This is a genomic window from Bacillus sp. UNCCL81 (assembly GCF_900112535.1).
GTDB lineage: Bacteria > Bacillota > Bacilli > Bacillales > Bacillaceae_G > Gottfriedia > Gottfriedia luciferensis_B.
In genome coordinates this window covers 483,079-540,749 of the sequence record NZ_FOMF01000004.1, presented here as the reverse complement: position 1 = coordinate 540,749, position 57,671 = coordinate 483,079, and the positions used below count along the sequence as shown (strand labels likewise).

The window sequence follows — 57,671 nt, the reverse complement described above, 5'->3', positions numbered from 1 at the left end:
TAAACAGTCACCATCTAATTATAGTCTGCAACAGGGTATGTGTTCAACAGTAAATTAAGTTATAACGTATGGGGGGCGAGTTAGAAGCGAGGGGACCTTTTAAAAAAGGAAAAAAAATCCATATCCCCCTACTATTCCTATCCCCATATTTTTGTATTTAATGTATAATTCAGAAGTGTAATAGTCAAAAAGTGGGTTTAAAAGGCGTATAAATATACAATTAGCCATACCTACTATTCAGAGGAGGAAGTTTAATGTTTGGTAAAGTTGCTGCAGATATGCTTGGTTTAAGTGATGTAGGTAGTGTTATTGAACCGAAAAATTATGACAAAGTTGATTCTGACGATTATGTAATGCATGAAGATAATGAAAAAATTTATTTCTTAATTAAATCAAAATCAGATGAGTATTGCTTTACGAATAAAGCCTTAATTCATTTAGATGGTACAAGTGCAATCAGTAAGAAGCGTACACTTCATCGTTATAATTATCACACACATAAAATCACACATGTTTTACTTGAAACAGCTGGTACAATTGATTTAGATGTTGAAATTAAGTTCAATATTGGCGGTAGAGAGTTTTCGATTGATGTTCATAAAAAACATATTGAACAAGTTAAGGATCTGTATAAAGCTTTACTAATGATTGCTGAAATTAGTCATGAAAACGAAAAAGCACTAGGATATGCAAAAGAAAGCATCGAAATTGCTTCTTCAACATTAGGCCGAGTAACTTCAAATGAAAATAATTTAGTGAACAGTTTTAAAGAAATTAATGAAGCTGCTTTTGAATGGTTAATGAAGTCAAGAGAACAATACAAAGTTAAAGATTTCGGATCAGTATTTGAGAAGTATATTAATAACTAATAAGGTAAAGAAAGGTCTCGTAAGTCAAAGTGCTTATGAGACTTTTTTTGTGCTGGTGAATGTCTTAAATTAGAGAAATACGAATAAAGGATTCATGAAAAGTAAAAAAACAAAAGATGAAATATAGTAACTCATAAGTGGTTCATGAGTAAGTAAAAAAGCAAAAAGCTGAGATATAGTACCTCATAAAGGGCTCATGAGTAAGTAAAAATGGAAAAAGCTGAAATTTAGTAACTCATAAAGGTTTCATTAGTGAAATCTCCTATTATTTTTGGAGTAATCAGTTTACCAAATCAAGAATATAAAAAGAAAACTCACAAGGAACATATACCTTACCTTGTGAGTTTTCTTTGATTAAAGTTTAAAATTAATCTTCTGCTCTTTGACGGTTTAAAATAGTAGCATCTGGGCATCGTTTTTTTATTTCTTGTAAAAAGTTTTCTTCATTTTCAGGAAGTGAAAGTAAGTCAAATCCGTACTTTTTGTATTCGATTTTTAAGCGTTTAAAGGTCCAGGCAGGTGATGAAATTGGATTATTCGAGAAACTAACTGTTCTAATTTCATTATATGGAATGATAATTGTTATAAATCCAAATTTTGATTTGAATTCGGTTTCTGTTAATTCATGGTATGTGTTGAATAATGCCCAAGCTAGAACAATCAATATTGGTAATAAAAAGACAAAAACTACTAAACTTAATATGATTCCTGTACGATCAGCTTCAATTATGCTGATGATGGGTACTGAAATAATGATGGGAATTAAGCTCAGAATTAGGACGACTAATAGAGGGTTTTTCTTCACTTTAAATTTCATGGCACACCTTGATCCTATCCTAATATTTGATTTAAGTGGTGTTTCATATGGTCAATGTAGTCAGTAAATAACCAACTCAGTGTAACAGATTCTTCGTTTTGACTAGTATATTGTAGTTTCCATTGTTCTTCCGAAATGTTTGCGAGCACAATCATGAAACGTGAATTTAAGGCAGTCCATAACGTAAGAATTTCTTCAATTGTATAGCTATTTTGATAATCATTTAATTCTACCCATGAGTTTTGTTTATAAAGCTCCAAAACTAGTTCATCTTTAGAGGACAATCTATCTATAAATCTTTTATGATTCATAGTAGCAGAATCGCAAAGATGTCCGAGGATTTCTTTTTTAGACCATTTTGTAGGACTTGGTTTATAATCTGTATTCGATAAGGCTCTGATGATTTTTGGAACGGATTGGATTAGACTGCTAAATTCGTTTATTAAATTATTCATCTAAATATTCCTCCTTCGTTTCTACATGTTATGAATATGTTTAAACATTTTTCTTTATGAGTCTTTAGACAAGCCATAGGTGAATAGGTTATTAGTAGGACAATCTTGGAGGTGGCTTGATGTTAATCTTTTTACTTTATGTCGGATTGTTAGTTGGAGTGTTAGCAGTTTATAAAGATGCCATTAAGCGGGATGTTAATAATCTTGGGTTTCAAATGATCGGTTATTATGTACTAGCTTCTTTACCATTTAGGTTATTTTGGTTACCGATCCCTTTTGGATTTTTGATTTGTTTATTTTTATTATCTAAACCGATGCTTCGATATAAAAAACAAAAACAAGTTGCTAGCCTATTAGGTTTCATAATATTTATATTAGATGCTGTATTCTAAATGAATGTTTAGAATACAGCTTTTTTGATGTTTCCATATCCGTAAGAATGCATTGATGAAAATCATTTTTTAGCAATCTTTAATGCCTTTTCGGTATTAGCAAAATGTAATTTCGTTAAACTTCGTAAAGCTTCAAAACCTTTTATTTTAATTAGTTTTGCAGCGGCTTGATCAACTTTTGCTCCTGCACCTTTTGGTAAGGTCATGCCAGCTTTTTCACTTAATTGATCCATTTGTTGTAGGAAAGCATAGCGGGCTAAGATCGAAGAAACTGCAACTGAGAGATGCAAACCTTCTGCTTTTGTAGCGAATTGAACTTTATCACGAATAACTTCTTTTGTTCCTTTTAAATATCCGTAGTACAGATTTGGAGGAGTAAATTGATCAATTAAAATTGCGTCATATTTTTTATCTTCCAATTTTGAAATAGTATTTCGAATTGCTTGGTTATGTAAAAGAGCCTTTAGTTTATTCATATTATAGCCTTTTTCTTGCATAGCATTGTATTTCTCATTGTGTAGTACTAAGAGGCTGTAGGTAACGACATGAACAATTTTTTTTGCTATGCTGCATATGGCCTCGTCAGTTAGTTCTTTCGAATCTTTTACGCCTAATTCTTTTAATAATTCGAATTGACTTGGTTCTACAAAAGAAGCTACTACAGTCATCGGTCCAAAGTAGTCGCCTGTACCAACCTCATCACTACCTATTACTGCAAGACTTGAAAAGTTTTTTGGTAAAGTTGATTTCGTATTTGTTGGGTTTACCTTTTTAGTAGTTTGGCTAGCCGATTTACCTTGCCATTTACTTACTTCAGCATCACAATTTGAGCCTTGAAACATTACTTTACCAGATTTATATGCAGTGATTGTACAGCCACTTGGTTTGGCCATAAATACTCCACCTTGTGGTACTTTTGATTGAAGGCTACTTTGGTAGTGTGCTTTCATCTTTAAGAGAGTATCCTCAGAAACTGTTAATACAGTGTTTGACATAAATTTCTCCTTTATAAATGGATATTTTCCAATACTTTTGATTGTATTGAATTTCATGTTATAGTTAAGGTTAGAATGTTTATAGCTGAATGGAGGTATGAAGTTGTCCAATTCTTCATCGAAACAAAAACTAAATGTAACTATTTATGGGCAACATTATGCAATTACTGGTGACGAGTCAACAGATCATATTCGCCATGTTGCCTCAATTGTAGATGATAAAATGAAAGAAATAAATAAAAAGAATCCATTATTAGATACTAATAAATTAGCTGTATTAACAGCAATAAATATTGTAAGTGATTATGTAAAATTAAAAGAAAGAGCTGAAATGCTCGAAAAATTATTAGAAAAACAAACGAAAAGTGAGCAGAACGAGAATGATTGATTTAATTATACTTATTATTTTTAGTTTAGGAATTTTGACAGGTTGGAGAAGAGGATTTATTAGCAGCCTTGTACGATTACTAGGTTTTTTACTATCCATATACCTAGCTTATCATTATTATGAGCAGACCGCTACTTCGCTTAAAAAAATATTTCCAATTCATATAAGCGGTGGTCAAGTCGTAAACGCAGATCAGTTTGTCTATGAAATTATTGCCTTTGCTTTACTATTTATTGGGACAAGGCTAGTTATTTCATTTATTGGTTCATTATTAAATGGAGTTTTCCAATTACCTGTTTTAAAGCAGATGAACTCCTTCTTAGGTGGTATTTTTGGTTTTATAGAGGTTTATTTATTTGCGGTTTTGGCGCTTTTTATCGCTTTAATCGTACCAATAGATACGCTACATGTTTTATTACATAAATCAAATATTGCGTATTTTATGGTTCAACATACACCATTTATATCAAATCAATTAATGGAATTATGGAACGGAATTTCTAGTTCTGAGATACTTTAATCGAATTTTTAGTGAAAAAACAATTTCTATGTTAAGTAGGTGACTTAAAATGCACAAAAAAGAGTTAATTAAACTGTTAGAACAAATTGCTACTTATTTAGAACTAAAAGGTGAGAATGCTTTTAAAATATCAGCATTTCGTAAAGCGGCAAATGCATTAGAAACTGATGAAAGAAGTCTTGAGCAAATCGACGACTTTACTGCAATAAAAGGAATCGGAAAAGGGACTTCTGCAGTAATTTTAGAATATATTGAAACTGGTAAAAGTACGGTATTGGAAGAACTACAAGAATCATTGCCTAAAACTTTACTTCCTTTACTCAGACTACCAGGATTAGGTGGGAAAAAAGTAGCTAAGCTTTATCAAACATTACAAATTGAAAGCATGGAGCAATTAAAAGAAGCATGCTTAAATGGTAAGCTACAAGGGCTAGCTGGATTCGGAAAAAAGACAGAGCAAAATATTTTAGAATCAATTGAGGAGTTTGGTAAGCAGCCTGAACGCTTGCCGCTTGCAGATGTATTACCAATTGCTGATAAAATTGAAGCTTATTTAGCAGAAATGAACGATGTTGAAAAGTATTCAAGAGCAGGCAGCTTACGAAGAGTACGTGAAACAGTTAAAGATTTAGACTTTATTGTTGCATCAAATAAACCGGAAAGCATTAAAGAACAATTACTTTCGATGCCGGAAATCGTTCGAATAATTGCACAAGGTGATACAAAAGTTTCTCTTGTTTTAAAAGGTGTTGAATATGAGATTTCAGTTGACTTCCGAATTATTCAACCTAAGGAGTTTGCGACAACGCTGCATCATTTTACAGGTTCTAAGGATCATAATGTAGCTATGCGTCAATTGGCTAAAGAACGTGAGGAAAAAATTAGTGAGTATGGTGTTGAGAATGTTAATACTGGAGAAGTTCTAACATTTGATAATGAAGAAGATTTTTATGCTCACTTTAATTTACCTTGTTTTCCACCTGAAATTCGAGAGGATGGAAAGGAAGTTTCAACTTTTACAAACGATTACCCATTAATTCGTTTAGAAGATATGAAATCTGATTTACATATGCACTCTACATGGAGTGATGGTGGCTATTCAATCGAAGAAATGGCAGATGCATGTCGTGCGAAGGGGTATAAATATATTGTCATCACAGACCATTCACAATATTTAAAGGTTGCGAACGGTTTAACTCCTGAGCGCTTATGGAAACAAAAAGAAGAAATTCAGCGTGTTAATGAAAAATACACTGATTTCACAATTCTGCATGGGGTAGAAATGGATATTTTACCTGATGGATCGTTAGATTACGAAGATGATGTTTTACGTTCACTTGATTTTGTTATTGCATCAATTCATTCTAGCTTTAGTCAAGATGAAGAGACAATCATGATGCGTTTAAAAAATGCAATGAGAAACCCTTATGTTAGCATGATTGGGCATCCAACAGGACGCAAAATAGGTAGAAGAGCTGGGTACAAAGTAAATGCTGAAGAATTAATTTCTGTAGCAAAAGAAACAGGTACAATTTTAGAATTAAATGCAAATCCAAATCGTTTAGATTTAAATAAAGAAATGTTAATTATGGCACAGGAAGCTGGTGTGATGCTATCTATTAATACGGATGCACATAACATTGATATGCTAGAGCATATGACTGTCGGGGTTAGTGCGGCCAAGAAGGCTTGGTTAAAAAGAGAAAATATTGTAAATACATTTGAATTACACGAACTTTTAAGCTTGATTGAAAGGAAACGTAATCGAGTGTAAGGAGGTTACGGGGCATATGAAACGTACGTTAAGAGTTTTAGAGTACGATAAAATAAAAGAACAATTACTTAAACACGCTTCATCTTCACTAGGTAAGGAACGGATAAAAAACCTTTTACCAAGTACTAGTTATGATGAAGTTGTAGAACTACATGAATCAACCGACGAAGCTGTGAAAGTTATTCGTCTACGAGGAAATGTACCTCTAGGCGGATTATCGGATATAAGAATGCAAGTAAAAAGGGCAGATATTGGTGGAATGCTATCTCCTTCTGAGCTAATTGCGATTTCGGGTGTTACATATGCTGGGCGTCAAATGATTCGATTTATTGAGGGCTTAATTGAGAGTGAAGTAGAAATTCCATACTTAGAATCATTAAGTGAGCAAATCATTCCTTTATTAGAATTAGATAAAAATATAAAAGCTGCTATTGGTGATAATGGAGAAGTTTTAGATGACGCTAGTGTGACACTTCGAACAATTCGTGGACAAGTTCGAACAGCTGAAGCTCGAATTCGTGAAAAATTAGAGAGTCTAACTAGAGGTGCAAATGCACAAAAAATGTTATCAGATTCAATCGTAACGATTCGTAATGATCGTTTCGTTATTCCAGTAAAACAAGAATATCGACATGTTTATGGTGGTATTGTGCATGATCAATCTTCTTCTGGACAAACCTTATTTATTGAGCCACAGGCTGTCGTGACATTAAACAATAGTTTACAAGAAGCTAAAGTTAAAGAAGAGCAAGAAATTGAGAAAATTTTAATGGCATTAACAGGGCAAGTAGCTGAGGCTTCAGCAGATTTATTGCAAAATGTTGAAATTTTAGCAGAAATGGATTTCTTATTTGCCAAAGCTAATTATTCGCATTCAATTAAGGCGAGTAAACCAATTTTAAATAATGATCGATATTTTAAATTAAAAAAAGCACGTCATCCTCTAATTCCAAGGGATATAGTAGTAGCTAATGATATAGAATTAGGTAAGGATTTTACTACGATTGTTATTACTGGTCCAAATACGGGTGGTAAGACAGTTACTTTAAAAACGATTGGTATTTGTGTTTTAATGGCACAATCTGGTCTACAAATTCCGGCACTAGACGGTTCAGAAATTTGTGTGTTTGAGCAAATTTTCGCCGATATTGGTGATGAACAATCAATCGAACAGAGCTTAAGTACATTCTCTTCGCATATGGTGAATATTGTAGATATTTTAAAACATGTGAATCATAGTAGTCTTGTATTATTTGATGAATTAGGGGCTGGAACTGACCCACAGGAAGGTGCAGCTTTAGCAATCTCAATATTAGATGAGGTAAGTGAATACGGTGCTAGAGTAGTAGCAACAACGCATTATCCTGAACTAAAAGCATATAGTTACAATCGAGAGCACGTTATGAATGCAAGTGTTGAATTTGATGTAGAAACATTAAGTCCGACTTATCGACTATTAATTGGTGTTCCAGGTAGAAGTAATGCATTTGAGATTTCTAGAAGACTTGGACTTTCAAATCGTGTAATTGAAAAAGCAAGAAATCATGTAAGTGAAGAAAGTAATGAAGTTGAAAATATGATTGCATCTTTAGAAACGAGTAGAAAAGGTGCAGAAACAGAATGGAAAGAAGCAGAAGATTTCCGTAAAGAATCAGAGCGTGTATTCAAAGACTTACAAAAGCAAATGATGGAATTTTATGAACACCGTGATGAATTATATCGTGGCGCACAGGAAGAAGCGAAAAAGCGTGTCAGAGTAGCACAACAAGAAGCTGAGGAAATTATTAAAGAGCTAAGATCGTTAAAGAATAGCCAATTAGCTTCTATTAAAGATCATGAATTAATTGAGGCAAGAACTCGTTTGGAAGGGGCAATTCCTTATGCTCCAAAGAAAACCATTCCTCAGGCAGCTCCGAAGAAACAAAGAAAGCTTCGTGAAGGTGACGAAGTAAAAGTAATTAGCTTTAATCAAAAAGGGACACTGCTTGATCAAGTTAGTGAAGGTGAATGGCAAGTTCAGCTCGGTATTATTAAGATGAAAGTTAAAGAAAAAGATATCGAATATATTAGTTCTCCTAAAGAAGTAAAAGAACGAACTGTCACTTCTGTAAAAGGTAAAGATTTTCATGTTAATCTTGAGCTAGATCTTAGAGGTGAAAGATATGAAGATGCGCTAATTCGTGTTGAAAAATATATCGATGATGCATTATTAGCCGGTTATCCTCGAATTAATATCATTCATGGAAAAGGAACTGGCGCATTGAGACAAGGGGTACAAGAATACTTGAAAAAACACAGATCAGTTAAATCATATCGATATGGAGCAGCCTCCGAGGGCGGAATAGGTGTTACTGTTGTCGATTTAAAATAAGGTAATAGGGGTTCTAAGATGGAAAAGTTGGCAAAAATATTATTTACGGTTTGTGCAGTATTTTTAATTTGGGGAATTTTGTATGTAACAGTTATTAAATAAAGTAATTGAGACTAGCATCATTAATGTATTTCTATTAATTTATGTGGACGTTCAAAATCTTACATAAAAATGAACTTAGAAGACATAACCTGAGTTAGTCTCTTTTTTATTAGAAAGGTGAATTGGCTTGAAGAAAATCATTTTAGCATTAGTCATCTTTGTTATTGTCTTTGTTGGATTTAATGGTTTTCAACATAAACACCAAAAGAAGATAAATGATGTAAGTAAAGATATTATTGTGCAAAGAGATGTACGTTACACAAATCCTGCCCAAGTTCCACAAACCTTTGATATATACCGATCTAAAAATTCACATGGTCCATCACCAACGTTGATATTTGTTCATGGTGGTTCTTGGAGATATGGAAGTAAAGCGTTAAATAAACGTTGGAGTACGATTTTTAATGAAATAGTAAAAGATGGTTATACAGCAATTAGTATAGACTACACACTTTATTCAAAAGAAAATTATTCATATAACTTTCCAGTTCGTGACGTGAAAACAGCAATCGACTTTATTTACACAAATTCAACAGAATTAGGAATTGATCGAAATCAAATTGGGATCGCTGGTGCTTCTGCTGGTGGACACTTAGCCTTATTAACTGGTCTTCAGCCCGATATTCAAAACAAAATAAAATATATTATTGCTTGGTATCCAATTTCAGACTTAACGACGATGAATCAGTCTCCTTCTTCAAGAAGTTCGGAAATCGTAGATAAATATATGAATAGTACTGTTGATCAAATGACAGATGAGTATAATCGAATGAGTCCTATTCAATATGTACAAAAGACAAAAGTGCCAATCTTTATCGTACATGGTACAGGAGATAAGCTTGTTCCGTTCAGTCAATCTAAGAGATTTGCTAAAAAAAATCCAAAAATGGTTACGTTGATTGCGCTTAAAAATGGAAACCATGGATTTACAAATCTTTCGGTACAAAAATCTACCAATGATACGATAAATTATTTAAAGGCAAGATTAAAAAAGTAAGGAGTATCAATGAATCATATTAATAAAATTCAATTTCTAACGAAAGATCATTGGAATCTATTGTTACTAGCTGACCCATCAAAAGAAATGGTAGATAAATATATTCAAAAGAGTAATATTTATGAAGTACTAGACCAAAATTTACTTGTAGGTGTATTAGTATTAATGGAGAATTCAAGTGAAGAGGTTGAAATTAAAAATATTGCAATTGATCCGACCTTCCAAGGACAAGGATTTGGAAAAAATTTAATTCACTTTGGAATAAATGAATCTAAAAAACTTGGTTATTCGAAAATTTCGATCTGTACAGGAAACTCAAGTACATACCAATTAACATTATATAAAAATTGCGGATTTCAAATCAGTACTGTTTTTCACAATTTCTTTATTGATAATTATGATGAAGAAATTTGGGAAAATGGTATACAGTGTAAGGATTTAATCAAGCTAGAACAAAATTTATAGACAAAGTACTAATATATGATTATCAGACTGAAGCTACCTAAGAAGACTTAGGTAGCTATTTTTTATTCATTATAAAGTTTGACATACATCACGTAAGTATTACGGTCTTGATCAACTTCATTTGAAGTTTGTTCGTAAATTTGATGATTTATTGTTATATAAGTTGATTGAAGCCAAGAAAGTAGATCCAATTCATCTCCGCTCTCATAGAAATGAATTTCATCAAAAGTATCGACATCTCTAATTTCAATGCCTAAAGGTCTATTTAGATGGTAAAAAGGAGTATTTTCCATATCCGATTCAATTACTTCAATTACATACCGATCTTCCTCGATATAAGAGCCCCTATTCTCGTAAACGAAACCATTTAAAATAAAGTAATCGCAATATCTTCTTGTAAAGATTTGGACCTTTGATAAAAATGGAAAATGGTAAATAGGTCGTGTAAATTCTCCATCAAGTAATCGATATTCAAGAACAAAGATGTTGTCTGTATTAAACATTGTTCAAACTCCTTTAATAATTGTATATACATTAGTATATAACACAGTTTAGGATAGAAATGTATGTATTTATATATTGAACTAGGAGAATACAATGTCAAAAACATCAAAATTAATGAAAAAAGTGAGTATTACCTTAACAAGTGGTATTGTAATCAGTTCATTAACCGGGTGTGGATCTGAACCAGAGTCGATTGAGACAACCGATAATTCTCAAGATTATTATGAAACAAGTCAACCGGTCTATGAAAATACAAACCAAGTAAATGAGGTTGATGAGGAGACGACGACTGAAGATAGTTTAGATGAGACTGACTATACTGATAGTGAGGAAACAGAATTTGTATATACGGATTCTGAAATGCCTGATGATGAAAATTGTAGTGATTGGGAATTTGACTATGAAGACAATATTTGGATTTGTGATGATAATTCAAGCTCATTTTATCGGAATTTCTTCTTTTTAGGCTCATTCTTTGCAACAAAAAGTATGTTATATAGCAACAATGATTTTAATCAATACAAATCCTCTGGCATTATTAAAGGAACAAATTCCTCAGCTAAAAAAAGTGGTTTTGGTAGTGGAGTATCTGGAGGATTTGGAGGTTAGTTTAATAGTTAACGAGAGATGCTAAAGCTAAATTCTATATACTTTAAGAGAGAGATTAGTTTAGTATAGATTAGAATAATTTAATTCTTGAAAGGAGATCCCAATGTCAAAAACATCATTATTAATGAAAAAAGTTAGTATCGCATTAACCAGTGGATTAGCAGTAAGTACATTAGCCGGCTGTGGTTCTCAAAATGCTGATAGACCAGACAAACCAAAAAATGACGATTGTCGTGATTGGGAGTTTGATGATGACGAAGGTGTTTGGGTTTGTGATGATAGCACTAGTCATTACTACCATAGTTATTATCATGGCGGAATATTTTATCCAACAAGAACTGCACTTCATGCTAGTAGTTCTTATAAGAGCTATAAATCTTCTAGTAAATATGCAGGGCATACTTCGTCTTCTAAAAGTGGTTTTGGAAAAGGTTCATCTGGAGGATTTGGTGGTTAATAATGGATAATGTGAATTTACAGAATCATAGACGAAAACGCAAAGAAGTATATCAAAAACTTCCAGATTTTTGGGCGGATCTACAAGATTCATATTATGCTTTATTAGACCATTATCCATTGACTGAAAATGAGGTTGATGAAATTCATACAATTACGGAGCAAATTGGAAAAATCTATGATAAGACTGCTCGGTTAATGAGACAGTTACCCGATGATATTTTTTATATGCTTGGTTATTCAAAGGAAATCGTACCTTTTTTACGTTATAAAACGATTGAAAGTGAAGGTATCATTAGAAGAATTGACCTTGTTCGTACAGTAGATGGTTGGAAACATTATGAATGCAATAGTGACACCCCAACTTTTATTATGGAGACCCATCATGTCAATGGTTACATTACGGATTATTTTAACTTGAAGAACCCTAACGCTGAAAGTGAAATGAAACTTTCGAACGTCATAAATCATGTTGTCAATAAAAGCATAAAAGGGTTAGATAAACCAATTATCGTTTTTACAGCTCATGGTGATCATGAAGAAGATTGGAAGACAGCTAAATATATCCAATCCCTATACAATGGTAAGAGTCAATTAATAGCGCTAGAAGATTTACAGATTATTGAAAACGATGGTCTTTATACACCTAAAGGGGAAAGAATACACATTCTTTACCGACAGACCTATCCAATTGAACATCTTGAACTTGATCAATCTTCAGATGGAACAAAAATTGGCCTGGCACTATTAGAACTTGTAAAAGACGGTAAATTGATTATTTTCAATCCATTATCTGCATTTTTACTACAATCCAAGGCTGTTCAAGCATTAATTTGGAATTTACATATAGAGGAATCAGATGTTTTTACTGAAGAAGAACATGATGTAATTAGAAAGCATTTTCTACCAACATTTTTAGAGCCAGATTTCTTTATAGAAAACAATCTTCCATATGTTGAGAAGCCTGCATTTGGCCGTGAAGGAGATTCAATTAAGATTGTTAACGGAGAAAACCGTCAACAAAGTAAACAAAATAACTATCATGATCAAGTTATGGTGTTTCAACAATATTCACCTTTACCTATGAGAAAGGTTATGACACCTGATGGAATGCTAGATTTACATGTATTAATAGGTAGTTTTTTAATTAAAGAAGAATACGGAGCAATTGGTGTCCGTGCCGGGAATATTATTACCGGAAACGAAAGTTGTTTTTTACCTGTAGGAATCGTTGAAGAAAAGAATTAATTAATGAGGGGATGAGAAGATAGATGGATAGTATTGTTAGTACGTTGATGTATTTAGGATCGGGACTTATTCTTTTATTTATTGGATTTTTAGCTTTTACTTTTACCACTAAGATGAGTGAACAAAAATTAATTTTAGAGGATGGTAATATTGCCGTTGCACTGAAATTAGCGGGAAAATTAGTAGGGTTAGCAATTGTTATTATGTCAGCGGCAAAGTATTCAGTTAACTATGGTGATTTCATTATTTGGAGCTTAGTTGGTATTATTGCTCAAATGGTTACATATTGGATTGCAGAATTTGTATTATTTCCAAAAATTTCGTTTGCTAAAAAGGTTGAAGAAGGAAATATTGCAGTAGCTGCATTATTGTTTACATTAAGTGTAACAGTAGGTTTATTAATTTCAGGTAGTATTTCATATTAATGAAAAAAATGAGAATGCTAGAGCGGCATTCTCATTTTTTCAGAGTGTTGAAATATAGCATAGTCAATATTAAAAATAGATAACTAAATAAGATTTATTGATAAAGTTGTAATCTTCATTGGTGCAGTGTTAGTTATTTATGTTTATATATCGGTAAGATTTTTGATAAAAGATTAAACCGTTTTTTTTATGAACACGAATTGAGAAGATTTAATTTTGTGTTTACATTTTTAATTTAATTTCTTCTATTTTTATAATTCGTCTATTCTTTTTCTTTATGATTCATGGTCATTTTGTAGATTTCCTAATTTTATTGAAGATAAGGCTGTACTTCCTCAAAAAGCTTATTTTAAAGTTTTTAAAGATAAACTTTTTTAGATGAATAAGTTGATTGGAACGAAAGGGTGATCGACTCCTGTGGGATATGCGGGAAGGCTGAGACCCCGCAGGCTTGCCGAGGAGGCTAAAGAATCTCGCCCCGCGGAAAGCGAGCACCCTGTAGTGGAAATCAACATGATATTACTTATCTAATTGACAACTTCTTTTTACTACAACGTGAAATGAGAATGCTAGATTGGCATTCTCATTTTTAAAATTCAATTTAGAATGCAAGTTGGATAAACAAGCAAAGTAAATACGATTTTTACCTTTTATTAAAATTCTTTTAAATGTATGCTTAATGTATAGGAATTACATTTAATTATCTTTTTACTTAAACTTCAAAAAAGGGGGAAGAGCATTGACTTTAGAAATAAAACAGCTTTCTAAAAATTTTGGAGATACTATTGCCGTTAACGAATTATCATTTACTTTGCCTACCGGAAGAGTATTAGGTTTATTAGGTAGAAATGGAGCAGGTAAAACGACCACCATTAAAATGTTATTAGGTCTTCTTACACCTACAAAAGGAGAAATAACTTGGAAAGGGAGCCCATTTAAAACTGATAAAGTAAAGGTAGGGTATTTACCTGAAGAAAGAGGATTATTTACCAAAAGCAAGGTTGTTGATCAACTTAAATATTTCGGGAAATTAGAAGGTATGTCTAATAAAGAGGTTGATATAGCAATAACATATTGGCTTGACCGTCTAGAAATACCACATTATCGAAATAAAAAGGCCGGGGAGCTTTCAAAAGGTAACCAACAAAAAATTCAACTAATTGTAACTTTATTACATAACCCTGAATTGATTATTTTAGATGAGCCATTTAGTGGACTAGATCCAGTTAATGCGGAGTTAATGGCTTCAATTATTACTGAACAAATTCAGAAAGGGAAAACGGTTATATTATCAAGCCACCGTATGGATCAAGTGGAGGCTTTTTGTGAGCATGTTTGTATACTTAAGAACGGTAATGTAGTCGCGGAAGGTAGTTTAAGTAGCTTAAAAGAAGACTATGGGTATAGAAATTTAATTTTAGAAGATATAACATCGATTAAACAAATCCTAGATTCCAATAATGTTAGCTATGAACAAAAGCAATTAGGAATTTACGTAAAGGTAAAAAGTGATGAGGAGGCTTTTACGATTTTAAATCGTATTAAGTCAGACTTGGGTTTTATTAAGAAGTTCCAATTATTAGAGCCTACACTAAATGATATCTTTATAGAGAGGGCGAAATAAATGAAAAAGTTTAGTACGGTCTTTTTATTTCATTTACGTGAAGGTCTTTTGGCGAGAGCAACGATGATTATGAGTATTATTTTATTTGTATTGGTCGTTGGAATGTTTGGCGTACAAAAATATTTTGCTGGTACAGAAAAGAGTAGTAAGGATAAAGATAAAATAGTATTGATAAATAATTCGAAAAACTATTCGGTAGATCTTGCTAGTTTAAACAAAACGATTAAATCCGCAAAGATTGAGCAGAGTGATGCGTCAAAAGAAAAAGATTTAAAAAATCAAGTTGAAGATGGATCAAAAGATGGACTGCTTATTCTTTCCGAAAAGAACAATGTCCCGTCCATTCAATATACGTATAAAAAGTTTTCAAATAGTGAATTGCTTTCAGTCGTAAATATGACTTTACAGCAAAATTACTTAAATAAAACTGCCCTAGATTTAAAGCTATCGCCTGAATCTGCAACAAAGTTATTGCAAAAAGTAGAAGTAAATGAAAATGTTCTAAAAAATCCTATGGCTACATTTGGAATTGCTTACTTTTTTGGTTTCTTATTGTATATGTTTCTATTAATTTATGGAAACTCAATTGCAACGGGAATTGTTGCTGAGAAGTCTTCTAGGGTAATGGAGGTATTGCTACCAAAAGTAAGTCCTGTCGTGACTTTATACGGAAGAGTCATTGCGGTATTTTTTGTAGCTTGTGCACAATTAATTGTATTAGGAATAGGATTTCTTTTTGCTAATTTATTAGGCTGGGTTAATACTAATGCGATATCTTTTTTCGGAATGAAAATAGATTTAGAGGCATTAGATACTACAACCATCATTGCATTTATAGTTTATTTCTTATTAGGCTATTTACTTTATGGATTACTTTACGCTGCAATTGGATCAGTTGTTTCAAGAACAGAAGAGCTTCAAATGGTCTTGATGCCAATTACTATTTTAGTCGTAGCGGCATTCTTTATTAGTATTAATGCATTAGTAAATCCAACTGGTACATTTGTTCAAATTAGCTCATATATTCCATTTTTTGCTCCACTTGTAGCATTTTCTAGATTTGTAAGTGGAGAAATGAGTTTTATAGAAATAAGTGCTAGTATATTAATTTTACTAGTTTCAATTATGATTTTAACTCGTGTTGCTAGCCGTATTTATGTTAATGGGGTAATGTATTACAGTGAAAAAGTAAAGTGGAAAGATGTAGCTAGATTATTAAAAAGACAATAAAAAAATAGATCTCATAGGTCAAATTGATGACACTTGAGATCTATTTTTTTATTTGTCTAATTTTCTGTTGGTTGATTAGTATCCTCTTCTTCTATACTACTTTTAACATCTTGCTGTAGAACTTCTAACGCTCCAATTACAATCTCTGAAACACGTTTATATCCTCTAGTTTTATTTGGATGCATACTATCTATTAAATAATATTCACCGTTCATTCTATTCCACCCAACATTAGAGTATAGGTCGATGCATGGCAATGCGTAAAATGTAGCTACATCTTTTACAGCTCTAGCATAATCAGATGTTAAATAACCGGCTTTATTTTTATCTTCATATTTTCCGTTGTGGTATCTAGGTACAGGCGTCATAAGAATAATCCAACAATTTGGTAATCTTGTTTGTATTTTTTCAATCATTGAACATAAAGCACCGATAAATGTAGACTCGTCTAAATTGGGTCGTTCATTTGTTGGGAATCCTTTTCCTAAAGGAAGACCTCTACCAAAGTCATTTGTTCCACCCATTATTGTTAAAAGTTGAGTATCAAGTGGAATCGTAGCATTGATCCTTTGACTGTTACACATACTTGATAAAATTTCTATCGTTCCATTTGGCTGTGGTTTAGGTGGTTGACCTTTGTAATTTCCATTTTGATCAATCCAGGCAATCGAACCATTTTCAGTTATAGTTGTGCCGCCAATCCCTCTATTTACATGAGTCAAGCCTAACCTTTTCGCTACAGCCGGCTGCCATCCGTTAGACGAAGTGATACTATCTCCGTAACTAATCCATTTTTTTGATTTGTAACCGGTTATTTTTTTTCCTTTTGTCTCAGCTATATTGGTTAATGTATTAAAAATGCGTTTTACAAAAGAGGTTAATCTACCCATAGAAATCACCCTTTTTACACATATTTATTTCATAAACATGTAAAGCCTATTTACTAAAAATGAAATTACAATAGTATAGGATTTTTTTGCATGTAACATTTTATATATAAAAATTATTCTATATTACATTTATTCAAATAAAATCAACTTAACAAAACTTTAAATCAATTGTTAAAACTGTTTATTTAAAGAAAGTTGGACTTCCATTGTTAGCCAAAACAACAAGCCAGTATCTTAATTCTAGTCTAAGATACTGGCTATTCTTTTAGGTAACTAATGGTACTTGTAGTTATTTTTATCGGAGCTTTTTTTCAAGAAGATCCCTATAATTAACTGAATGAGACCAATAACAAATATGATTGGATACAATACCCACATCAGCAGCCCTGCCCAGCCATCTCCTTTGATAATAGCGTACGTAATTCCAATGGCAAATGACAAAAATGGCCCAATGGCTACCATATTCACGATACCCCAGATGATGAATTTACGTTTTCTAGATTGCCCTATAGTGAAAACGAGAGCAAGAGATGCGCCAAAAAAAGCGATCAAAATTGCTATAAAAATTGCCAAAAAAGTCACTCCTCACTTAGGTAAACCAACATATTTTGATGTGGTTTTATAATTTAGTGTAGGCTAGTTAGTTGACTGATCCTGCGGAATTTTATCAATTAAATTAGTGTATGAATCTTGAATTCTCTTTGTTATTTCTCCACGCTTTCCTAAACCGATAGAATAGGATTTTTCATCAATTAAAACTGAAGTAACAGGTAGGATATCAGAAACTGATGCTGTTGTAAAAGCTTCATCTGCATTTAAAAGTTCATCAATTGAGAATGGAATCTCTTTTACTTCGAGTTTTTCTTTTTTTGCAATTTCAAGTACCACTTTTCGAGTAATGCCATTTAGAATTAAGTGATTGGCAGGATGAGTGAAGAGAGTAGAGTTTTTTACGATAAAGACGTTTGTTGCTGATCCTTCTGTAATGATCCCATCTCTATGCAAAATTGCTTCTTTTGCGCCTTTAGCGTAAGCCTCATTTTTTACTAAAACACTACCTAATAAGTTTAAACTTTTTATATCACAGCGAAGCCATCGAATATCATTTGTTAGATAAGCAGTTATTCCTTTTTCCATTTGCTGTAATGGTCTATGATCTTCTCTTACTGTGTAAGCAACTAGTTGTGGCTTTAAATTAGCTTCGTCTTGGTAAATATGATTGCGGTTCATTACACCTCTACTAATTTGGATATAAACATATCCATTATCGTAATCGCATGTATTCATTAAATAAACTAAATCACTTTCAAGTTTTTTTAGGTGCATTTTAAAAGGTATTAATATTTTTTCACAGCTTTCCTTCAAGCGAATTAAATGTGCATCGAGTTCAAAATATGACTTATTGAAAAAACGAATAACCTCATAAACGCCATCTCCAAATTGATAACCTCGATCTAAAATATTTACATTTGCAGATTTTAAATCGACAATACGGTTGTTTAAAAGAACCTTTGTTTTCATATGAACTCCACTCCCTTTTATCATTTAAGTCTGTTTGATTAAAAGCTTTCAAATAGTCTGGACTTTAAATTTATGAACTATGTAAACACTGTTTATTATGATACATTCAATATATCACAAGTTTATTAAATATTTTGTAAAAAGGAGAGAGACAATGAAATTATTAATTTTAGGTGCTAGTGGACTAGTTGGGAAGGCTTTAATAAAAGAATTTTCTCCTAATTATGACGTTTATGGAACGTTCAATCAAACAAAATTAGATTTGAAAAATGATCATCAATTACAGTGGGATATTAATGATTCAGAGAAAATTTTGGACTGGATTGATCGTATTTGTCCAGATGTAATTGTTTCTTGTTTACGTGGTGATTTTACTGTTCAATTTGAGGCGCATTCTAGAATAGTAGAAAAAATAAAATCAACATCAACGAAATTTTTATTTTGTTCTACAACAAATGTTTTTGATGGAGAAGTTTCAAAGCATCACGCTGAAAACGATCTTCCTATTGCCGAATCAGATTATGGACAATTTAAAATAAAATGTGAAGAATTAATTAAGAATGAGATTGGTGATAATGGGATTGTATTAAGATTGCCAATGGTTTGGGGAAAACATTCACCAAGACTAAATGAAATAAAAGATAAAATAGAAAAGGGTCAAGAAATTGAAGCATATGATAATATTTTTTTGAATCATGCAATTGATACAGGAATTGCTAAGCAAGTAAGAAAAATTATTGAAAATGATTTAAAAGGGATATTTCACCTTGCAACAACTAATATTGACTCGCAATACTCATTTATATTTAAACTTGTAAAAAGTTTATCCAATGAGGGGAAAGTCAAATCTCTCACTTTAGAAAACTATGATGAATACAATTTTGGATTATTGACTAATCGCAGCGATTTTTCACCTGATTTTTACTATGATAGCGATGAAGTAATTAAACAATTAGTTCATTAAATTCTAAAACAAATTCAAAATCCACTGGTGATTAAATATTCTTAATATTTTGATTGTATAGCTGAAATTTGTAACATATACTAATTTTAGTATGAACATACTTTTAAAATACTGGTGGTGAATGGTATGGAGGAACCAAGATTAAGGCCTTGGGTGAGTCAGTATCCAGAGCAAATACCAGCTACATTAGACGAACAGTTTGATTTATTACCAACATATTTAAAGCAAACAGCTTCAAAATATCCAGCTAAGAAAGCGCTTAATTTCCTTGGGAAATCAATGACGTTTAATGAAATTTATATTCAGTCTTTAAGATTCGCCAATTTTTTAAGGAATTTAGGAATTAAAAAAGGCGATCGCGTTGCAATTATGCTTCCAAATTGTCCTCAAGCAGTGATTGCTTATTATGGGATTCTTTTTGCAGAAGCAATTATCGTCCAAACAAATCCGCTATATACTGAACGAGAGCTTGAATATCAAATGAATGATAGTGGTGCAACAGCTATTATTTGTTTAGATTTATTAATTAATAGAGTGTACGAAGTAAAAAAATCTACTAATCTTCAACATATTTTTGTTACTGGGATTAAGGACTATTTACCATTTTTTAAAAAGCTGTTATATCCTTATTCAAAACAGCCAAAGGCACCTGAGATACCTAATGATCACTCGATTCATCAATTTAGTTTTATTATGCAAATATCTGCACCGCTTGAACAGGATCTCTCAAGTAGTAGTATAGAAGATGTAGCAATCCTTCAATATACTGGAGGAACAACTGGATTTCCTAAAGGTGTAATGCTTACACATAAAAATTTAGCATCAAATACGTTAATGGCGGAGAAATGGTTATATAAAAGTAAGAAGGGCCAAGAAAAGATTTTGACTGTCTTACCATTTTTTCATGTATATGGAATGACGACATGTATGAACTTATCAATCATGTGTGCGTATGAAATGATTATCGTTCCGAGATTTGATGCAACTCAAATGCTTAAAGCAATCAATAAATATCGACCTACATTGTTCCCGGGTGCACCAACAATGTATATTGCATTATTAAATCATCCTGATTTAAAGAATAATGATATCTCATGTATTCATGCTTGCCTAAGTGGTTCCGCAGCATTACCTGTTGAAGTTCAAGATCAATTTGAAAAGGTGACAGGTGGAAAATTAGTAGAGGGCTATGGTTTATCAGAAGCTTCTCCAGTTACACATAGTAATTTCCTATGGGATAAGCGAGTGACGGGCAGCATTGGAGTTCCTTGGCCAAGTACAGATGCTAAAATAGTATCTCTAGAAACTGACGAAGAATTACCTTATCGTGAAATTGGGGAATTAATCGTTTCAGGACCACAAGTAATGAAGGGGTATTGGAATCGACCAGAGGAAACTGCAACTACGTTAAAAAATGGCTGGTTATATACAGGTGATTTAGGCTACATGGATGAAGAAGGCTTCTTTTATATCGTTGATCGTAAGAAAGATATGATCAATGCAGGAGGGTTTAACGTTTACCCTAGAGATATCGAGGAAGTATTATATGAACACGAGGCTATTAAAGAAGCAGTTATAGTTGGTATTCCTGATGCATATCGTGGAGAAACAGTTAAAGCTTATATTGTATTAAAAGAAGGAAAATCAGTGACTGAGGCTGAACTAGATGATTTTTGCCGGAAATATTTAGCAGCCTATAAGGTTCCGAGAATATATGAATTTAGAAATGAATTACCAAAAACAATGATTGGTAAAATCTTAAGAAGAACATTACTAGAAGAAGAAAAACAAAAGAATATGAAACCTGAGGATTCAGATGAAAATTTAATATAATAATATATGGGGGATGATAACAGAAGCATCCCTCTTTATTTTATGAACCGTTATAAAAATACTATGCTAAAATAAATTTAAAGATTGATTAGAAAAAAACCTGATAAAATTAAATATAAGTACAAAGATTAAAAAGAATAGTAAAAGCTTTTGTAAGAAACTTTATACATAAAAATATTACAGGACAATTGACAATTTTCTGATAAATTTGTATTATGAGAATATGAATGATTATTCATTCACTGTAAGAAGGGGTTAATAAAAAATGAAAAGAGATAAACCAAAATATAAACAAATAATTGATGCTGCAGTTGTTGTAATTGCTGAAAATGGTTACCATCAGGCGCAGGTTTCTAAAATTGCAAAACAGGCTGGTGTAGCTGACGGAACAATCTATTTGTATTTTAAAAATAAAGAATCCATCTTAATTTCACTGTTTGAAGAGAAGATGGGAAATTTTACTGAAAAAATTCGTCAAAAAATTGAAGGTAAACCGGACGCGATATCGAAATTATTAATGTTGGTAAAAACTCACTTTTATGAAATGTCTAAAGATTCGCATTTGGCAATCGTTATGCAATTGGAAGTAAGACAAACAAATATTGACCTGAGATTAAGAATAAATGAGGTACTAAAAGAGTATCTACATATCATTGATTCAATTTTAAATGAAGGAATCAATAGTGGTTTGTTCGACAAACAATTGGATATTCGTACAGCTAGACAAATGATCTTCGGCACGATTGATGAAGTGATGACCCATTGGGTAATGACCGGTCAAAAACAAGATTTAGAAGCTAAAGCCGATAAAGTCCACCAACTATTAATAAGAGGATGCGGGTACCAAAATTAACGTTCTAGTACATTTTGAAAAATAGGGAGGAATAGTTGTGAGTTTAATTCAATGTAAAATATCCGATGGTATTGCATTATTAACAATTCAAAATCCACCAGCAAATGCAATGTCTTCGGTTGTATTTGCTGATTTAGTTAAGCGTTTAGATGAATTAGAAAATAACAATGATGTAAGCGTTTTAGTTGTTCATGGAGAAGGTAGATTTTTCTCTGCAGGTGCAGATATTAAAGAATTTACTTCTTTCAAAAATGCTGAAGATGCAGCAGCTGTTGCAAGAAGAGGTCAACTAGTTTTTGATCGTGTTGAAAATTATTCTAAGCCGATCATCGCAGCAATTCACGGAGCTGCATTAGGTGGCGGACTTGAATTTGCAATGAGCTGTCATATTCGAGTTGTTGCAGAAAACGCAAAACTTGGTTTACCTGAATTAAACTTAGGAATTATTCCAGGGTTTGCTGGGACACAACGATTACCACGTTATGTAGGTAAAGATAAAGCGTTAGTTATGCTTGCGACTTCTGAACCAATTTCTGGTGTTGAAGCTGGGAAAATTGGATTAGCTACAATTGTAGTGCCAGAAGAAACTTTATTAGATGAAGCAAATGCATTAGCGGCTAAAATTGCTAATAAAAGTATGCAATCAATTCAATATATTCTACAACTACTATCTTCTACTAGAACTAATTCATATCATGAAGCGGTGGAAGAAGAGTCTAAATTATTTGGAGAAATTTTTACAACTGAAAATGCAAAAGAGGGTATTTCGGCATTTTTAGAAAAAAGAAAACCAGTGTTTAATAAATAAGTAGTTTAATATTTTAAAAAAATAGATGTAGTTACATTTCCTGGGAGGGTATAACAATGAACATTTATGTACTATTAAAAAGAACATTTGACACTGAAGAGAAAATTACAATTTCAAATGGTGCAATCCAAGAGGATGGCGCTGAATTTATTATAAATCCATACGATGAGTATGCAGTTGAAGAAGCGATTCAAATTCGTGACGCTCATGGTGGCGAAGTAACTGTCATAACAATTGGTAACGAAGATAGTGAAAAAGAACTTCGTACAGCACTAGCTATGGGTGCTGATAAAGCTGTATTAATTAACGTTGAAGATGATGTTACAAATGCTGATCAATATACAACTTCAAAACTTATTGCTAAATACTTAGAAGATAAAGATCCTTCAATTATTTTAGCAGGTAATGTTGCAATTGATGGAGGTACTGGTCAAGTAGGTCCACGCGTTGCTGAATTATTAAATATTCCTTACGTGACAACAATTACTAAAATTGACATTAATGGTACGACAGCTACAATCGAACGTGATGTAGAGGGTGATACAGAAATCATCGAAACATCTTTACCATTATTAATCACTGCTCAACAAGGCTTAAATGAACCAAGATATCCTTCTTTACCTGGTATTATGAAAGCTAAGAAAAAGCCTTTAGATGAATTAGAATTAGATGATCTAGATTTAGAAGAAGATGAAGTTCAAGCAAAAACGAAAACAATTGAAATTTACCTACCTGCTAAGAAAGAAGCGGGCAAAGTTTTAACTGGTGAATTAAAAGACCAAGTAAAAGAATTAGTTTCATTACTACGTTCTGAAGCAAAAGTAATCTAATTTTATTGAATATTAGAACTTAAATAATAGATTAATATCGTAATAGAAAATTTTGGAGGGAAATAACATGTCACGTAAAGTATTAGTATTAGGCGAAGTTCGTGAAGGATCACTACGTAATGTTTCATTTGAGGCAGTAAGTACGGCTAAAACAGTTGCTGAGGGCGGAGAAGTAGTTGCTGTATTAGTAGGTAAATCAGTTAGTGCATTAGCTGCTGAAATGATTCAATACGGTGCAGATCGTGCAATCGTTGTTGAAGATGAAAAATTAGCATCCTATACTTCTGATGGATATTCTCAAGCACTTTTAGCAGTTATTGACCAAGAAAAACCAGAAGGTCTAGTATTCGGTCATACAGCTTTAGGTAAGGATTTATCTCCTAAACTTGCTGCTCGTATGCAAAGTGGTCTTATTTCAGATGTTACTGCAATCGAAGTAGCTGGTGGAAATATTGTTTTCACTCGTCCAATTTACTCAGGTAAAGCATTCGAGAAAAAAGTTATGGTAGATCCATTTATTTTTGCGACAATCCGTCCAAATAACATTTCAGCATTAGAAAAAGATGCTTCTCGCACTGGTGATGTAGCAGCTGTTTCGGTTGAAATTAAAGACTTACGTTCAATCGTCAAAGATGTTGTGCGTAAAGCGAGTGAAGGTGTAGACCTTTCAGAAGCGAAAGTGGTCGTTGCTGGTGGCCGTGGCGTTAAGAGTGAAGAAGGCTTTAATCCATTAAAAGAATTAGCTTCAGTACTAGGTGCTGCTGTTGGTGCATCTCGTGGTGCATGTGATGCTAACTATTGTGACTACTCTTTACAAATTGGCCAAACTGGTAAAGTGGTAACGCCTGATTTATACATTGCATGTGGTATTTCAGGAGCTATCCAACATTTAGCTGGTATGTCAAACTCTAAAGTAATCGTTGCAATTAACAAAGATCCAGAAGCTAATATCTTCAAAGTAGCTGATTACGGTATCGTTGGTGACTTATTCGAAGTATTACCTTTATTAACAGAAGAATTTAAAGCTGTATTAGTTAACTCTTAATATAAAAGCTATAAATGATAGCCCACAAGTTAGTATCTTGTGGGTTTTTTGTGTTTTTCAAGTGTACGTCTTGAAAAAAAATTTAAAAAAGAGGGGTTCAAAAGTACTTTAACTTTTGTGACACCTCTTTTATAGTTCTTCTATTCGTTTACAAGCCATTGTCCTTACATCCTAACAATGACTGATCCACCGCCACTTGTTACAACTTGATTTTGTTTTTGTTCAAGTTGTCTAAGTAATTCATTATTTGCTTCGATTGCTTTTACAAGGTTTGTAATCTGATTTTCAAGATTCATGAACATTTGCATGATTGATTGATGATCAGTTTGTACATGACCTTGAACACCGTTTCTCATAGGATGTTGGGGATGATGCGGATGTAAATTCCAAAATGGATGATGCATACTTTTACCTCCAATTTCTAGACCAATGTACTATATAGTACGTCTTATTATCATAAGAGTTCGCCTATTTTAGTTGAATCAGTAATTGCACTTTATATATAAGAAAGAAGTGATTTTTTACAGCTTGTATTTGCTTATATTGGAGAAGTTGAACATTGTCAAATAGGTAGGTTCAAAAGAGAGGAAGAAATTTTTTAGAACAACACAAAAAAAAGTAATCCCTCTTAAGGATTACTTAAAATTTATGATATAGCTTTGTTTAGTTTGTTTTTTTCAGATAATAATTCGTGGCGCTTTTCAATTTTACTTTCAATTTTTTCAATTTCTTCTTTGTTTCGTAATAAAGATTGTTTATTCTCATGAACTAATTGATTAAACGATTTACGTAAAGGTTTTCTCATAAATGCCACTCCTATCGTGTTAAATTTTTTGAATATTATTATTATATTCAACAATATATTAACATAAAAATCTGGCATTATTTCGAGTAAGATTTTACGAAATTGTGACAAAAGTATCGAATTGAATTGTTACTCATGGACTAAATCGATAATCTAGAAGTCTCATGAAGCAGACAATCAATAATTTAACATTTAAATATGAAGATTTTATGAATAAATCTTTTCATAAATCTCTACTTCAATACCATCTGCATTCGTTTTATTTTCTATATATTTAAATCCCTGTGATTTCCAAAAAGATTTTGCTTGTTGGTTTTTAATTAACACTCCTAATCGTAAACCGTTAATATTTCTTTTTATAAGTAGTTCTTCAAATAATATAAATGCGTTTGTTCCAAATCCATAACCATGGTAATCATGATGGATCATTAAAAGTCCTAGCCATGGGAAACCATCTTTAGGATTTAGCGCTAAAAAATCAATTAATCCTATATAGGTATCATCTAATTTAATAAAATAAGTTTCCGTTTGATGTGAGGAAAAAAAATATTCCTTCATTAGTTCTTCTTTTGTTCGTGTTAAACGACCATTCTCCATTTTATTGTAATTTTGATTTGAATTTGTAATTTCTTCAATTACTTCAATTAAGTCTGTTGTAATTCTTTCAAATGTTATCACTTTTTTAGTCCTTTCATTGGTATATCAACTATTTGTTTGGAAATAGTAAGTTTGAGCAAATAAATAGAAAATGCTAATTCTCATATGGTATACTTTCATTAAAATTATAACAAATTATGTGAATCTACATATTTTACTTATGTAGCTTGCGCAGGTAGGAGGAAAAAATAAATGGCAATTGTTAATGCAACAAACGCAACGTTCGCAGAAGAAACAAAAGAAGGTGTAGTATTAGTTGATTTTTGGGCAACTTGGTGTGGTCCTTGTAAAATGATTGCTCCTGTATTAGAAGAATTAGCTTCTGAATACGGAGAAAAAGTTAAAATTGTTAAAGTTGATGTTGATGAAAACCAAGAAACAGCAGCTAAATTTGAAGTTATGAGCATTCCATCATTATTCGTTCTTAAAGACGGCGAAGTAGTAGAAAAAACTTTAGGTTTCAAACCTAAAGAAGCTTTAGAAGAATTAATTACTCCACATATTGGTTAATTATAATTTGTAAGAAATGCACTCATAATATGAGTGCATTTTTTTTTTGTATTTTTAAATAAAAAAAGCTGGCTAGGACAATATTTATAAAACCAATACCGTAAGCCAATGTAAATGTTTTCATTATAATGATCAATATTAAAAATTAGAGTTATGTTAAAAATTTCTAATTTAAATAAGATTGACTATTTTTCTGTCACGTTTTATATTTAATAAGCATTAATATTTAACAGACATTAAATATTTAATTTGATTAATTTTTAAAGGAGGTTAACTTTCTTGGCTAACAAAAATGAGTACATTGAACGGATTCAGATTGCACTTCAAAGTACTATTCATAAAATGCAACCAAAAGTGACAGAAAGCATGAATAGTCATGGGGTAACAGCTACTCAATTTTTTGTTTTAATGTACTTACGAAAAAAAGAAAGCTGTAAAATATCTGAAATAGCAGAGATGATGGGTGTAAAACCAAGTGCTGTATCATTTATGATTGATCGACTTGAACATAATGACTTTGTATATAGAGAACATGATAAAAAGGACCGAAGAGTTGTAAATATTATGTTAACTAAGGAAGGTATTAAAAAATTAGAATCAGTGATAAAAGATCGAAAAGAAATTTTTGAAGGTTTCTTGTTTAACCTTTCTGACGATGAGTTATTACAATTTGCAAAGATTACTGAAAAACTTGCAAATGCTGCAGCAGATTTATAGAAATTTTTACAAGATACTTTTTTGTATTAGTAATTATAAAAAGAAAAAAGATATGGGAGAGAAGGGAGAAATATATTTTGACTACAAATACAGTTGTTCAAAAAGAAGGCAATCGTAAACTATTGCTAATTGGACTAATAATTGCAATGTTTTTCTCGGCATTAGATGGCACGATAGTTGGTACTGCAATGCCTAAAATTGTAGGGGACCTTGGTGGTTTAAGTATGATGACTTGGCTTACAACAGCATACTTATTAACTTCAACTACTGTAGTGCCGATCGCAGGTAAATTAGCAGACTTATTAGGTCGTAGAAGTGTTTATATTGCAGGTTTAGTTATATTTATGGCAGCTTCAGCATTATGTGGTATTGCCCATAATATGACTGAATTAATTATTTACCGTGGTATTCAAGGTATCGGTGGCGGTGTAATGATGCCGATGGCGATGATTGTAATCGGGGATTTATTTACAGGTAAAGAACGTGCGAAATTCCAAGGGGTTTTCGGTGGTATTTACGGTTTAGCTTCAGTAATCGGACCACAAATTGGTGGATGGATTGTTGACTCATTAAACTGGAAATGGGTATTCTACATTAATCTTCCTGTAGGGATTATCGCAACAATTTTTATTGCATTAGGTTTAAAAGGAAGAAAAAACACTGGACCAATCAATTTCGATATCGCTGGTATGGTGACTATGATTATTGGTGTTGTAAGTTTACTTCTTGCTTTAAGTTTAGGTGGAGTTAAATATGATTGGAATTCTTGGCAAATCATTAGTTTATTTGTATTAGCTGTAGTTGGAATCATTAGTTTCGTTATTGCAGAAAATAAAGCTAAAGAGCCAATTCTACCAATGCATTTATTCAAAAATAGAACTTTCGTAACATTAAACTTAATTGGTTTCTTTATGACAATAGCGATGTTTGGTGCAATTATGTTCGTACCATTCTTCATGCAAGGTATTGTTGGAGTAAGTGCAACACAATCGGGAACAATTATGACGCCAATGATGATCACTATGATTATTGCAAGTATTATCGGTGGTCAGGTTGTATTTAAAGTAGGAATTAAACCACAGATTATTACGGGTATGTTCGTAATTGCATTAGGTTTATATTTATTAACAACTTTAGATATGAATTCAAGTAAAACAATTGCAACTATCTTTATGGGAGTTATGGGTCTAGGTATTGGGTTAGTAATGCCGACAATTACACTAGCTCTTCAAGAAGTATTTGATAAGAAGGAATTAGGGATTGTAACATCTTCTAGCCAATTCTTCCGTTCAATCGGTGGTACTTTTGGAGCAACTGTTTTAGGTGCTGTAATGAACAGTAAATCAGGAACACTTTTAAACCATGATTTAGTGCCATTTTTAAATAAATTACCAGCTCAAGCTGCACCATTAGTAGACAAATTTAAAGACATGATTAATACAACTCCTCAATCTGTATTTACAATGTTATTTAATGCGGATGCTAAAAAGCTAATTCCAAAGCCAATTTTAGAAGGAATGTTACCAATCATTAAAACATCATTAATGGATTCATTACACCAAGTATTCTTTGTTGGTTTAGGATTCATCATAATTGGTGCAATCGTAACATTATTCCTAACACCAATTAAATTAACGAATAGAAAAGCTGGAGATAAAGAAGGTAATGAGCAAGAACAAGTAAAAGTGGAAACTGCGACTTCTTAATTTCCGATGCTGTCATAATAAAAGTGAAAACCATCCAGAATTAATTGAAGTGCACCTCCAAATGTTAGACGTATCTAACATTTGGGGTCACAACATAATTTGGATGGTTTTTATTTAAATTAAATATGCCAATTGACCACTGATTGCCATATGAAGAAAAAAGAGAGTTCCCAAAAAGATTTACTTTTTTGGCCCCCCCTTTGTTAAATAGCCATTGATACTTTTTCTTTTCTTTTTTTCATTTTTCGTTTATTACTCCACAAGATCCAAGATAATGCTAATCCTGTTCCAGTAAGTATAAAAAGACCGATACCACTAATTAAACCAATTATGCCGGTATGTAAGCTTTTTACTGAAAATGCAGACTGCTCAGGTCTTTTTCCAAAATTTTGAAATGGGGTTTGTGTATTATCGCCACTTTGTCCACTTTGAAGCACTGTGTTTTGATCGCTATTTTGAGATTGTTGATTTCCATTAAACTGTCCACCGGATGGAAACTGTCCTTGCATAGAAAATCTACCTTTTTCTTCGCCACCTTTATTGAAATACAGGATAATTCCTGTAGTAGATTCGATTAATAGGAAAACCGAAACAATCACACCAATCCAAAAATGAACAACTCTTACTTTTTTCATCTTAACATTTCTCCTTTTCTTCTCTTGATGAAATTAAAGTTACAATAGAAAACTTAATTTTTACTTAATAACATTAAAGTATTTTCAGTTTTTATATGTGGAGATTATAATATTAAGTGTACAATTGCACGAAAGAGGTGAGAGGAAATGGACAATCACTTAAAAGAAAAATTAGCGCTTCTACCCGATCAGCCTGGTTGCTATTTGATGAAAGATATTCAAGGGACGATCATTTACGTAGGAAAAGCTAAAGTATTAAAAAATAGAGTTCGATCTTATTTCACGGGATCCCATGATGGTAAGACATATCGATTAGTTCAAGAGATAACTGATTTTGAATATATTGTTACTTCTTCTAATATGGAAGCTTTAATTCTTGAGATGAATTTAATTAAGAAATATGATCCGAAATATAACATCATGTTGAAGGATGATAAATCATACCCCTTTATTAAAATAACTGCTGAAAAACATCCTCGCTTATTGATTACGCGAAATGTAAAAAAAGATAAAGGAAAATATTTTGGACCATTCCCTAATGCTACTGCCGCTAATGAAACAAAAAAATTATTAGATCGTCTATACCCATTAAGAAAATGTTCTTCATTACCAGATAAAGTTTGTCTATATTATCATATTGGTCAGTGTCTGGCGCCTTGTGTAAAAGAAGTAACTGATCATCAAAATTCGGAAATAGTTAATGAAATTGCCCGTTTTCTAAACGGTGGGGAAGACCAAATACGAAAAGAGTTAGAGGCAAAAATGATTGCTGCATCTGAACAATTAGATTTCGAGCGCGCAAAAGAGTATCGAGATCAAATTGTATCTATTGAAGCGACTATGGAAAAGCAGAAAATGATGAGTAGTGATTTAGTTGATCGAGATGTATTTGGATATGCGGTTGATAAGGGATGGATGTGTGTTCAAGTATTCTTTGTTCGAAGAGGGAAATTAATTGAAAGAGATGTATCATATTTTCCAATTTACGATGAACCAGAAGAAGAGTTCCTATCATTTATTGGGCAATTTTATGAAAAACCACACAATATAAAACCAAAAGAAATATTTGTACCAGATAAAGTTGATACTGAAATTTTAAAAAGTTTACTTAAAATTCCTGTATTCCAACCTAAAAGAGGCCAAAAAAAGGAACTTGTTGTTTTAGCAAATAAAAATGCCAAAATTGGACTTGGTGAGAAGTTTAAATTAATTGAGCGAGATGAAGAAAGAACAGTTAAAGCAATAGAAAAACTAGGAGATATTTTAAATATTGAAACTCCGTATCGAATTGAAGCATTTGATAATTCAAATATTCAAGGAACAAATCCTGTTTCAGCTATGGTTGTCTTTATAGACGGAAAACCTTCAAAAAAAGATTACCGCAAATATAAAATCAAAACTGTTGTAGGACCTGATGATTACGATTCAATGCGTGAGGTAGTACGTAGAAGATACTCGAGAGCATTAAAAGAGAATTTACCTTTACCAAACTTAATAATTGTGGATGGTGGTAAAGGCCATCTAGCTGCAGTTGAAGATGTACTCCAAAATGAGTTAGGTCTATTCATCCCAACAGCTGGACTTGTTAAAGATGAAAAGCACCGTACTTCAGAGTTATTAATAGGACAACCACCTCAAATTGTCCAACTTGGAAGACAAAGCCAAGAGTTCTTTTTATTACAAAGAATTCAAGACGAGGTACACAGATTTGCGATTGAATTCTATCGTCAGCTTCATAGTAAATCAATGGTTCAATCTGCTTTAGATGGCATAGCAGGTGTTGGTGGAACAAGAAAGAAAGCCCTTCTTAAACATTTTGGTTCAGTAAAAAAAATAAAAGAGGCATCAATTGATGAGTTGATAGCAGCTAAAATGCCAAAAAATGTTGCAGAAGAAATTTATCAGCATTTCCATAAAGAGTGAGATCGTTACCAAAATTTTTATCTTGACACTATTTTCAAAATAATTTATATTTTAGTTAAAATTAAATGATTTTCTCTCGTAATAGAGGTGCAAAACTTAAAAGTATGCTGTCATAGACGTGTGGCGTTGTAATGGACAGTTGAAAGGAAGTTTTGCCGAAATAAAATGAATCCACAATTCATTTTGTTGGGACTGCATTTAAGAAATGTAGTACTGTCGCATAATAATTATGCGGGGAGCTATTGAAGAGATGTTGATGATTTGTCTATTTTATTTATTTGTAAATTAGGCGCGTGAACATTGCTTCACGCGCTTTTTTGTATTCTTTTTTAAGTAAAAAGTGAGGATGAGAAAAATGGGAATTATTGTTCAGAAATTCGGTGGTACTTCAGTAGGCTCAATTGAACGAATTCAGCATGTTGCTGAAACAGTAACCAAATCATATAAAGAAGGAAACCAAGTAGTTACAGTTGTATCTGCGATGGGACATCATACAGACGAACTAGTTAGTTTAGCAGCTCAAATTAGTCCACAAAACAGTAAACGTGAGTTAGATATGTTACTTACTACAGGGGAACAAGTTTCGATTTCTTTACTAGCAATGGCAATCCAGGCAAAAGGTTTTAAAGCTATTTCACTAACTGGTTGGCAAGCTGGAATTCAAACTGAATCTGTCCATGGAAATGCACGTATAGAAACCATTCATACTGATCGAATTCAACAATTACTAGATGAAGGGTATATCGTAATTGTTGCTGGTTTCCAAGGTTTAGGTGACAACAATGAAATTACGACATTAGGTCGTGGTGGCTCAGATACAACAGCTGTTGCATTGGCAGCGGCTTTAAATGCAGAACGTTGTGATATTTATACGGACGTATTAGGTGTTTATACTACGGATCCAAGAGTTGAACCAAATGCATCTAAATTAAGCCATGTCTCTTATGATGAAATGCTAGAGCTTGCAGCTCTAGGAGCAGCGGTTTTACACCCAAGAGCAGTAGAATTCGCAAAAAATTATAATTTAATTATTCAAGTTCGTTCAAGTCAACATGATGAAATCGGTACATTTATTGGGGAGGAAACACAAATGGAACAACAATCAGTCGTAAGAGGAATCGCATTCGAATCTAATGTAACAAGGATGACATTAAATGGTTTAAATAACCATGTAGATTTATTACCTAAAATCTTTACTTTATTAGCAAGTGAAGGTATTGATGTTGATATTATTATCCAAAGCGTAACATCAGATAACTTAGTAAATCTTTCATTCTCGATCAAATCTGAAAATATGATGGAAGCAATAACGGTTCTAGAATCAAAGAAAGAGTTTTTAGGTTACCGCTCATTTGATTTTGAAAGTGAACTTGCTAAAGTTTCAATTGTAGGTAGTGGAATGGTTTCAAATCCAGGTGTTGCTGCAAAAATGTTTAAATTTTTAGCTGAAAGTGAAATCCCTGTAAAAATGGTAAGCACTTCTGAAATTAAAGTTTCAACAGTTGTACCAAAATCAAAATTACAAGAAGCAGTTCACGCTCTTCATAAAGGATATGAATTAGATCGTATTAATGAAGAAGTAGTAGTAGAAAACTAACTATTAAAATAAACCCTTTTAGGCGTTCAAATTCTTAATATATAGGCTTTGAAATATTGATTTTTTCAATATTCATCACGTTCAGATATACCGAGCCGTATAGTATAGAGATAGCGCTTTAAAGGGTTTTTTATTCGTTAAGCGAATAAATTATATAAAGATTCTGTAAATTTAATATAAGTACGGCGAACGGCTAAATGGTAAATAAAAGAAGGAGGTATTAATAATGAGGCATAGCATACTTGCCTACGGATATGGAGAAATTGTGCTACAGTTCGTTCTATTAATACTCGCCATTTTGTTTTTTGTTTCTATTTGTTTATTCTTGTTAAATTCTATTATTAAAGGAGTTAAAAGAAACAAGAATTTTGAGGGAATTAGGAGGCAGGATCAAAGTAAGGAAAGGAAAGAGAAGGGGTAAGGAAGTAAACTGATCTTTTTCCTTAAATTAAATTAGAAATTTAATCTTAATGATTTATTTGAAAATCCTCATGGTTGTACCCGTCTTTGAACTTATATTTAAATATTTCAAAAAAAAAAGAAAACACCACAAGGGACCAAAATTCCTTGCGGTGTTTTTTGTGTTATCTTCTTGTAATTGGATCCTTTAAATCCCATTTTACTTGGAACTTTACTTTGTCGCCTCTTTTGCTTTGCTCTTCATACGTTTCAGCTATAACATCGATTTGTTGTTCAATTTGCATCGCTAGAAATCCAGCTTCTAATTGGTAAGACACGTTCTTTTTTTGTTGATTTCTGTATGTAATTAATTCTGAAGATAATGTTAAATGAACTTCTTGCTTCTTTTCTTCTTCAACAGTAAGAGTACCCCAACCAGCTTGATCAAAAAACTCTATAATTTCTTCAAAGGTTGCTAAAGGATATTTTCTGGCAATCATTTTACCCGCCCAATATAAAATATCATTTTGCTCTTTTCCTAATAAATCATTCAATAGATCGTTACGTATTAGCTCATAGCCAAAACCAGAAATATTTCCTGGAATATTTAAATTTTCAATGCCGTTCGTCATGGTCGGATAACTCTCCCTTTCCTAAAAAACATGTTTTTATTATATACAATATTGAATAGTAAAAACAATAATTCGACATATGTAGATTACAAGGATTACCAAACTAAATGAGAAGTTTTTTCAGTAAAGAAAAATGTACGCGTTTTCTTGACCTGCTATATTATCAGGAGTAAAATGGGTTGTAGATAAATGTCATAAAAATTTCGACTTTTTATGCGTATTGCTTATTTATTCTATTTTTTTAGAATAATAGAGGAATTAAATTTTCATGTGCACAAACTAAAGGGGGCAGGGGTTTACATGAGCAACAAGAATGGAAGGGAGTTTTTCTTTAGAAAACTTCATTCATTGCTAGGAGTTATTCCAGTTGGAATCTTTTTAACACAGCACTTAGTTGTCAATCATTTTGCGACAAATGGAGCGCAATCGTTCAACAAAGCTGCTGAATTTATGGCGAATTTACCATTCCGCTATTTTTTAGAGGTTTTTGTCATTTTCTTACCAATTTTATACCATGCAATTTACGGATTATACATTGCGTTCACAGGAACTAGCAATGTTAAAAATTATGGATACTTACGTAACTGGTTATATTTATTCCAACGTATTTCTGGTGTAATAACTTTAATTTTTATTACATGGCACGTGTGGCAAACACGTATTGCTGCTCAAATGGGAGCAACTGTTGATTATAATATGATGGCTGATATTTTCCAATCGAAATTTATGTTAGTTTTCTATATAGTAGGTGTAATTTCAACAATTTTCCACTTTGCTAATGGATTATGGTCATTCTTTGTATCATGGGGAATTACTGTAACACCTAGATCACAACGTATTTCAACATATGTTACATTAGGTGTTTTCGTTGTATTATCATTCGTTGGATTAACTGCTATCTTTGCATTCATTGATCCACAACTAGCGTACAAGTAAGGAGAGAGAATCATGAGTGGTAAAATAATTATCGTCGGTGGCGGATTAGCTGGTCTTATGGCAACAATTAAAGCCGCTGAAGCTGGCACAAAAGTAGATTTATTCTCATTAGTTCCTGTAAAGCGATCACATTCAGTATGTGCTCAAGGTGGAATTAATGGTGCGGTTAATACAAAAGGTGAAGGTGACTCTCCTTGGGAGCACTTTGATGATACGATTTATGGTGGAGATTTCTTAGCAAACCAACCACCAGTAAAGGCAATGGCAGAAGCAGCACCTGGCATCATTCATATGATGGACCGCATGGGTGTAATGTTCAACCGTACGCCTGAAGGATTATTAGACTTCCGTCGTTTCGGTGGAACGCAACATCACCGTACAGCATTTGCTGGTGCTACGACTGGACAACAATTATTATATGCATTAGATGAGCAAGTTCGTCGTTACGAATCTGAAGGTCTAGTTCAAAAGTATGAAGGCTGGGAATTTTTAAGAGTTGTAGTTGATGATGAAGGAGTATGTCGCGGTATCGTTGGACAAAACTTAACATCAATGGAAATCGTAAGTTTCCCTGCAGATGCTGTAATTATGGCATCTGGTGGCCCTGGTATTATCTTTGGTAAAACTACAAATTCAATTATCAACACTGGTTCAGCTGCTGCAGCTGTATATCGTCAAGGTGCAGTTTATTCAAATGGTGAATTTATTCAAATCCATCCAACTGCAATTCCTGGAGATGATAAAAACCGTTTAATGAGTGAAAGTGCTCGTGGTGAAGGTGGACGAGTTTGGACTTATAAAGACGGTAAACCATGGTATTTCTTAGAAGAGAAATATCCTGCATATGGAAACCTTGTACCAAGGGATATTGCTACACGTGAGATTTTCTCTGTATGTGTTGACCACAAGCTTGGTATTAATGGTGAAAACATGGTTTATTTAGATCTTTCACATAAAGATCCACATGAACTTGATGTAAAACTTGGTGGAATCATCGAGATTTATGAGAAATTTACAGGTGATGATCCGAAAAAAGTTCCAATGAAGATATTCCCAGCAGTTCACTATTCAATGGGTGGATTATGGGTTGACTATGACCAAATGACGACAATTCCTGGTTTATTTGCTGCTGGTGAGTGTGATTACTCAATGCACGGAGCTAACCGTTTAGGAGCTAACTCATTACTTTCTGCTATTTATGGTGGAATGGTTGCTGGACCAAATGCTGTAAGATACGTAAATGGTTTAGCTAAATCTTCAGATGATGTTTCAACTTCTGTATTTGAATCAAATGCAAATGAAGAAAAAGAAAAAATGAATCGTATTTATAAAATGGACGGTAAAGAAAATGCATACCTTCTTCATAAAGAGCTTGGAGAGTGGATGACAGACAACGTTACTGTAGTTCGATTCAATGATCGCTTATTAAAAACTGATGAAAAAATTCAAGAGCTTTATGAGCGTTATCAAAACATTAATATTAATGATACAGCTAAATGGAGTAACCAAGGTGCTTCATTTACTCGTCAACTTGAAAACATGCTTCACTTATCACGTGTTATCACATTAGGTGCATATAACCGTAATGAAAGCCGTGGAGCTCACTATAAACCTGAATTCCCAGACCGTAATGATGAGGAATTCTTAAAAACTACAATGGCTAAATTTGATGAGAAATCAAATTCACCATTATTCCATTACGAAGATGTTGATACATCATTAATCGAGCCAAGAAAACGAGATTATTCTAAGAAAAAGGAGGACAAAGCAAATGCATAATGGAACAATGACTGCTGAAAAGACAATTACTGTAATTGTAAAACGTCAAGATTCACCAAATACTGCGCCATATGAAGAAACATTTACTGTCCCTTATCGTCCGAATATGAACGTAATCTCGGCGTTAATGGAAATTCGTAAAAATCCAGTTAATTCAAATGGAAAAGAAACGACTGCAATTTCTTGGGACATGAACTGTCTTGAAGAAGTTTGTGGAGCGTGTTCTATGGTTATAAACGGTAAACCAAGACAATCATGTTCTGCGCTTATTGACAAATTGGAACAACCAATTCGTCTTGAGCCTATGAGCACATTCCCAGTAGTACGTGACTTACAAGTTGATCGTAGCCGCATGTTCGATTCTTTAAAACGCGTTAAAGCATGGATTCCAATTGATGGAACGCATGACTTAGGTCCTGGACCAAGAATGCCTGAAAGAAAACGTCAATGGGCTTATGAATTATCAAAATGTATGACTTGTGGTGTATGTTTAGAAGCTTGTCCAAACGTTAATAGTAAATCTAACTTTATTGGGCCTGCACCGCTTTCACAAGTACGTTTATTTAATGCTCATCCAACTGGAGAAATGAATAAGGAAGAACGTCTTCATGCAATTATGGGTGACGGTGGACTATCAAACTGTGGTAACTCACAAAACTGTGTACAATCTTGTCCAAAAGGTATTCCTTTAACAACTTCAATTGCAGCGTTAAACCGTGCAACTACAATCCAATCTTTCAAAGACTTCTTTGGAAGCGACGAAATTTAATAAACTTAAAAGCATGTCCTTTCGGGACATGCTTTTTTTGCATTTTTAAATCAATATCTTCTAATAAACTCCATTTTTAAATCATATCAATAGTAAGGGCAGCAAAGGGATGTGCGGTGTCTTACCCCTTTCGAACGGAGGTTAACTTAAATGCAACAGTTTGAAGTGACATTTGAGACGAAATGCTACGAAAAAGATTGGGAAATACTTTTAAAGACAGACCGGATCGAAAAAATGATTGAGTTTAATCAATTTCAATTTAAAGAAAAAGTTTTATATATTAATAACGTACAAGATGTAAGGGAAGTCAGTCGTCATGCAGACAAACTTGTCGCAAGGGATGTCTTATCGTCATATGTAATAGTTGATGATTATTCAAATGAAGCACTTAATTATTTTGAGGTTACTAAGGAGAGCTTCAAAGGTGGTTATTACTATTCAATCTCAGAACTTGTTAGTATTTATCTTTGTAAGACTGAGTATCTACTTCATTTTTCAAGTGATTCTATTTTAGAAAAGCCTTTTAATTGGATTGATTTATCAATACTAAAACTTCAAGCTGATGAAAGAATCAAAGTAGCAAATCCAGTATGGAATGGAAATAGTTTTGAGGCAAAACAAGAATCAATAGATGAAGATGAAAACTTTTATATTGGTTATGGATTTTCAGATCAATGTTATTTAATCAGGACAAATGATTTTAAAAATAAGATATATAATGAAAAAAATCTTATTTCTGAAAGATACCCAATATATGGGGGAGAGCTTTTTGAAAAACGTGTAGATGCATGGATGCGAAATAACCATTTCAAAAGAATCACATTTAAACATGGAAATTATATTCATCAAAATTATTAAATGTTAAGGATGTTTGTTATGACTTAATAGGGTTAGGGTAAAGAAAGAGTCCTTTATTTCCTTCATCCTGCCCCCCTTGGAACTGAATGAATATTCATTCTTTAAAGGAATTAATGATATAATATAGATAGTAAGGGGGCAAATTCGATGGGGAAAATGAATTATGTATCTAATATACAGGAGTGGCAATCTGAGTTTTCATTTAAGATAACTATTAAAGTTCGATTTAGTGAAACGGACATGTTTGGACATATGAATAACACAGTTCCATTCGTTTATTTTGAAGAAGCACGAATTGAGTATTTAAAATATTTAGGGCTTATGCAAGAATGGACGGCAAATCATAGTGAATTTATTCCAGTTGTTGCTGATTTACAATGTGATTACTTACGACAAGTATTTTTTAATGAGATCATCGATGTATACGTAAAAATTGCAAAAGTAGGAAATTCATCAATCGATTTACACTATATGGGAGTTAATCCTCAAAGTGAAATTTGCTTTACTGGACGAAATTCTTTAGTAAATATAAATCGTCATACAGGGCGAAGTGAACAATGGAAAAAAGATTGGAAAGAAAAATTTTTAAATGAAATAAAGAATTCGATCGTTAGTGTTTAAAACAATTAATGTTGTCACATACTGAATAAAGATTGAATAGAATGATAAAACAATTAAATTTATCTTAAGATGAGTACTTGAAGAATTCAATGACATTCTATATAATACTTTTATACGAATAAGGAAAAGCAAAGATCAAGGACACGAGCGTTCAAGACGATAGTAAGAGAGGAATTCATTTGGTGCGAGAATTCTCTATACGTTGAATGACTTACCACCTTGTAGCTATAGTGGGGAACGTAATTTTTTTACAAGTAACTACTATCGGTGTAGACCGTTAAAACGTTGAGATTTTGTATACATATTTTTTGTGTACATTAAATTAGGGTGGAACCACGAGCACATTCGTCCCTACGAGTGTGCTCTTTTTTTATTGTCAAAATTAATTTGAAAAAGGAGTGAACTTAAATGATTTCAATTAAATTACCAGATGGATCAATTCGCGAGGTGGAACAAAATACAACAGTTGAAGATTTCGCGGGTTCAATCTCCATTAGCTTAAAGAAAAAAGCGCTTGGTGGAAAAATTAATGGTAAATTAGTGGATTTAAATACACCTATTACTGAAGATTGTGAAGTTCAAATCATTACTCAAGATGATCAAGATGGATTAGAAATGATGCGTCATAGTTCTGCACATATTTTAGCTCAAGCAGTAAAACGTCTTTATAAAGGTGAAAAAGCTGCATTTGGGGTTGGACCAGTAACTGCTGACGGTTTCTATTATGATATTGATCTTCCTGTTTCAATTAAAGTAGAAGACCTACCTAAAATTGAAAAAGAAATGGAAAAAATTATTAAAGAAAACTTACCGATTACTCGTTCAGAGGTTAGTCGTGAAGAGGCAATTAAATTCTTCACTGAATTAGATGATGAGTTTAAACTAGAATTAATCCGTGATCTACCAGAAGATGCAGTTATTTCAATGTATACTCAAGGTGAATTCGTAGACCTTTGCCGTGGACCACATGTTCCTACAACTGGCCGTGTAAAAGCGATTAAATTATTATCAGTTGCTGGTGCATATTGGAGAGGCGATGCGAATAATAAAATGCTTCAACGAGTTTATGGTACTGCTTTCCCAAGTAAGAAGGAATTAGAAGAGCATTTATTCTTATTAGAAGAAGCTAAAAAACGTGATCACCGTAAATTAGGTAAAGAGCTTGAATTATTCATGTTCTCTGAAGAGGCACCTGGTATGCCATTCTTCTTACCAAAAGGTACTATTATCCGTAATGAATTAGAACAATATGAGCGCGGATTACAAACTTCAAAAGATTATAAAGAAGTTCGTACACCATTCATTATGAATCAAAGATTATGGGAGCAATCAGGTCACTGGCATCACTACCATGAAAACATGTACTTTACTGAGGTTGATGAAACAAAATTCGCATTAAAACCGATGAACTGCCCAGGTCATATGTTAGTTTATAAAAATAAACTACATTCATACCGTGATCTGCCGGTTCGTATGTGTGAAAATGGTCAAGTTCACCGTCATGAATATTCTGGTGCGTTAAATGGTATGATGCGTGTTCGTACTTTTACTCAAGATGATGCACATATCTTCTGTCGTCCAGATCAAATTGAAGGCGAAATCATTGAAGTAATTAACTTAATTAAAGAAATTTACGGCGTATTCGGATTCACTTACAAAGTAGAATTATCAACTCGTCCAGAAGATTCAATGGGTTCAGAAGAGTTATGGAACTCAGCAGAGCAAGCGTTAGAAAATGTTCTAAAATCTGAGAACTTAGACTTTAAATTAAACCCAGGCGATGGCGCATTCTATGGTCCGAAAATCGATTTCCATATTCAAGATGCATTAAAACGTAGCTGGCAATGTGCTACAATTCAATTAGATTTCCAAATGCCTGAGAAATTTGATTTAACTTATGTTAATGAAGATAACCAAAAAGAACGTCCAGTTGTTATCCACCGTGCAATTTATGGTTCAATTGACCGTTTCTTAGGAATCTTAACTGAACATTTTGCTGGAGCATTCCCATTATGGTTAGCACCAGTTCAAGTAGCAGTATTACCTATTTCAAGTGTTCACAATGAATATGCACAAAAACTTGCTGATCAATTAAAAGCTGCAGGAATTCGTGTTGAAGCTGATTTACGTGGCGAAAAAATTGGATATAAAATCCGTGAAGCACAACTTCAAAAATTACCTTATATGTTAGTAGTTGGTGACCAAGAGGTTGAAAATAATACTGTAGCTATTCGTAAACGTGGCGAAGGCGACATTGGTACTCAACCATTCGATAGCTTCTTAGAAATGATTAAACAACAAAAATTAGAAAAAGTTCTATTTTAATTTTAAAAATCCTCTATTTTTATAATAGAGGATTTTTTTTACTTAACCGATATAATTAAAAACGATTGTTTTCTAGTAGAAAGTGATTGCCTTTATTTTCTGGGAAATATGACGAAATTTGCAAAAAACAGACTTCATAAGCAATTTTTTATAGGATAAATCTTAGGAAATAGCGAACTTATATGAAGGATGTCTTTTCAGTTATTTAGTCTTAATAAAATACATAGTTATGATAAGAGGTGATGCAGTTGGATAATCAGAGTCAAGATCTTCAAAAAAAGGTAGAAAAGCTTGAAGAAGAAGTCAGAGAAATGAAGAAACAAATTGAATTTCTCTTAATAACGAAAGAAACTTCAAACGAGATTAAACAAATAAGTCAAACTAAAGTTATTAATGCTAAACCACAAAAAACAGTTAGTAGACAGGTAAAAGTAACTGTTGAAAATGAAAAGATTGATTATGAAGCACTTATTTTCCAAAAGTGGTTACCTAGATTTTTTATATTTATTTTCATTCTTGGCGTAATGTGGGGATTTAAAGCGGCATCAGATTATGGGGTATTAAACAAGTATGCAAAAGTAGGAATTGGATTTGTTATAGCCATTGCTTTATTCTGGTACGGTAATCGTCAAATGAAAGCTAAGCGGTCAACACTTGGCCAATCATTAATTGGTGGCGTGTTACCCGTATTATTTTTAACTACATTTGCCATGCATCATTTATATCACATGGTTGGGTCAACGATTGCATTTACCCTTTTAATTATTTGGGTATGTATTGGTTTTTATTCTATGAATAGATACAAATCAGAAGTTATTGGATTAATAAGTATAGTAGGAGCCGTTTTTGTCCCTTTCCTAGTCAAAAGTAATTCGCCAAACTATTTATTTTTCTCTGTCTATGAAACAGTGATTTACTTATGCTTTATGTTTTATGCAGCATTTAAGAAATATAAATTCATCTATCTTTCGTCTGCAATATTATTGCACTTATCATATTTAATTGTTGCTTTAGTCAATTTTAATACGAATGGAATTAAATATTTCGCACTAAGTATTATCGTTCAACATATTAGTTTGCTAGCTATATTGATCAAATCTAAGCTTACTATTAAAAAGCAAGTATTAATTCTTCACACTAGTTTTATTTTAACAATTGGTTGGATCTTTAGTGCATTTGAAGATCAGACTAGAACAATGATTTTAATCTTTTTATGTGTAGGATATTTATTACTGACCTTTTATTATAAAAAGAAATCGGATTTTTTCTTTGGATTTTCGACTAATTTTATATTAGCCATTTCATTCCTTTGTTTGGATAGTGTTTCAGAAAACTTACTATGTACTGTATTAATAATTCAAGCGGTATCATCTTATTTATTTTATTTAAGATATCGAGATCTACTGAAATTAATTATAGCTTCCCTTACATTTATTCCTGTAGGGATATCCATTTTATCAGTTGGAATAGATTCTTTTTGGTCTTTTGAAACGATGAATTGGCTAATGTTAATTCTAGCACTCATTACGATTGCAATTTTGGCATATAAAAATGAAGATGAAAAACAATTTATCTTATTAAGCAGTTCTTTATTAATTACAGTTATATTGATTGCCTTTATAACACAAATTGTTCAAATACTTGCTGTAGATCAATCTGATAATATGATTCGATTATTAATTAATATAAGTTGGATCTTACTTTCAATTTTAGCTATGATACTTGGCAACATTAAGAAGTTTAAAGTTTGGACATATACTGGGATCGGTTTATTATTGCTGACACTAGGAAAACTTGTATTAATAGATTTACCAAATATTACATTGATGGTTAGAGCCGGTTTATTTATACTGCTTGGTTTGATTGGATTAGTAATTTCGAGAATATTTTTTAAGGGAAGCAGTAGTCAAAAAAACTATAAAATTTAGTATACAGGAGTCAGTTAATGCTAATCACTGAAACTAAAAACTTACTATTAATGACTTTTACAGCAGAAGCGATGGTTTCTGTTTTAAGTGGAAATAAAGAGTTAGAATTTGAAAATCAATTTTATAGATTCGCTCATGGGTGGCCAATTCTCGTATATAAAAATCTTTTCCCTTATAAAATCTCTCGTTTTCAAAAGCATCCTAACGAAGAAAAATATGAAGGGATTATTATTCATAAAAAAGATCAAGTAATTATTGGGGACATGGGATTTAAAGGTGGCCCTGACGAAACTGGTATTATGGAAATAGGTTATAGTATTGCACCTAGTTATCAAGGTAAGGGCTATGCAACTGAAATGGGTAGGGCTTTTTGTGAGTGGGGATTAAAGCAAAATCATGTTACAAGAATAACTGCTATTTGTTCCATTTATAATCATGCCTCTATTAAAGTTTTAGAGAAAATTGGCATGATAAAAGTAAAAGAAGAAATTGAAAAATATTATTGGATATTTGATAAAAAATAAATTAGCGATTTTCATTTATTAGAATGATCAATTTTTCTAGAAGAAGGTGGGCTTATTCTAACAACAAGAAATCCAACTATCATCTTTATGGTCATAACTAAACGAGAATTTGGTCGATTCTTTTTGTACGATCTTATGATAAGTAGCTTAGTATATGGCACTCTAAAAAAATACTACTCAAGTGACCTAATCGCAATTTTTGGTAGCTTTACAATACCAACAATTTTAAAAAAAGTGGCTGTATTATTAGAACAGAAATGAAAAAAGATGCTCTAAATTGAGCATCTTTTTTAAGTATTAGCCTTGATGTACAGGGCTTTTAGGTTCAGTATCTAAACTCATTGCTGGTCCGAAGAATTCATAATGAATTTGTGTATCATTAATACCCAATTCTTTCAAACTTGTTATAATAGCTTTTAAAAATGGAACTGGTCCACATACGTAATAATCTGCATTGTCTGATTTAACATTGTTATTTAACCATTCTGCATCAATATAACCTTGCTTTTTAAAGTTGTTATTTTGAACATCTTCCTCAGATGGATTTTCATAAACAAATGATAAATTGTAATTTGTTAATTGCTCTTTTAATTGGTTTAGTTCATTTTCAAATGCTTGTAATTTACCATTTCTTGAAGCGCTTATGAAGCTGACTTGACGTTTTGGTTGATTGCTTGCAATTGATTTAGCCATGCTAATTAATGGTGTAATTCCAACACCACCACTTAAGAAAACAACATCTGAATCAATTTCAGTATTTAAAGTAAATTCACCTGCTGGAGCAGTAATTTCTAATGTATCACCAACTTTTACTTGATTGTGCAGGTAGTTTGAGAATTTCCCAAGTGGTTGGTTTTCTTCAGCTTCTCTTTTTACTGAAATTCTAAAGTAATTTTTACCTGGTGCATCAGATAAACTATATTGTCTGTTTGATAAATATTCTTCACCAGGAATTTGTGAACGAACAGTAATATATTGACCAGGTAAGAAAGTAGGAACTGAAGAACCATCTTTAGGAGCTAAGTAGAATGATGTTATTACATCGCTTTCCTCAACTTTTTCGATCACTTTAAACTCTTTAAATTCAGACCAACCGCCTTCTTGAGAAGATGCTTCTTTATACATTTCTTTTTCGATATCGATAAATACTTGTGCAATAACTCCATATGCTTCCGCCCAAGCACCTAGTATTTCATCAGTTGCAGCATCACCAAGTACTTCTTTAATTGCCCCTAGTAAATGTTGCCCTACGACTGGATAGTGCTCTGGTTTAACTTGAAGACTGCGGTGCTTTTGCGCAATTTGTTTTACAACAGGAATAATTGTTGCTAATTTATCAATGTTCTGTGCAGCAGCTAAAACAGTGTTTGCAAGAGCAGTTTGTTGTCTACCTTGTTGTTGGTTTGTTTGATTAAATACATTTAATAGTTCAGGATGATTAGTAAATAAATTTTTATAGAATACTTTAGTGATTTCTGTACCCTTTACTTCTAAGACTGGAACTGTTGACTTAATAATATCAATTGTTTTTTGAGATAGCATGAAAAATCCCCCTAATCACGATTTAAAGTAGTATTGTAAATGCATCTTTATCTTAGACCTAGGATTTATTTAAAGCAATATGTAAAATACATCTATTGTGAATTTTTTCGCAAAAATACATAAAAGTTTAAAAAAAGTTCACAATTATGCTATGATTAATCTTAAATAAAACAGTGAGGACAAGTTATGCGTTTAACAACTTATTCGGATTACTCTCTTCGTGTACTAATATTTCTAAGCTCTGAGCCACGTGAAAAATTAGTTAATATTAAGGACATCGCTGAAGCTTATGATATTTCTAAAAATCATTTAATGAAAATAATTTATAATTTAGGAAAGATGGGTTACATCGAAACGATCCGTGGCAGAAACGGTGGAATCCGTTTAGCTAAATTGCCAACAGAAATAAATATCGGCGAAATAATTCGTAAAACTGAAGAAGACTTTAATATTGTAGAATGTTTTGAACACGGTAATACTTGTGTTATTACACCTGTTTGTTCTTTAAAACATATATTTAATAATGCATTAGAACAATTTTTACAAGTTTTAGATCAATACACATTAGATGATATTGTAAAAAATAATGCAATGCTTAAAGATTATTTTGCAAGTAATAAAAAAGAATAAATTTTATGAAATAGAAGAGCGTTCGCAATTTAAAAACACAAAAACCAACAAAGGTTTACTTTGTTGGTTTTCTTCATTTAATGTCGTCTATTGACCTTTATAGTTTAATATACTTTACGTTTTCCATCGGTTCCTGGAATAAAGATGAAGCTATTTTACTAAAAATGGTTGGATCCCCAGTTGTAAAAAATTCATGGGAAGTGATTTCAGAGTTAGATAATATATTTTGTTGATCCAAAATTGCACTTACTTCTAAAGCCGTTTCATCTCCAGAGCTGATAAGTTGGATTGATGGACCCATCACTTTTTGGATGATTGGACTTAATAATGGGTAATGTGTGCAACCAAGTATTAGGGTATCAATATTTGAATCAATAAGCGGTGAAAGAGTATGTTTAACAATCTCAAATATTTCAGGTTTATTGTAGTCTCCATTTTCAACAATTCCGGCAAACTCTGGGCATGCCAAACCTTCAATTATAACTTTGTCATTAATCCGCTTTAGTGCAGAATGATATGCTTTACTATTAATAGTAGCATTCGTTCCTATGACACCGATTTGGTCATTTTGGGTTAATTTTATTGCTGCTCTAGCACCTGGGCGGACAACTCCAATGACTGGGATTTGAAGTTTTTCTCGCATTTCATTTAAAACGACTGAAGTTGCTGTATTACAGGCGATGACTAACATTTTTATATCCTTTTCCATTAGAAAATTAGTCATTTCCCAAGTGAATTCTCTGATTTCCGAATATGGTCGTGATCCGTATGGACATCTTGCAGTATCGCCTAAGTATAAAATGTCCTCTTTAGGTAATTGTCTTATAATTTGTTTGGCAACTGTTAAGCCCCCAACACCTGAGTCAATGACTCCGATTGGTTTATTCAAAAAATCCCCTCATTTTACTTAATAATTTGTTGATGTAGTATATTCTTTATTCATTTAAGATTTTACTATAAGAAATGATATTTTTGTTTATCATTCTCTTTTTAAAAATGTTAAAATTTCATAGTTTTATTACGCCTATTAACAGAGTATTAAAACATTTAAACACAAGTTAAAAATAATTCGTAAATTAAATCATTATCTGTTATATTAATGAGGAAAAGTTTATATATGAGAAAAAATGTGGAGGAGCCAGTGTTGCTGGCTGAGATAGCATCCTTAAGATGTTGACTCTTAGAACCTGATCTGGGTGATGCCAGCGTAGGGAACAGTATCTCTTTTTAGATATGTTTTTTACAGCGCATTTACGTCCGGGTCAGTATCCGGACGTTTTCTTTTTGTATAAACCAAAAACAAAAAGGAGATATAGATAATGAAAAAACTAGTAGTATTTTTAGTAGCTATTTGTTTAATGTTAACCGGGTGTGGTCAAAACAAAACTGCTACTACTAAAAAGACAAAGAAATTAAAAAAGGTGACTGTCGTACTAGACTGGACGCCAAATACAAATCATACTGGGCTATTTGTTGCTAAGGACAAAGGTTACTTTAAGGAACAAGGACTTGATGTAGATATAATCAGCCCTGGAGAAACAGGTGCAGACCAATTGGTGGCATCAGGTAAAGCAGACTTTGGTGTTTCTTATCAAGAGTCAATTACGCAAGCAAGGGTTCAAAATGTACCGATTGTTTCAATTGCAGCAATTATTCAACATAATACTTCTGGATTTGCATCACCAGTGAAAAAAGAAATTAAATCTCCAAAAGATTTCGTTGGAAAAACGTATGGTGGATGGGGTTCACCGGTTGAAAAGGCTATTTTAAAATCACTTATGTCAGAAGAAAATGCTAATGTTAATAAGTTAAATATCGTTAATATGGGTGATGCTGATTTCTTTACAGCGGTAAAAAGAGATATCGATTTTGCGTGGATTTATCAAGGATGGACAGGGATTGAAGCAGAGCTACGTGGAGAAAAATTAAACATGATTTATTTAACTGATTATAGTAAAAAGCTAGATTACTATACTCCAGTTTTAGCAACGAACGAAAAAATGATTAGTAAAAACCCTAAAATAGTAAAAGCGTTTGTGGCTGCAGCATCAAAAGGATATAATTTTGCGATTGATAACCCAAAAGAAGCTGCTTCGATTTTAATAAAGGATAATCCTGATCTAGATAAAAAATTAGTGGAAAAAAGCCAAGAATGGTTAGCATCTAAATATAAAGATGATGCAGACCGTTGGGGTGAGCAAAAGTTATCAGTTTGGAAAAACTATGCTGATTTCTTAGCTGAAAATAAATTATTAGAAGGAAACTTTAAGCCAAAAGAAGCATTTACGAATGAATTCTTACCAGCGAAATAAGGAGGAGCAAAAATGCAAACTACTTTAATGAGTGTCCAAATTATACCGAAAACGAATAATATTGAGGATGTTATTCCAGCAGTTGATGAAGCAATTAAAATTATTGATGAATCAGGCGTAAAATATCAAGTTCAACCATTGGAAACAACTATGGAAGGCGACTTGAATCAATTATTAATGGTTGTTCAAAAAATGAATGAAAGAATGATTGAAATAGGTTGCCACAATGTAATAACTCAAATGAAAATTCTTTATCAACCACAAGGTATTACAATGGATGTGTTAACGGAGAAGTACCGTTAATGAAATCTAAAAATATAAAAGGATGGCAACCGATCGTTGTCATCCTGCTTTTTTTAATTTGTTGGCAGCTAAGTATTAAAATTTGGAAAATCGAATCTTGGTTATTACCAGGACCAATCGAAATCTTTAAAGAAGGAATGAAATCAACTGATTCACTACTTCCTCATATTTCTTCTACAATTCAATTAACGATTATTGGTTTTTTAATTGGTAGTTTATTAGGATTTTTAATCGCATTTCTATTGCATTTAATTCCAGGTGTTAGGGAAGCTTTTTACCCATTATTAATTCTTTCACAAAATGTACCAATTATCGTATTGGCACCTCTTTTAATTATTTGGTTTGGATTTGGTGTATTACCTAAATTAATCATTATTTCTCTTGTTTGTTTTTTCCCAGTTACAGTTTCAGCTTTGGATGGTTTTCGACAAACACCAAGTGAATTAATTAATTATATGAAAATGGCGGGAGCATCCAAATCACAAATTTTTTGGAAAGTTGAATTGCCTTTTTCTCTACCTTCCATTTTTTCTGGCTTAAAAATTTCAGCGACTTATAGTGTTATGGGGGCAGTTATCTCTGAATGGCTAGGAGCGAAATCTGGAATTGGGGTGTATATGACATTAGCTTCATCTTCATTTAGAACAGATCGAGTATTTGTTTCAATTTTTATCATTATGTTTTTAAGTATGCTTTTCTTCTTCCTAATAGTTGTAATTGAACGGTTTACTGTTAAATGGAAAGTTAAAGGGGAGAAACGAAAATGACATTACAAGTGGAACAATTATCAAAGAGTTATAGCGGTTATAAAGTATTAGATAATATATCCCTTTATGTAAACGAGGGTGAATTTGTATCGATTCTAGGTCCATCTGGTAGTGGGAAAAGTACGTTGTTCCACCTTATAGGTGGTTTAGTAAAAGCAGATTCTGGAGAAGTAAAGTTAAATGGATCGATAATAAATGGAGAACTTGGTCATGTTAGTTTTATGCCTCAGGATCATTCTTTACTACCATGGAGAACAGTATTAAAAAATATTGTTTTATCACAAGAATTGAAACATAAACCCGATGAAAAATTGGCAAGAGACTGGCTTAAAAGAACTGGTTTAGAAAACTATGAAAATGCTTACCCTCATGAATTATCTGGTGGTATGAAACAAAGAGTTTCATTTTTAAGGTCTCTACTAGCACCGCAGTCGTTCATGTGTATGGATGAGCCGTTTTCAGCTTTAGATGAGTTCACTAGACTTGATATGCAACAATGGCTTTTATCAATTTGGGAGGAGCAACGACGATCAATTTTATTAGTAACGCATAATATTGATGAAGCGTTGTTAATGTCTGATCGAATATATATATTTTCTGACAAACCCGCCAAAATAAAAGAAGAAATTGTCGTGCCGTTTCCAAGACCACGTAAAAAAGAATTATTATTAAGTGATGAATTTACGGAGTATAAAAGAAAAATCTATTTGGCTTTAGAGAAGGAGTAAAACGATGAAAATGATAGATGCTCATATTCATTTAGATTCTTATGATACTAGTCAAAGAGAAGAAATAGTAACTAATTTAGAAAGACACGAAATCGAGGCGCTCATTTCGGTATCGATGGATTTAAAATCTAGTAAGAAAAATTTAGAGTTAAAAAATCAAAATAATAGTGTATATCCAGCATTCGGATTTCATCCTGAACAACAAATCCCTTCTGATGAAGAGGTTGATAAATTAATTGAATGGATTAAGAACCATCAGGATGAAATGGTCGCAATCGGAGAAGTTGGATTACCATATTATAAGAATTTAGAAGAACAGCTTGATTACGTACCGTATATTCAATTACTAGAAAAATTTATCTCACTTGCAAAAGAGTTAAATAAACCGATCATATTACACGCAGTGTATGAGGACGCCGAAACAGTATGTAATCTATTAGAAAAATATTTTATTAAAAAAGTCCATTTTCATTGGTTTAAAGGAGACGAACGTACAATTAACCGGATGATGAAAAATGAGTATTTTATCTCAATTACACCTGATGTACTCTATGAAAATGAGATTCAAGACTTAGTGAAAAAGTATCCTTTAGAATTAATGATGATCGAAACAGATGGTCCTTGGCCATTTGAAGGGCCTTTTGAAAATGAGTGGACACATCCTAAATTTATGCATCAATCGGTTGCAAAGATAGCTGAGTTAAAAGACATAAATCTATCAAGTGCATATAAAACTTTATATGAAAATACTAAGAAATTTTATAGTATATAAAATAAGAAAATCGTTTTCCAACAGGAAACGATTTTTTTTTCAAAGTGTTGAAATACAAAACGCTCTATAGGGAAAACGAAATTAGATGAAACATTATCGACGTTAAAATACATTTTTTTATATTTATTAACGATTTTAACTGTTAAAATGTTTCAATAATTTTGATATACAATTCAAACAAACTATAGTAATTGGAACTAAGAGAAAAATTTAGATTTATCGTTTTAAATGATAGGTTTATAATTTGAGGTTCAAACTCAATTGACCTACAAGCTGATTTATAAACAACTGTTAGATTACTCTAAGTAAAGGCTACTTGATTAGAATTTATTGCAGACTTTTTTTGATGAATAAGTTGATTGGAACGGAGGGATGCTCGACTCCTATGGTATTAGCGGGAAGGCTGAGACCCCGCAGGCTTGCCGAGGAGGCTAAAGAATCTCGCCCCATGGAAAGCGAGCATCCTGTAGTGGAAATCAACATCACTCTACTCCTTTACGAAGATTTGGTAATTTAATTGACAAGGATGTTTTTCAACAGCTAAATCGTTTTCCAACAGGAAACGATTTTTTTATTTTAGTTTTAGATAGGTAAAAAGAGCTAAAATAATATCCCCCTATAGCAGAGCATCTATCCAAATTTACAGATAGGCTTTTTATCTACTATAAGTAGGATATAAAGTAAAACTTTCAATTTAGATAAACAGATTCCTTACAAGCAATAAATAGAGAAATGTAAAACTTTAGTTTCAATGTAAATACCAAAACCGGCATTTCGATTAGAATGCCGGCAGTATGTTGGTTTGTAGAAGTGTTCCTACAAAAGAACTACAGTTCAAGCTCTCCCATACGAAGAAGCTCAATAACTGCTTGTGATCGCCCCTTAACCCCAAGCTTCTGCATTGCATTTGAAATATGATTTCTCACAGTTTTTTCACTTATAAAAAGTTCTTCAGCAATTTCTCTTGTAGTCTTATCTTGAACAAGAAGCTCGAATACTTCTTTTTCACGCTTTGTGAGTGTGTGCTTTGTTTGATAGTCTCTATCCTTCAACTGTGCTAACCCTCCTTGCTTGACCGAGCTGTTCTTCGGATGGGTATTCATTTAGTCTTTTTATCATATGAACGATAGGTCTTTTAGGTGAATATTTCCAGTAAATTTAGAGCTAGATTTAAATTATTTATTTTTTTCTATTTAGCTTGTTCTAAAAAATGTACAGGCTCGTATAAATAGTAAAAAAGCGTGGGGGGAGTATGGTGATGAAAAAAAGATTGTTAGTAACAGCGGCAGCGGTATGTGGAATTGCAACAATGAGTGGATGTAGTTTACTTCCAACGAAATCTTCAACTGACATTGATCCACCTAAAACAGTAGTTTATAAAAGTGATCAACCTTCAAAAGAAGTAGCAAAGAAAGAGGAAACTGTAAAAAGGGAATTATATTTAATTGACCGTAACGGGTATGTTGTACCGCAAACATTCCAATTACCTAAGTCTACTAGCTTGGCTAAACAAGCGTTAGAGTACTTAGTAAAAGATGGTCCTGTTACAGATGAATTACCGAATGGTTTCCAAGCAGTTTTACCTCCGAATACTGAAGTTTTAGGTGTTCAAACTCAAAAGGATGGTACGATTATTGCTGATTTTTCACCAGAATTTAAGCAATACCGTGCTGAAGATGAATTAAAAGTGTTTCAAGCTGTTACTTGGACGTTAACTCAATTTGATAATGTGACAAAGGTGAAAATTCGAGTAAACGGAAAAGAGCTTGCATCGATGCCAATCAATAAAGCTCAGATTGGTGATGGGTTAACAAGAGATGACGGAATTAACTTTGATAAAGGTGACATTGTAGATATTATGAACTCCAGACCAGTTACGCTATATTATGTTTCTCAAGGGGAAATGGGAGACACTTATTATGTACCTGTAACGACTAGGATTTCAAATGCTCAAACAGATTCATATTCGGCAATCGTAAATGAACTAGTAAAAGGTCCTTCTGAATATTCAAATTTAGTATCTGATTTTGGAACTGATACGAAACTAGTTAGTCAACCTGTTTTCAAAGGCGGTAAGCTAGTACTTAATTTTAACGATGGTATCTATGGAAATATTGCAAAAAATATGATCAATAATGATGTATTACAGCCGCTTGTACTTTCTCTAACTGAGCAAAAAGGTGTTAAGTCTATTGAAATCCAAATCAATGGTAAATTAACTGCGTTGGACCAACAAGGTAAGCCTTTAAGCCAACCTGTTTCAAGACCTAAGGATGTAAATACGAAGAAATTGTAAGCCAGTCGTTAAGAAAAGATAATGATTGCCTATTAATAAAATGTTTTAAATATCAACCTTGTACAAAAATTGTGCCGATTTTTGTACAAGGTTTTTAATTTTATCTTTAAATTATACTTAATAAGTAGAAATGAAATCACATTTTTGTCTATACTAGTATTTGGAAGATTTTGTAGGAGGAACAATCATGACAAGAACAGATGGAAGATTAAATAATGAACTTAGACCAATAGAGATTATTACTCACTATACAAAGCATGCAGAAGGTTCTGTGCTTATTAGTATTGGTGATACGAAGGTAATTTGTAATGCAACTGTTGAGGACCGTGTACCACCATTTTTGAGAAATAGTGGAAAAGGTTGGATTTCAGCTGAATATTCAATGTTACCGAGGGCTACTCAAGAGCGTACGATCCGTGAATCATCAAAAGGTAAAGTTACTGGTCGAACAATGGAAATTCAACGATTAATAGGAAGAGCGTTAAGAGCAGTAGTTGATTTAGAAGCACTTGGTGAAAAGACAATTTGGATCGATTGTGATGTCATTCAAGCAGATGGAGGAACACGAACTACTTCAATTACTGGTGCATTTGTTGCAATGATGCTTGCTTTTGATAAATTAATTAAAATGGATAAATTGAAATCGTATCCTGTAAAAGATTATTTAGCCGCAACTTCGGTTGGTATTTTAGAAGACCTTGGACCAGTACTAGATTTATATTATGTAGAAGATTCGGCTGCAAGTGTTGATATGAATATTATTATGACTGGAAAAGGACAGTTTGTTGAACTTCAAGGAACTGGTGAAGAAGCAACATTTTCTAGAGAAGAATTAAATGAGTTACTATCTTTAGGTGAATTAGGAATTAAATCTCTAATTGAAAAACAAAAAGAAGTGTTATTACAAGAAGGTATTAAATTTCAATAATCATTTCGAGGAGAGACTTTAAGGATGGATACAATCATTATTGCTACAAATAATCAAGGCAAAGTGAAGGATTTTGAAGCACTTTTTAAGCCGATGGGATTTCAAATTAAGTCTTTAAAAGACTTTCCTGAAATTCAAGAAGTTGAAGAAACAGGAACTACATTTGAAGAAAATGCGATCTTAAAAGCTGAGTATTTAGCTAGTGAGTTAAATACGCCAGTCATTGCAGATGACTCTGGTTTAATTGTGGATGCACTTGAAGGTAGACCAGGCGTTTATTCTGCTCGATATGCCGGATTACATAAAAGTGATGAAGATAATTTACAAAAAGTATTAAGCGAACTAGAAGGCGTTTTTCCTGGAAAAAGAACTGCGCGATTTTATTGTGCTTTAGCTTTAGCGGTTCCAGGTAAAGAAACAATCACTGTTTATGGTACAGTTGAAGGGTTTATTGCCAATGAAAAAAGAGGAACAAACGGTTTTGGCTACGATCCAATATTCTTTTTGCCAGAATTAGATAAAACGATGGCTGAATTAACAACAGATGAAAAAGGTGGCTTAAGTCATCGCGCAAATGCAATTAAATCATTAATGGATGTAATAAATAAAGAAGATAAAGACTTTTTATTTAGAGGATCAAATTAATGAAAGTACTAATTGTAAGTGATAGCCATGGATTGACAAAACCATTACAAGAAATCGCCGAACGATATCGTGATAGTGTAGATTTAATGATCCACTGTGGAGATTCGGAATTAGAAGTGAATGCTAAGGAACTAAGTGATTATAATGTAGTAAGAGGAAATTGTGATTTCAGAGGAGAATTCCCTGAAGAATTTATTCACCGTGGAAATGAATATACAATCTATGCAACACATGGTCATTTACATGGAATAAAACAGTCATTGCAAAAGCTGTATTATCGTTGTAAAGAAGTTGGAGCAACAATTGCTTGTTTTGGTCACTCACATGTACTAGGAGCCGAGGTAATAGATGATGTCCTTTTTATTAACCCTGGCAGTATTCTATTACCGAGAATGCGAAAAGAAAAGACTTATGCTATTCTTGAAACAATTGATAAGAAAGCTAATGTTACTTTTTATAATACAGATGGAACGGTACTTACTACTACTTCATTTGAATTATCATGAATTAATGGAGGTTAGTAGCTTATATGCTACTAACCTTATCTAAAACAAAAAAATTCAGAGTACTAAAAGCCCGAAAGCCCTAATAAACTAAGGTAATTATACAACTGTAAACTTTTTTTCTTTATTTTGGAAAAAAGTTTTAAAAAAGTGTTGACTTTAATTTGCTTAACGACTATACTAAATTATGTCGACAGGGTGATGTCGCAAAGAAATAAAAAAGAAATAACAAATATGCGGGTGTAGTTTAATGGTAAAATAGAAGCCTTCCAAGCTTCGGTCGTGGGTTCGATTCCCATCACCCGCTCCATATGTCCTGGTAGCTCAGCAGGATAGAGCAACGGCCTTCTAAGCCGTCGGTCGGGGGTTCGAATCCCTCTCAGGACGTCCAAAAGACACTTGTTTTACTTAATGTAAAATAAGTGTCTTTTTTTTGTGTTTTAACTACTTTTAATTGAAGTACTAAAGAAATAAAATGATGAATTACGTTTACTCTATAAATTAGGACCGATTCATATGAATTAATAGAGGCTTTATTCATCATGAAATTTATACTAGATATGTTATTCTAGTATAAATAAAAGAGTGGAGTGATATAAATGAACGAAAAAGAATTTTGGAGCTTAATATCCAAAATGCATATTGTTGAAGAACCTTATGAATGGGTAATAAATCATTTAGCTAAACAATCAGAGGAAGAGATAGCTAGTTTTGAAATACATTTTGAAACTTATTTTTCCAAAGCGTATGCCGCAAATCTTTTAGGAGCTGCATGGATCATCATGGATGGCTGTTCTGAGGATTCGTTTGCACATTTTAGAGCTTGGTTAATCGGACAAGGAGAACAAGTTTACAAGAAAACGTTAGATGACCCAGATTATTTAGCTGAATACATTTTTCCTATTTATGAAGAAGAAGGACTTACGCCAGAATTGGAAGATATGTTAGATCTAGCTTTACAAGCGTATACAATCAAGCGTAAAGGCGATGATGATTGGAATGATCAATTGTGGAATGAGTTTAATTCCCTTATTGAAAGCAAAGGCTATGACTATCCTCAACAACAATTAACGATCGATTGGAAGTCAAAAGACGAACTAAAAGCTAAGTTTCCAAAGCTATGGAAAAGATTTGGCAATAAACCGTTAGGGTACTAAACCTAAAAACAGATTCATCCATACATGTATCTTTAATATTTTAAATAATTTTAATTCATGATACACTTTTTCATAACTAGTTTGTGCAGGAAATAACAAATGTTAGGGGAGAGTAACATGGAAGACAATATTGTCTTTTTTCCTAAACTGAAGGATCGGATAATAAATTTAGGTAAAAAAGCATTAGAAGAAAAAGATTTTAGTAAAGCTTTAATGTTATGTAATCAATTAAAAGAAATAAATGAGCATAATTCACAAACAGAGCTTGCGGCAGTCGCGTGTCTTTTAGAAGGAAATCGGGCTAGGGAAGCTAAGGAAAGATGTGAGGATTTAGTTTTCGGGCCATTTGAGAGTGATGAAGCAATTGAAGTGTACATAAGCATTTTATTTCAATTAAAAGAATATGAAGAATTACAAAAAAATATAAAAAAATTACTCACTCAAAAACGGATTGATGAAAATCAGATGGATAAGTTTCAAGCGATGCTCTCATTATCAAAGAAAGTAATTTCAGATCGTGAAGGCATTAAGGGTGAAGTTCTTAATTTACATATGATCGTTGAAAATTCTGAACCGATTGATAAGCAACTTGAATTAATTAATGAATTAAGAAGTTTAGATTGTAATCTTGTCATCGATCAAATTAGCGAAATATTAAAAAGCACCAAAGCAAATCCGTTAATTCAAAGTTTTATTTTGTTTATTCTACAAGAACAATCAATCGATAAAGATTTTGAACTTAACAAAGTAAACCAAAGGATGATTTGGAATACATCTGTTTC

The 57,671-nt window shown here is 32.5% G+C and carries 60 protein-coding genes, 2 tRNA genes and 2 riboswitches (1 of these 64 running past the window's edge); of the genes, 47 read left to right on the top strand and 15 right to left on the bottom strand.

What is annotated here, in order from left to right:
- The first annotated feature begins 254 nt into the window (after positions 1-254).
- Entirely contained in the window at positions 255-869 is a 615-nt protein-coding gene (locus BM319_RS12060; RefSeq protein WP_091022828.1) for a PH domain-containing protein, read from the top strand.
- Between the two features lie 367 nt (positions 870-1,236).
- Here the strand turns inward: BM319_RS12060 and BM319_RS12055 are convergent, their stop codons facing one another.
- Complete coding sequence (locus BM319_RS12055; RefSeq protein WP_091022826.1) at positions 1,237-1,686, bottom strand: PH domain-containing protein; 450 nt, start codon at positions 1,684-1,686, stop codon at positions 1,237-1,239.
- A 14-nt stretch (positions 1,687-1,700) separates the two neighbouring features.
- Complete coding sequence (locus tag BM319_RS12050; protein WP_069034582.1) at positions 1,701-2,141, bottom strand: DinB family protein; 441 nt, start codon at positions 2,139-2,141, stop codon at positions 1,701-1,703.
- Positions 2,142-2,260: 119 nt separating this feature from the next.
- Here BM319_RS12050 and BM319_RS12045 point away from each other — a divergent pair, with 119 nt between their 5' ends.
- Complete coding sequence (locus BM319_RS12045) at positions 2,261-2,533, top strand: hypothetical protein (RefSeq protein ID WP_091022824.1); 273 nt, start codon at positions 2,261-2,263, stop codon at positions 2,531-2,533.
- Between the two features lie 62 nt (positions 2,534-2,595).
- Here the strand turns inward: BM319_RS12045 and rnhC are convergent, their stop codons facing one another.
- Positions 2,596-3,528 carry a ribonuclease HIII gene (rnhC, locus tag BM319_RS12040; RefSeq protein ID WP_091022822.1) on the bottom strand — a complete coding sequence of 311 codons (933 nt, stop codon included), beginning with the start codon at positions 3,526-3,528 and terminating at the stop codon, positions 2,596-2,598.
- Between the two features lie 97 nt (positions 3,529-3,625).
- Here rnhC and zapA point away from each other — a divergent pair, with 97 nt between their 5' ends.
- From zapA to BM319_RS12010, 6 genes are all read left to right on the top strand, one after another.
- Positions 3,626-3,916 (top strand): cell division protein ZapA, encoded by a 291-nt coding sequence (gene zapA, locus BM319_RS12035; RefSeq protein ID WP_069034579.1) that lies wholly within the window; start codon positions 3,626-3,628, stop codon positions 3,914-3,916.
- Positions 3,909-4,436, top strand: coding sequence for a CvpA family protein (locus BM319_RS12030; protein WP_069034578.1), 528 nt, complete (start codon positions 3,909-3,911; stop codon positions 4,434-4,436). The genes zapA and BM319_RS12030 overlap by 8 nt, the downstream gene beginning before the upstream one ends.
- 49 nt (positions 4,437-4,485) lie before the next feature.
- Positions 4,486-6,210, top strand: coding sequence for a DNA polymerase/3'-5' exonuclease PolX (gene polX, locus BM319_RS12025; protein WP_091022820.1), 1,725 nt, complete (start codon positions 4,486-4,488; stop codon positions 6,208-6,210).
- A 16-nt stretch (positions 6,211-6,226) separates the two neighbouring features.
- A complete protein-coding gene (locus BM319_RS12020; RefSeq protein ID WP_069034576.1) occupies positions 6,227-8,581 on the top strand; it encodes an endonuclease MutS2 in 2,355 nt (784 codons plus the stop codon).
- A 229-nt stretch (positions 8,582-8,810) separates the two neighbouring features.
- Positions 8,811-9,680 (top strand): alpha/beta hydrolase, encoded by an 870-nt coding sequence (locus BM319_RS12015; protein ID WP_069034575.1) that lies wholly within the window; start codon positions 8,811-8,813, stop codon positions 9,678-9,680.
- A gap of 9 nt (positions 9,681-9,689) precedes the next feature.
- Positions 9,690-10,145, top strand: a complete 456-nt coding sequence (locus BM319_RS12010; RefSeq protein ID WP_069034574.1) for a GNAT family N-acetyltransferase — start codon at positions 9,690-9,692, stop codon at positions 10,143-10,145.
- 62 nt (positions 10,146-10,207) lie between these two features.
- Here BM319_RS12010 and BM319_RS12005 read toward each other — a convergent pair whose 3' ends face one another.
- Positions 10,208-10,648: a hypothetical protein gene (locus BM319_RS12005; RefSeq protein WP_069034573.1), complete on the bottom strand. Its 441-nt coding sequence runs from the start codon at positions 10,646-10,648 to the stop codon at positions 10,208-10,210.
- A gap of 94 nt (positions 10,649-10,742) precedes the next feature.
- Here BM319_RS12005 and BM319_RS12000 point away from each other — a divergent pair, with 94 nt between their 5' ends.
- The 6 genes from BM319_RS12000 to BM319_RS11975 all read left to right on the top strand — a co-directional run bounded on the left by BM319_RS12000 (position 10,743) and on the right by BM319_RS11975 (position 16,241).
- Positions 10,743-11,258, top strand: a complete 516-nt coding sequence (locus BM319_RS12000; protein ID WP_091022818.1) for a hypothetical protein — start codon at positions 10,743-10,745, stop codon at positions 11,256-11,258.
- A 103-nt stretch (positions 11,259-11,361) separates the two neighbouring features.
- The gene (locus tag BM319_RS11995; RefSeq protein WP_069034571.1) at positions 11,362-11,715 is read left to right on the top strand and encodes a hypothetical protein; all 354 of its coding nucleotides are present in this window, start codon (positions 11,362-11,364) and stop codon (positions 11,713-11,715) included.
- A 2-nt stretch (positions 11,716-11,717) separates the two neighbouring features.
- Positions 11,718-12,962 carry a glutathionylspermidine synthase family protein gene (locus BM319_RS11990; RefSeq protein WP_091022817.1) on the top strand — a complete coding sequence of 415 codons (1,245 nt, stop codon included), beginning with the start codon at positions 11,718-11,720 and terminating at the stop codon, positions 12,960-12,962.
- Between the two features lie 23 nt (positions 12,963-12,985).
- Positions 12,986-13,387: a DUF350 domain-containing protein gene (locus BM319_RS11985; protein WP_069034569.1), complete on the top strand. Its 402-nt coding sequence runs from the start codon at positions 12,986-12,988 to the stop codon at positions 13,385-13,387.
- Between the two features lie 739 nt (positions 13,388-14,126).
- Complete coding sequence (locus tag BM319_RS11980) at positions 14,127-15,011, top strand: ABC transporter ATP-binding protein (protein WP_091022815.1); 885 nt, start codon at positions 14,127-14,129, stop codon at positions 15,009-15,011.
- On the top strand, positions 15,012-16,241 hold the full coding sequence (locus BM319_RS11975; RefSeq protein WP_091022813.1) for an ABC transporter permease: 1,230 nt from the start codon (positions 15,012-15,014) through the stop codon (positions 16,239-16,241).
- A gap of 56 nt (positions 16,242-16,297) precedes the next feature.
- Here the strand turns inward: BM319_RS11975 and BM319_RS11970 are convergent, their stop codons facing one another.
- From BM319_RS11970 to dat, 3 genes are all read right to left on the bottom strand, one after another.
- A complete protein-coding gene (locus tag BM319_RS11970) occupies positions 16,298-17,131 on the bottom strand; it encodes an SGNH/GDSL hydrolase family protein (protein ID WP_091022811.1) in 834 nt (277 codons plus the stop codon).
- A 273-nt stretch (positions 17,132-17,404) separates the two neighbouring features.
- Positions 17,405-17,704 carry a hypothetical protein gene (locus tag BM319_RS11965; RefSeq protein WP_091022809.1) on the bottom strand — a complete coding sequence of 100 codons (300 nt, stop codon included), beginning with the start codon at positions 17,702-17,704 and terminating at the stop codon, positions 17,405-17,407.
- A 63-nt stretch (positions 17,705-17,767) separates the two neighbouring features.
- Positions 17,768-18,652, bottom strand: coding sequence for a D-amino-acid transaminase (gene dat / locus BM319_RS11960; RefSeq protein ID WP_175495603.1), 885 nt, complete (start codon positions 18,650-18,652; stop codon positions 17,768-17,770).
- 154 nt (positions 18,653-18,806) lie between these two features.
- Between dat and BM319_RS11955 the strand changes: the two genes are divergently transcribed.
- The 6 genes from BM319_RS11955 to BM319_RS11930 all read left to right on the top strand — a co-directional run bounded on the left by BM319_RS11955 (position 18,807) and on the right by BM319_RS11930 (position 24,985).
- The gene (locus BM319_RS11955; protein ID WP_175495602.1) at positions 18,807-19,616 is read left to right on the top strand and encodes a sugar nucleotide-binding protein; all 810 of its coding nucleotides are present in this window, start codon (positions 18,807-18,809) and stop codon (positions 19,614-19,616) included.
- A 126-nt stretch (positions 19,617-19,742) separates the two neighbouring features.
- On the top strand, positions 19,743-21,449 hold the full coding sequence (locus BM319_RS11950) for an AMP-binding protein (RefSeq protein ID WP_091022803.1): 1,707 nt from the start codon (positions 19,743-19,745) through the stop codon (positions 21,447-21,449).
- A gap of 265 nt (positions 21,450-21,714) precedes the next feature.
- Complete coding sequence (fadR, locus tag BM319_RS11945; protein ID WP_069034561.1) at positions 21,715-22,302, top strand: fatty acid metabolism transcriptional regulator FadR; 588 nt, start codon at positions 21,715-21,717, stop codon at positions 22,300-22,302.
- Between the two features lie 37 nt (positions 22,303-22,339).
- Positions 22,340-23,110 carry an enoyl-CoA hydratase gene (locus BM319_RS11940; RefSeq protein ID WP_069034560.1) on the top strand — a complete coding sequence of 257 codons (771 nt, stop codon included), beginning with the start codon at positions 22,340-22,342 and terminating at the stop codon, positions 23,108-23,110.
- Between the two features lie 56 nt (positions 23,111-23,166).
- A complete protein-coding gene (locus tag BM319_RS11935; protein WP_069034559.1) occupies positions 23,167-23,940 on the top strand; it encodes an electron transfer flavoprotein subunit beta/FixA family protein in 774 nt (257 codons plus the stop codon).
- 67 nt (positions 23,941-24,007) lie between these two features.
- Entirely contained in the window at positions 24,008-24,985 is a 978-nt protein-coding gene (locus tag BM319_RS11930) for an electron transfer flavoprotein subunit alpha/FixB family protein (RefSeq protein ID WP_069034558.1), read from the top strand.
- Positions 24,986-25,149: 164 nt separating this feature from the next.
- On the opposite strand, the gene BM319_RS11925 is transcribed toward BM319_RS11930, so the two are convergent.
- From BM319_RS11925 to BM319_RS11915, 3 genes are all read right to left on the bottom strand, one after another.
- Positions 25,150-25,389 (bottom strand): hypothetical protein, encoded by a 240-nt coding sequence (locus BM319_RS11925; protein WP_084006963.1) that lies wholly within the window; start codon positions 25,387-25,389, stop codon positions 25,150-25,152.
- A gap of 242 nt (positions 25,390-25,631) precedes the next feature.
- On the bottom strand, positions 25,632-25,790 hold the full coding sequence (locus BM319_RS11920) for an FbpB family small basic protein (RefSeq protein ID WP_069034557.1): 159 nt from the start codon (positions 25,788-25,790) through the stop codon (positions 25,632-25,634).
- A 207-nt stretch (positions 25,791-25,997) separates the two neighbouring features.
- Positions 25,998-26,468, bottom strand: a complete 471-nt coding sequence (locus BM319_RS11915) for a GNAT family N-acetyltransferase (protein WP_091022799.1) — start codon at positions 26,466-26,468, stop codon at positions 25,998-26,000.
- 171 nt (positions 26,469-26,639) lie between these two features.
- Between BM319_RS11915 and trxA the strand changes: the two genes are divergently transcribed.
- The 3 genes from trxA to BM319_RS11900 all read left to right on the top strand — a co-directional run bounded on the left by trxA (position 26,640) and on the right by BM319_RS11900 (position 29,380).
- Complete coding sequence (trxA, locus tag BM319_RS11910) at positions 26,640-26,957, top strand: thioredoxin (RefSeq protein WP_056472391.1); 318 nt, start codon at positions 26,640-26,642, stop codon at positions 26,955-26,957.
- Between the two features lie 279 nt (positions 26,958-27,236).
- Entirely contained in the window at positions 27,237-27,674 is a 438-nt protein-coding gene (locus tag BM319_RS11905) for a MarR family winged helix-turn-helix transcriptional regulator (protein WP_069034555.1), read from the top strand.
- Between the two features lie 77 nt (positions 27,675-27,751).
- Positions 27,752-29,380, top strand: coding sequence for an MDR family MFS transporter (locus BM319_RS11900; protein ID WP_286143732.1), 1,629 nt, complete (start codon positions 27,752-27,754; stop codon positions 29,378-29,380).
- 203 nt (positions 29,381-29,583) lie between these two features.
- Here BM319_RS11900 and BM319_RS11895 read toward each other — a convergent pair whose 3' ends face one another.
- Complete coding sequence (locus tag BM319_RS11895) at positions 29,584-30,015, bottom strand: PepSY domain-containing protein (protein ID WP_091022797.1); 432 nt, start codon at positions 30,013-30,015, stop codon at positions 29,584-29,586.
- A gap of 147 nt (positions 30,016-30,162) precedes the next feature.
- On the opposite strand from BM319_RS11895, the gene uvrC reads away from it, so the two are divergent.
- Positions 30,163-31,938: an excinuclease ABC subunit UvrC gene (uvrC, locus tag BM319_RS11890; protein ID WP_069034553.1), complete on the top strand. Its 1,776-nt coding sequence runs from the start codon at positions 30,163-30,165 to the stop codon at positions 31,936-31,938.
- A 74-nt stretch (positions 31,939-32,012) separates the two neighbouring features.
- Positions 32,013-32,188: riboswitch (Lysine riboswitch) on the top strand.
- A 105-nt stretch (positions 32,189-32,293) separates the two neighbouring features.
- Positions 32,294-33,535, top strand: coding sequence for an aspartate kinase (locus BM319_RS11885; protein ID WP_069034552.1), 1,242 nt, complete (start codon positions 32,294-32,296; stop codon positions 33,533-33,535).
- A 584-nt stretch (positions 33,536-34,119) separates the two neighbouring features.
- Here BM319_RS11885 and BM319_RS11875 read toward each other — a convergent pair.
- On the bottom strand, positions 34,120-34,566 hold the full coding sequence (locus tag BM319_RS11875; protein WP_069034550.1) for a YslB family protein: 447 nt from the start codon (positions 34,564-34,566) through the stop codon (positions 34,120-34,122).
- 300 nt (positions 34,567-34,866) lie between these two features.
- Between BM319_RS11875 and BM319_RS11870 the strand changes: the two genes are divergently transcribed.
- The 8 genes from BM319_RS11870 (at position 34,867) to BM319_RS11835 (ending at position 44,306) form a co-directional block, all read left to right on the top strand.
- Complete coding sequence (locus BM319_RS11870; protein ID WP_069034549.1) at positions 34,867-35,502, top strand: succinate dehydrogenase cytochrome b558 subunit; 636 nt, start codon at positions 34,867-34,869, stop codon at positions 35,500-35,502.
- Between the two features lie 12 nt (positions 35,503-35,514).
- Complete coding sequence (gene sdhA / locus BM319_RS11865; protein WP_069034548.1) at positions 35,515-37,281, top strand: succinate dehydrogenase flavoprotein subunit; 1,767 nt, start codon at positions 35,515-35,517, stop codon at positions 37,279-37,281.
- A gap of 7 nt (positions 37,282-37,288) precedes the next feature.
- Positions 37,289-38,050, top strand: coding sequence for a succinate dehydrogenase iron-sulfur subunit (gene sdhB / locus BM319_RS11860; protein WP_056473098.1), 762 nt, complete (start codon positions 37,289-37,291; stop codon positions 38,048-38,050).
- Between the two features lie 150 nt (positions 38,051-38,200).
- A complete protein-coding gene (locus BM319_RS11855; protein WP_091022793.1) occupies positions 38,201-38,908 on the top strand; it encodes a hypothetical protein in 708 nt (235 codons plus the stop codon).
- Between the two features lie 147 nt (positions 38,909-39,055).
- A complete protein-coding gene (locus BM319_RS11850) occupies positions 39,056-39,529 on the top strand; it encodes an acyl-CoA thioesterase (protein WP_069034546.1) in 474 nt (157 codons plus the stop codon).
- Positions 39,530-39,937: 408 nt separating this feature from the next.
- A complete protein-coding gene (gene thrS, locus BM319_RS11845; RefSeq protein WP_069034545.1) occupies positions 39,938-41,854 on the top strand; it encodes a threonine--tRNA ligase in 1,917 nt (638 codons plus the stop codon).
- Positions 41,855-42,102: 248 nt separating this feature from the next.
- Complete coding sequence (locus BM319_RS11840; RefSeq protein ID WP_175495601.1) at positions 42,103-43,782, top strand: DUF2339 domain-containing protein; 1,680 nt, start codon at positions 42,103-42,105, stop codon at positions 43,780-43,782.
- Positions 43,783-43,799: 17 nt separating this feature from the next.
- The gene (locus BM319_RS11835; protein WP_091022789.1) at positions 43,800-44,306 is read left to right on the top strand and encodes a GNAT family N-acetyltransferase; all 507 of its coding nucleotides are present in this window, start codon (positions 43,800-43,802) and stop codon (positions 44,304-44,306) included.
- 297 nt (positions 44,307-44,603) lie between these two features.
- Here BM319_RS11835 and hmpA read toward each other — a convergent pair whose 3' ends face one another.
- Complete coding sequence (hmpA, locus tag BM319_RS11830; RefSeq protein ID WP_091022787.1) at positions 44,604-45,848, bottom strand: NO-inducible flavohemoprotein; 1,245 nt, start codon at positions 45,846-45,848, stop codon at positions 44,604-44,606.
- A gap of 186 nt (positions 45,849-46,034) precedes the next feature.
- Here hmpA and BM319_RS11825 point away from each other — a divergent pair, with 186 nt between their 5' ends.
- Complete coding sequence (locus BM319_RS11825) at positions 46,035-46,478, top strand: RrF2 family transcriptional regulator (protein WP_091022785.1); 444 nt, start codon at positions 46,035-46,037, stop codon at positions 46,476-46,478.
- Between the two features lie 97 nt (positions 46,479-46,575).
- Here the strand turns inward: BM319_RS11825 and racE are convergent, their stop codons facing one another.
- Positions 46,576-47,367 (bottom strand): glutamate racemase, encoded by a 792-nt coding sequence (gene racE, locus BM319_RS11820; RefSeq protein WP_091022783.1) that lies wholly within the window; start codon positions 47,365-47,367, stop codon positions 46,576-46,578.
- Between the two features lie 232 nt (positions 47,368-47,599).
- A riboswitch (TPP riboswitch) is annotated at positions 47,600-47,709 on the top strand.
- A gap of 88 nt (positions 47,710-47,797) precedes the next feature.
- On the opposite strand from racE, the gene BM319_RS11815 reads away from it, so the two are divergent.
- The 5 genes from BM319_RS11815 to BM319_RS11795 are packed head-to-tail and all read left to right on the top strand — an operon-like array spanning position 47,798 to position 51,360.
- Positions 47,798-48,790, top strand: a complete 993-nt coding sequence (locus tag BM319_RS11815) for an ABC transporter substrate-binding protein (protein ID WP_091022781.1) — start codon at positions 47,798-47,800, stop codon at positions 48,788-48,790.
- A 12-nt stretch (positions 48,791-48,802) separates the two neighbouring features.
- A complete protein-coding gene (locus BM319_RS11810; protein WP_069035213.1) occupies positions 48,803-49,093 on the top strand; it encodes a thiamine-binding protein in 291 nt (96 codons plus the stop codon).
- Positions 49,093-49,860, top strand: a complete 768-nt coding sequence (locus tag BM319_RS11805; protein WP_091022779.1) for an ABC transporter permease — start codon at positions 49,093-49,095, stop codon at positions 49,858-49,860. The genes BM319_RS11810 and BM319_RS11805 overlap by 1 nt, the downstream gene beginning before the upstream one ends.
- Positions 49,857-50,588 (top strand): ABC transporter ATP-binding protein, encoded by a 732-nt coding sequence (locus BM319_RS11800; protein WP_091022777.1) that lies wholly within the window; start codon positions 49,857-49,859, stop codon positions 50,586-50,588. The genes BM319_RS11805 and BM319_RS11800 overlap by 4 nt, the downstream gene beginning before the upstream one ends.
- A gap of 4 nt (positions 50,589-50,592) precedes the next feature.
- The gene (locus BM319_RS11795; protein ID WP_091022775.1) at positions 50,593-51,360 is read left to right on the top strand and encodes a TatD family hydrolase; all 768 of its coding nucleotides are present in this window, start codon (positions 50,593-50,595) and stop codon (positions 51,358-51,360) included.
- 827 nt (positions 51,361-52,187) lie between these two features.
- Here BM319_RS11795 and BM319_RS11790 read toward each other — a convergent pair.
- A complete protein-coding gene (locus BM319_RS11790) occupies positions 52,188-52,412 on the bottom strand; it encodes a helix-turn-helix domain-containing protein (RefSeq protein ID WP_056472461.1) in 225 nt (74 codons plus the stop codon).
- A 200-nt stretch (positions 52,413-52,612) separates the two neighbouring features.
- Between BM319_RS11790 and BM319_RS11785 the strand changes: the two genes are divergently transcribed.
- From BM319_RS11785 to BM319_RS11750, 8 genes are all read left to right on the top strand, one after another.
- Positions 52,613-53,656: a GerMN domain-containing protein gene (locus BM319_RS11785; RefSeq protein ID WP_091022773.1), complete on the top strand. Its 1,044-nt coding sequence runs from the start codon at positions 52,613-52,615 to the stop codon at positions 53,654-53,656.
- Positions 53,657-53,843: 187 nt separating this feature from the next.
- Positions 53,844-54,584, top strand: a complete 741-nt coding sequence (rph, locus tag BM319_RS11780) for a ribonuclease PH (protein WP_069035208.1) — start codon at positions 53,844-53,846, stop codon at positions 54,582-54,584.
- Positions 54,585-54,608: 24 nt separating this feature from the next.
- Positions 54,609-55,229: an XTP/dITP diphosphatase gene (locus BM319_RS11775; protein WP_091022771.1), complete on the top strand. Its 621-nt coding sequence runs from the start codon at positions 54,609-54,611 to the stop codon at positions 55,227-55,229.
- On the top strand, positions 55,229-55,735 hold the full coding sequence (locus tag BM319_RS11770) for a YfcE family phosphodiesterase (protein WP_091022769.1): 507 nt from the start codon (positions 55,229-55,231) through the stop codon (positions 55,733-55,735). The genes BM319_RS11775 and BM319_RS11770 overlap by 1 nt, the downstream gene beginning before the upstream one ends.
- Before the next feature lie 233 nt (positions 55,736-55,968).
- A tRNA-Gly gene (locus BM319_RS11765) sits at positions 55,969-56,042 on the top strand.
- Between the two features lie 3 nt (positions 56,043-56,045).
- Positions 56,046-56,119 (top strand) — tRNA-Arg (locus BM319_RS11760).
- 212 nt (positions 56,120-56,331) lie between these two features.
- Positions 56,332-56,889, top strand: coding sequence for a DUF4240 domain-containing protein (locus BM319_RS11755; RefSeq protein ID WP_091022766.1), 558 nt, complete (start codon positions 56,332-56,334; stop codon positions 56,887-56,889).
- 117 nt (positions 56,890-57,006) lie between these two features.
- A protein-coding gene (locus BM319_RS11750; protein ID WP_091022764.1) for a hypothetical protein crosses the window boundary here: on the top strand, positions 57,007-57,671 show its 5' portion. Its footprint extends 319 nt past the window's final position; only the first 665 of its 984 coding nucleotides appear in the window; the start codon lies at positions 57,007-57,009; its stop codon lies off the right edge, out of view.

Bases quoted from the DNA above. Each gene is read 5' to 3' on its own strand.
- BM319_RS12060 (WP_091022828.1), top strand. From the start codon at position 255: ATGTTTGGTAAAGTTGCTGCAGATATGCTTGGTTTAAGTGATGTAGGT.
- BM319_RS12055 (WP_091022826.1), bottom strand. From the start codon at position 1,686: ATGAAATTTAAAGTGAAGAAAAACCCTCTATTAGTCGTCCTAATTCTG.
- BM319_RS12050 (WP_069034582.1), bottom strand. From the start codon at position 2,141: ATGAATAATTTAATAAACGAATTTAGCAGTCTAATCCAATCCGTTCCA.
- BM319_RS12045 (WP_091022824.1), top strand. From the start codon at position 2,261: ATGTTAATCTTTTTACTTTATGTCGGATTGTTAGTTGGAGTGTTAGCA.
- rnhC (WP_091022822.1), bottom strand. From the start codon at position 3,528: ATGTCAAACACTGTATTAACAGTTTCTGAGGATACTCTCTTAAAGATG.
- zapA (WP_069034579.1), top strand. From the start codon at position 3,626: ATGAAGTTGTCCAATTCTTCATCGAAACAAAAACTAAATGTAACTATT.
- BM319_RS12030 (WP_069034578.1), top strand. From the start codon at position 3,909: ATGATTGATTTAATTATACTTATTATTTTTAGTTTAGGAATTTTGACA.
- polX (WP_091022820.1), top strand. From the start codon at position 4,486: ATGCACAAAAAAGAGTTAATTAAACTGTTAGAACAAATTGCTACTTAT.
- BM319_RS12020 (WP_069034576.1), top strand. From the start codon at position 6,227: ATGAAACGTACGTTAAGAGTTTTAGAGTACGATAAAATAAAAGAACAA.
- BM319_RS12010 (WP_069034574.1), top strand. From the start codon at position 9,690: ATGAATCATATTAATAAAATTCAATTTCTAACGAAAGATCATTGGAAT.
- BM319_RS12005 (WP_069034573.1), bottom strand. From the start codon at position 10,648: ATGTTTAATACAGACAACATCTTTGTTCTTGAATATCGATTACTTGAT.
- BM319_RS12000 (WP_091022818.1), top strand. From the start codon at position 10,743: ATGTCAAAAACATCAAAATTAATGAAAAAAGTGAGTATTACCTTAACA.
- BM319_RS11995 (WP_069034571.1), top strand. From the start codon at position 11,362: ATGTCAAAAACATCATTATTAATGAAAAAAGTTAGTATCGCATTAACC.
- BM319_RS11990 (WP_091022817.1), top strand. From the start codon at position 11,718: ATGGATAATGTGAATTTACAGAATCATAGACGAAAACGCAAAGAAGTA.
- BM319_RS11985 (WP_069034569.1), top strand. From the start codon at position 12,986: ATGGATAGTATTGTTAGTACGTTGATGTATTTAGGATCGGGACTTATT.
- BM319_RS11975 (WP_091022813.1), top strand. From the start codon at position 15,012: ATGAAAAAGTTTAGTACGGTCTTTTTATTTCATTTACGTGAAGGTCTT.
- BM319_RS11970 (WP_091022811.1), bottom strand. From the start codon at position 17,131: ATGGGTAGATTAACCTCTTTTGTAAAACGCATTTTTAATACATTAACC.
- dat (WP_175495603.1), bottom strand. From the start codon at position 18,652: ATGAAAACAAAGGTTCTTTTAAACAACCGTATTGTCGATTTAAAATCT.
- BM319_RS11955 (WP_175495602.1), top strand. From the start codon at position 18,807: ATGAAATTATTAATTTTAGGTGCTAGTGGACTAGTTGGGAAGGCTTTA.
- BM319_RS11950 (WP_091022803.1), top strand. From the start codon at position 19,743: ATGGAGGAACCAAGATTAAGGCCTTGGGTGAGTCAGTATCCAGAGCAA.
- fadR (WP_069034561.1), top strand. From the start codon at position 21,715: ATGAAAAGAGATAAACCAAAATATAAACAAATAATTGATGCTGCAGTT.
- BM319_RS11935 (WP_069034559.1), top strand. From the start codon at position 23,167: ATGAACATTTATGTACTATTAAAAAGAACATTTGACACTGAAGAGAAA.
- BM319_RS11930 (WP_069034558.1), top strand. From the start codon at position 24,008: ATGTCACGTAAAGTATTAGTATTAGGCGAAGTTCGTGAAGGATCACTA.
- BM319_RS11925 (WP_084006963.1), bottom strand. From the start codon at position 25,389: ATGCATCATCCATTTTGGAATTTACATCCGCATCATCCCCAACATCCT.
- BM319_RS11920 (WP_069034557.1), bottom strand. From the start codon at position 25,790: ATGAGAAAACCTTTACGTAAATCGTTTAATCAATTAGTTCATGAGAAT.
- trxA (WP_056472391.1), top strand. From the start codon at position 26,640: ATGGCAATTGTTAATGCAACAAACGCAACGTTCGCAGAAGAAACAAAA.
- BM319_RS11895 (WP_091022797.1), bottom strand. From the start codon at position 30,015: ATGAAAAAAGTAAGAGTTGTTCATTTTTGGATTGGTGTGATTGTTTCG.
- uvrC (WP_069034553.1), top strand. From the start codon at position 30,163: ATGGACAATCACTTAAAAGAAAAATTAGCGCTTCTACCCGATCAGCCT.
- BM319_RS11885 (WP_069034552.1), top strand. From the start codon at position 32,294: ATGGGAATTATTGTTCAGAAATTCGGTGGTACTTCAGTAGGCTCAATT.
- BM319_RS11875 (WP_069034550.1), bottom strand. From the start codon at position 34,566: ATGACGAACGGCATTGAAAATTTAAATATTCCAGGAAATATTTCTGGT.
- BM319_RS11870 (WP_069034549.1), top strand. From the start codon at position 34,867: ATGAGCAACAAGAATGGAAGGGAGTTTTTCTTTAGAAAACTTCATTCA.
- sdhA (WP_069034548.1), top strand. From the start codon at position 35,515: ATGAGTGGTAAAATAATTATCGTCGGTGGCGGATTAGCTGGTCTTATG.
- sdhB (WP_056473098.1), top strand. From the start codon at position 37,289: ATGACTGCTGAAAAGACAATTACTGTAATTGTAAAACGTCAAGATTCA.
- BM319_RS11855 (WP_091022793.1), top strand. From the start codon at position 38,201: ATGCAACAGTTTGAAGTGACATTTGAGACGAAATGCTACGAAAAAGAT.
- BM319_RS11850 (WP_069034546.1), top strand. From the start codon at position 39,056: ATGGGGAAAATGAATTATGTATCTAATATACAGGAGTGGCAATCTGAG.
- thrS (WP_069034545.1), top strand. From the start codon at position 39,938: ATGATTTCAATTAAATTACCAGATGGATCAATTCGCGAGGTGGAACAA.
- BM319_RS11835 (WP_091022789.1), top strand. From the start codon at position 43,800: ATGCTAATCACTGAAACTAAAAACTTACTATTAATGACTTTTACAGCA.
- hmpA (WP_091022787.1), bottom strand. From the start codon at position 45,848: ATGCTATCTCAAAAAACAATTGATATTATTAAGTCAACAGTTCCAGTC.
- BM319_RS11825 (WP_091022785.1), top strand. From the start codon at position 46,035: ATGCGTTTAACAACTTATTCGGATTACTCTCTTCGTGTACTAATATTT.
- BM319_RS11815 (WP_091022781.1), top strand. From the start codon at position 47,798: ATGAAAAAACTAGTAGTATTTTTAGTAGCTATTTGTTTAATGTTAACC.
- BM319_RS11810 (WP_069035213.1), top strand. From the start codon at position 48,803: ATGCAAACTACTTTAATGAGTGTCCAAATTATACCGAAAACGAATAAT.
- BM319_RS11805 (WP_091022779.1), top strand. From the start codon at position 49,093: ATGAAATCTAAAAATATAAAAGGATGGCAACCGATCGTTGTCATCCTG.
- BM319_RS11800 (WP_091022777.1), top strand. From the start codon at position 49,857: ATGACATTACAAGTGGAACAATTATCAAAGAGTTATAGCGGTTATAAA.
- BM319_RS11795 (WP_091022775.1), top strand. From the start codon at position 50,593: ATGAAAATGATAGATGCTCATATTCATTTAGATTCTTATGATACTAGT.
- BM319_RS11785 (WP_091022773.1), top strand. From the start codon at position 52,613: ATGGTGATGAAAAAAAGATTGTTAGTAACAGCGGCAGCGGTATGTGGA.
- rph (WP_069035208.1), top strand. From the start codon at position 53,844: ATGACAAGAACAGATGGAAGATTAAATAATGAACTTAGACCAATAGAG.
- BM319_RS11775 (WP_091022771.1), top strand. From the start codon at position 54,609: ATGGATACAATCATTATTGCTACAAATAATCAAGGCAAAGTGAAGGAT.
- BM319_RS11770 (WP_091022769.1), top strand. From the start codon at position 55,229: ATGAAAGTACTAATTGTAAGTGATAGCCATGGATTGACAAAACCATTA.
- BM319_RS11755 (WP_091022766.1), top strand. From the start codon at position 56,332: ATGAACGAAAAAGAATTTTGGAGCTTAATATCCAAAATGCATATTGTT.